Raw genomic sequence first — 57,671 nt, forward strand, 5'->3', positions numbered from 1 at the left:
GAACCTGCATCATTCCTTCGGTAGCAAATTTGGAGGTGGCGTATGCCCCCCAGTTGGCGCGCCCCTGGCGACCGACGCTGGAGGAGGTAAAGACCAGCGATCCGGCATCTGATTTGAGCAACAACGGCAGCAATGCCTGAGTCAGCATAAAGGTGGCGTTCACGTTTACCTGCATCACGTCCTGCCATACCTGCGGGTTTTGCTCGCTCATCGGGCAAATGTCACCGAGCAATCCGGCATTATGTAGTACGCCATCCAGACGCGGGAAATGCGCGGCAATGCGCTGTGCGAGCTGGTGGCATTCGTCAGACGTACAGGTGAGCAGATCCAGCGTGAACCAGTGTGGTTGCGTACCTTTTTCTTCGGCGATGGAGCGGGCAACCTGACGCAGTTTTTCTTCGTTACGCCCTAACAGAATCACGGTCGCGCCGTAACGCGCGTAGGTCTGTGCGGCTTCACGCCCGATACCATCGCTGGCACCGGTGACCAGAATAATGCGGTCCTGTAGAAGATCTTGTTTCGGTTGATAATGCACGGCTACTCCTCGGCGACGTCCTGGCCATCTCGTTCGCGATAACTTTTGGGCTTTATGCCTTAAACCCTGTTCTTTTTCAATCAGCCAAAGGCAATAACACCGCAAAATGAACGCGTTGTCATGCTTTTTACTGAATGGATGAAGCAAGACGGGTTAACAAGGCTGTTGTACACTGAGCGAAAGTAGCGTTGTTTAACCAAGGTGGGTCACGTGGAATTGTTGTCTGAATATGGGTTGTTTTTGGCAAAAATTGTCACTGTCGTGGTGGCTATTGCGGTGGTAGTTATGCTGATCGTAAACGCGACACAACGCAAACGTCAGCGTGGGGAATTGCGGGTTATTAATCTCAGCGAACAATATAAAGAGATGAAAGAAGACCTGTCGCTGGCTTTATTGGATGGGCATCAGCAAAAATTCTGGCATAAGGCGCAGAAAAAGAAACACAAACTTGAGGCGAAGGCCGCTAAGGCAAAAGCGAAACTGGGAGACAGTACGTCATCTGATAAACCACGGGTATGGGTACTTGATTTTAAAGGCAGTATGGATGCCCATGAGGTCAGCGCATTACGCGAAGAGGTGACGGCAGTGCTGGCGGTCGTTAAACCCCAGGATCAGGTCGTGGTTCGTCTGGAAAGTCCGGGCGGCGTAGTACACGGCTATGGCCTGGCCGCGTCCCAGTTACAACGTCTGCGCGATAAGCAGATCCCGCTGACCGTTACGGTAGATAAAGTCGCTGCGAGCGGCGGATATATGATGGCTTGCGTGGCGGATAAAATTGTCTCGGCGCCGTTTGCTATTGTCGGCTCTATTGGCGTTGTGGCACAGATCCCGAACTTTCACCGCTTCCTGAAAGGGAAAGATATTGATATCGAACTGCACACCGCCGGACAGTATAAGCGTACGCTGACCTTACTTGGTGAAAACACGGAAGAAGGGCGGCAGAAATTCCGCGAAGACCTGAACGAAACCCATCATCTGTTTAAAGATTTTGTACAGCGCATGCGTCCGACTCTGGACATTGAGCAGGTTGCCACGGGTGAACACTGGTTTGGTCAACAGGCGCTGGCCAACGGGCTGGTGGATGAGATCAATACCAGTGATGAGGTGATCCTCGGACTGATGGACGGTCGTGACGTATTAAACGTACGTTATCTGCAGCGTAAAAAACTGATGGACCGTTTTACCGGCAGTGCCGCCGAGAGCGCCGATCGTTTACTGATGCGTTGGTGGCAGCGAGGACAAAAACCGCTGATGTAAAATTTTAATTGCCGGATGAGGCGCAGCCGTCATCCGGCAAATCATTTCTCGTGTTAATCGATCAAGTGATACTTTTCAGAAAGTACGTGCGCCAGATGTTTAAACATATTAAACACCGCCGTACTTTTGGGCGTCGGTAGCCCTTGCTCGTCTAAAAAGTAATCTCCGCTGAAAACCAGCACGCCATTTCGCTGCGTTACGCCGGTGGCGACAATCCCCGCCAGCGTGTCCTCATGCTCACGAATGATTTTGTTGGCTTCAATCAGCAGTGTTTCGCGATCGATGGGTTGAGTGTCTTTATGCATTATTTACTCCTTAAACAAGGACATTAGTCTACGCCGAGCCCGGCTTATGGGCAAATATTCCCTGACTTAAATGAAGGTCTTACGACAGTGTTGCAAGTGGCGAGATTTGTTTTTGCATGCTAATAAAGTTGCGTAACGCATTTTATCAGGTACAGTGTGACGCTTTCGTCAATCTGGCAACAGATTTGCTTGACATTCGACCAATACTCCGTCGTGCTATAGCGTTTGTGAGCGAAAAAGCCTGTTAACTCAGTTACATGAGAGTTACATTACAAGCGCGAATTAGTTTAAGGGTTGATATCCGCCGACGCAGAGACCATATCGATGTCTCGTCGCCAGTGGAAGGTGAATCAACGTGCGACGCATTCTGGAAGAATCAAATTAGGTAAAGGTGAATATGGGTAAAGCTCTTGTCATCGTTGAGTCCCCGGCAAAAGCCAAAACGATCAACAAGTATCTGGGTAATGACTACGTGGTGAAATCCAGCGTCGGTCATATCCGTGATTTGCCGACCAGTGGCTCAGCAACTAAAAAGAGCGCCGACTCAACCTCCACCAAAACGGCTAAAAAGCCCAAAAAGGATGAACGTGGCGCTCTCGTCAATCGTATGGGTGTTGACCCGTGGCACAACTGGGATGCGCGCTATGAAGTGCTGCCCGGTAAAGAAAAAGTTGTTTCTGAACTGAAGCAACTGGCTGAAAAAGCCGACCACATCTATCTCGCAACCGACCTTGACCGCGAAGGGGAAGCCATTGCGTGGCACCTGCGGGAAGTGATCGGTGGCGACGACACCCGCTACAGTCGCGTGGTGTTTAACGAAATTACCAAAAACGCTATTCGTCAGGCGTTTGAAAAACCGGGCGAACTGAACATCGACCGCGTCAATGCGCAACAGGCGCGCCGCTTTATGGACCGTGTTGTGGGCTATATGGTGTCGCCGCTGCTGTGGAAAAAAATTGCGCGAGGCCTGTCAGCAGGCCGCGTACAGTCGGTTGCCGTGCGTCTGGTGGTTGAGCGTGAACGCGAAATCAAAGCATTCGTTCCTGAAGAGTTCTGGGAAATTGATGCTAACACGACCACGCCAGGCGGTGACGCGTTACCGCTTGAGGTGACGCATCAGAATGATAAACCGTTCCGTCCGGTCAACCGGGAACAAACGCTTGCCGCCGTTAGCCTGTTGGAAAAAGCGCGCTACAGCGTTCTGGAACGCGAAGATAAGCCGACCAGCAGCAAGCCGGGCGCGCCGTTCATCACCTCCACGCTACAGCAGGCCGCCAGCACGCGTCTGGGCTTCGGCGTGAAGAAAACCATGATGATGGCGCAGCGCTTGTATGAAGCGGGCTACATCACTTATATGCGTACTGACTCAACCAACCTGAGCCAGGATGCGGTGAACATGGTTCGCGATTACATCAGCGATAATTTCGGCAAAAAGTATCTGCCGGAGAGCGCGAACCAGTACGCCAGCAAAGAGAACTCGCAGGAAGCGCACGAAGCTATCCGTCCTTCCGATGTCGCCGTTCAGGCGGAATCGCTGAAAGATATGGAAGCCGATGCGCAAAAACTGTATCAGCTGATCTGGCGCCAGTTTGTTGCCTGTCAGATGACGCCTGCTAAATATGATTCCACCACGCTGACGGTGGGCGCGGGTGATTTCCGTCTGAAGGCGCGTGGTCGTATTCTGCGCTTCGATGGCTGGACGAAAGTGATGCCTGCGCTGCGTAAGGGCGATGAAGACCGCATTTTACCTGCGGTGGATAAAGGCGATACGTTGACGCTCATTGAACTGACACCTGCGCAACACTTTACCAAACCGCCTGCGCGATTCAGTGAAGCTTCGCTGGTGAAAGAGCTTGAAAAACGTGGTATTGGTCGCCCATCCACGTACGCGTCGATCATTTCTACGATTCAGGATCGCGGTTATGTTCGCGTTGAGAACCGTCGCTTCTACGCTGAAAAAATGGGTGAAATCGTCACCGATCGTCTGGAAGAAAACTTCCGCGAACTGATGAACTACGACTTTACCGCGCAGATGGAAGACAGTCTCGACCAGGTGGCAAATCACGAAGCCGAATGGAAGGGCGTACTCGACAACTTCTTCACTGATTTTACTCAGCAACTGGATAAAGCCGAGAAAGATCCTGAAGAGGGCGGTATGCGTCCGAACCAGATGGTGCTGACCAGCATTGATTGCCCAACCTGCGGACGCAAGATGGGTATTCGTACCGCCAGCACTGGCGTTTTCCTGGGTTGTTCTGGCTATGCGCTTTCCCCGAAAGAGCGTTGCAAAACCACCATTAACCTGGTGCCGGAAAATGAAGTGCTGAACGTGCTGGAAGGCGACGATGCGGAAACCAACGCTTTGCGCGCCAAACGTCGCTGCCAGAAGTGCGGCACGGCGATGGACAGCTACCTTATCGATCCTAAGCGCAAGCTGCATGTATGCGGTAATAACCCTACCTGCGACGGCTATGAGATCGAAGAAGGCGAATTCCGCATCAAGGGTTATGACGGTCCTATCGTTGAGTGCGAGAAATGTGGCTCTGAAATGCACCTGAAAATGGGACGTTTCGGCAAGTACATGGCGTGTACCAACGACGAGTGCAAAAATACCCGTAAGATCCTGCGTAACGGTGAAGTTGCTCCACCGAAAGAGGATCCGGTTCCGTTGCCAGAACTGCCGTGTGAAAAATCTGATGCGTATTTCGTGTTACGTGATGGTGCTGCAGGTATCTTCCTGGCGGCAAATACGTTCCCGAAATCACGTGAGACACGTGCGCCGCTGGTTGAAGAGTTGTACCGCTTCCGCGATCGTCTGCCGGAAAAACTGCGCTATCTGGCAGATGCGCCGCAGACTGACCCGGACGGCAACAAGTCCATGGTTCGTTTCAGCCGTAAAACCAAGCAGCAATACGTTGCTGCGGAGAAAGACGGTAAGGCGACCGGCTGGTCCGCGTTCTTCGTTGACGGTAAATGGGTAGAAGGGAAGAAATAACAGCATTCCGGCTGAATTTCTCCTCAAAGGGTCGCGTAAGCGGCCCTTTTTGTTGTGCACAGAAAACCCCCAGCTAGGCTGGGGGTTCCGGAAAGCTTTCAGCTTTGGGCCAGTTATTAAAACCCCTTTTGATTTGTTAAAACACATTGCGGTCTGGCAACTGCAAATGTTTAACAAGAAATCAAAAGGGGGTCCCAATGGGGGACGAAAAGAGCTTAGCGCACACCCGATGGAACTGTAAATATCACATAGTTTTTGCGCCCAAATACCGAAGACAAGCATTCTACGGGGAGAAACGCAGGGCGATAGGCAGCATTTTAAGAAAGCTGTGTGAGTGGAAAAACGTGCGGATCCTGGAAGCGGAATGCTGTGCGGATCATATCCATATGCTTGTGGAAATCCCACCCAAAATGAGCGTATCCGGCTTTATGGGGTATCTGAAAGGGAAAAGCAGTCTGATGCTGTATGAACAGTTTGGGGATATGAAATTCAAGTACAGGAATAGAGAGTTCTGGTGCCGGGGATACTACGTAGATACGGTGGGTAAGAACACGGTGAAGATACAGGAATACATAAAGCACCAGCTTGCAGAAGATAAAATGGGTGAGCAGTTATCGATCGCTTATCCGGGTAGCCCGTTTACGGGCCGTAAGTAACGAAGTCTGATGCAAATGTCAGATCGTATGCGCCTGTTAGGGCGCGGCTGGTAACAGAGCCTTATAGGCGCATCCGAAAAACCTCCGGCTATGCCGGAGGATATTTATTTCTGGCGTATTATTTTTTGTCATCCCTATACAGCTCACATAGAAATGATATAGTGGTTATAGTTAACACACTTTTTATTATTAAATCGTATTAGCAGCGCCAACGAGCCTGCTCTGAAACGATGATTTGATGGCGCAAATCGGGATGGCTTAACATGAAATTACAGCAGCTTCGCTACATTGTTGAGGTGGTGAACCACAACCTTAATGTCTCCTCAACGGCGGAAGGGCTTTATACCTCGCAGCCAGGTATCAGTAAGCAAGTTCGTATGCTGGAAGATGAACTTGGCATCCAGATTTTTGCCCGTAGCGGTAAGCACCTGACCCAGGTTACGCCAGCGGGGCAGGAAGTCATTCGAATCGCGCGAGAAGTTTTGTCGAAGGTGGACGCCATTAAGTCCGTTGCTGGCGAACATACCTGGCCGGACAAAGGCTCACTGTATATCGCCACCACGCACACTCAGGCGCGTTACGCTTTGCCGAACGTCATTAAAGGCTTTATTGAGCGTTATCCTCGCGTCTCATTGCATATGCACCAGGGGTCGCCGACGCAAATCGCCGAAGCCGTCTCGAAAGGGAATGCAGATTTTGCTATCGCGACCGAAGCCCTGCACCTGTATGACGATCTGGTGATGCTGCCTTGCTACCACTGGAACCGTTCGATTGTCGTTACGCCAGACCATCCGTTGGCGGGCAAATCCGCCGTATCCATTGAAGAACTGGCGCAGTATCCGCTGGTGACCTACACGTTTGGATTTACCGGACGTTCGGAACTGGACACCGCGTTCAACCGTGCGGGGCTTGAGCCGCGTATAGTTTTTACCGCGACCGATGCCGATGTCATTAAGACCTATGTACGCCTGGGCCTCGGCGTGGGGGTAATTGCCAGTATGGCGGTTGATCCTGTCTCCGACCCTGACCTGGTGCGCGTTGATGCCCATGATATCTTCAGCCATAGCACCACCAAGATTGGTTTTCGTCGCAGCACTTTTTTACGCAGTTACATGTATGATTTTATTCAACGTTTCGCGCCGCATCTGACGCGTGATGTGGTGGATACGGCGGTGGCGCTACGTTCCAACGACGATATTGAAGCCATGTTTAAAGATATTAAATTGCCCGAGAAATAATAACGGCTGTTACCTCGTCGGTATCCTCAAACATAAAGCGATACCGACGGCAGAGTCTGAATCTATTCAATATTTTTCCTCTATATATTAACCATATATTGTTTATGGTAAACACTTGCTAAAGTAGTTTCAAATTAGTAAGGTCGCCAAAAATCCCTCTCAAATATTTATAACCGATCAAATAATTAATTTATTTATCAGGTCGAGTATGAAAATTAACTGGCTTTTTTTGACCTTTTTTATTAGGATTCCTCCTATCTGATGATTAATTGTACCGATTGTTTGGTGCTTAAATGATAAGTGATTTCGATAGTATGAGGTTAGCGATGCCTTCAGGAAACCAGCCAGCACGCCGGGATCCCGTCATGAAACGTAAAGCCTGGTTCGCTGTGTTTCTTGGTTCTGCCGTGTTCTGGATTATTGTCGCGCTCGTGGCCTGGAATGTGTGGGGGTAGGTCATGTCCACACTGGAACAACGCTCCACCGTGATGCCATCTCCGGATGACCCTGAACAAGAGAGTCAACGCAGCGCAGAGAATAAGCCGAATATTCCAGCGACCTGGAAACTCTCTCCTGAACAACAGGCGTTTATCGATCTGTTTGCGGATGATGATGAACAGAAACAATAATTGATACGAATTTTATAATTATTATTAGTCCGTTGTCTTGTACTGCAAATATTTTATTCCGGGCAATCGTGATGAGCCATGCTTATCACCGTATTAACCTTGACCGCTTAAACCTTTCTCCTCGCCAGATACTTCAGTTGCCCCTTTTGTAGCCCTCCACTTTTATCAATTTGAGTTGTTATCAAAGCGTTACATTTTGTTTGTGTTATCTTTAATACTAACCCTGAGGAAAATCAGGGGATCCAACCCTGTCATTAAGGAGGAGCTATGTCGTCGACCCTACGAGAAGCCAGTAAGGACACATTGCAGGTTAAAGATAAAACCTACCGTTACTACAGTCTGCCGCTGGCCGCTAAATCACTGGGTGATATCACCCGTTTACCGAAATCGCTAAAAGTTTTGCTGGAAAACCTGCTTCGCTGGCAGGACGGTAATTCCGTTACCGAAGATGATATTCATGCGCTTGCGCATTGGCTGAAGACCGCTCATGCCGATCGAGAAATTGCCTATCGACCTGCTCGTGTTCTGATGCAGGATTTTACCGGCGTGCCGGCGGTGGTCGATCTCGCCGCCATGCGCGAAGCGGTGAAACGTCTGGGTGGGGATACGGCAAAAGTGAATCCGCTTTCGCCAGTGGATCTTGTCATTGACCACTCGGTAACGGTGGATCGTTTCGGTGATGATGATGCTTTCGAAGAAAACGTGCGCCTGGAAATGGAACGTAACCATGAACGTTATGTGTTCCTGAAATGGGGACAGCAGGCATTTAGTCGCTTCAGCGTTGTACCGCCGGGTACGGGGATTTGCCACCAGGTTAACCTTGAATATCTTGGCAAAGCAGTCTGGAGCGAGTTACAGGACGGTGAGTGGGTGGCTTATCCCGATACACTGGTCGGTACCGATTCCCATACCACGATGATTAATGGTCTCGGTGTGCTGGGCTGGGGCGTTGGAGGCATTGAAGCTGAAGCGGCAATGCTGGGTCAAGCGGTCTCAATGCTGATCCCGGATGTTGTGGGCTTTAAACTGGTGGGTAAACTGCGGGAAGGCATCACCGCCACCGACCTGGTTCTGACCGTCACCCAGATGCTGCGTAAGCACGGTGTAGTCGGTAAATTCGTTGAATTCTACGGTGATGGGCTGGACACCTTACCTCTGGCCGATCGAGCAACCATTGCGAACATGGCACCGGAATACGGCGCAACCTGCGGTTTCTTCCCGATCGATGACATTACCCTTGAGTATATGCGTCTGAGCGGGCGCAGTGAGGAACAGGTTGAGTTGGTCAATGCCTATGCCAAAGCGCAGGGAATGTGGCGTAACCCAGGGGATGAACCGGTGTTTACCAGTTCGTTGGAGCTGGATATGGGCAGCGTAGAGGCAAGCCTTGCTGGACCGAAGCGTCCGCAGGATCGGGTGGCGCTGGCTGATGTGCCGAAAGCCTTTTCGGCGAGTAATGAACTCGAGGTGAATAGCTCGCTGAAAGACCGTCAGCCAGTGGACTATACCATGAGCGGTCAGCAGTATAAGCTGCCGGACGGCGCGGTGGTGATAGCCGCTATCACCTCTTGTACCAACACCTCAAACCCAAGCGTATTGATGGCGGCGGGGCTGCTGGCGAAAAAAGCCGTAACGCTTGGTTTGAAACGCCAGCCATGGGTGAAAGCCTCGTTGGCGCCAGGATCGAAGGTGGTTTCCGATTATCTGGCAAAGGCTGGGTTCACTCCGTACCTTGATGAGCTGGGATTTAATCTTGTGGGTTATGGCTGTACCACCTGTATTGGCAACTCTGGACCCTTACCCGATCCTATCGAAACAGCCATCAAAAAAGGCGATCTTACGGTTGGGGCAGTGCTTTCTGGAAACCGTAACTTTGAAGGTCGTATCCATCCGCTCGTGAAGACCAACTGGCTGGCGTCTCCGCCGCTGGTGGTGGCCTACGCGCTGGCGGGGAATATGAATATCAATCTGACGAAAGATCCGTTAGGCCATGACAGAAAAGGCGATCCTGTTTATCTGAAAGATATTTGGCCGACAGCCAAGGAAATTGCCCGCGCCGTTGAGCAGGTCTCTACCGCCATGTTCCATAAAGAGTATGCTGAAGTCTTTGAAGGCACGCCAGAATGGAAAGCAATCCAGGTTGATCGCGCTGATACCTATGGCTGGCAGTCTGACTCGACCTATATCCGTTTGTCACCGTTCTTCGATGGTATGCAGGCTACGCCGGATCCGGTTCAGGACATTCACGGTGCGCGTATTCTGGCGATGCTCGGAGATTCTGTTACCACCGACCATATTTCTCCTGCCGGCAGTATTAAGCCAGACAGCCCGGCGGGGCGTTATCTGCAAAGCCATGGCGTTGAGCGTAAAGATTTTAACTCCTACGGTTCACGACGCGGGAATCATGAAGTGATGATGCGTGGTACCTTTGCCAATATTCGTATTCGCAATGAGATGGTACCTGGCGTGGAAGGTGGCATGACGCGTCATTTGCCGGGAACCGAAGTGGTGGCTATTTATGATGCGGCCATGCAATACCAGCAGGAGAACGTGCCTCTGGCGGTGATTGCCGGGAAAGAATATGGATCCGGATCCAGCCGCGACTGGGCGGCGAAAGGCCCACGTTTGCTGGGCGTTCGCGTGGTTATCGCAGAGTCTTTTGAGCGAATTCACCGTTCTAACCTGATTGGCATGGGCATTTTACCGCTGGAGTTCCCGCAGGGCGTCACGCGTAAAACGCTGGGATTAACCGGTGAGGAGGCGATCGATATTACGGACCTACAAAACATTAAACCGGGGGCGACAGTTCCGGTGAGTATGGTCCGCGCAGATGGGCGTAAAGAGGTGATTCTATGCCGCTGTCGCATTGATACCGCGACGGAGCTAACGTATTACCAAAACGACGGCATTCTGCACTACGTGATTCGTAATATGTTGAATTAAAATGCAAAAAAGCCTGCGAGAGCAGGCTTTTTGATAGGCGGTGACAACGATTATTTGCCCAGCAAATGTCCCATCTTGGCGGCTTTGGTGTCCAGATAATGTTCATTTTTTGGATTACGGCCCACGATCAGCGGCACGCGTTCAACAATATTGATTCCCGCTTCGGTCAGGATTTCTACTTTCTTCGGGTTATTGGTCAGCAAACGTACCGCATCCACGCCCAGCAGCTTGAACATATCGGCACACAGCGTGAAATCGCGCTCGTCTGCCGCAAATCCCAACTGATGATTCGCTTCAACGGTATCATAACCCTGGTCCTGCAACGCGTAAGCGCGGATTTTGTTGAGCAGGCCAATGTTGCGTCCTTCCTGACGGTGATAAAGCAGAATACCACGCCCTTCTTCAGCAATGTGGGTGAGGGCCGCTTCAAGCTGGAAACCGCAATCGCAACGCAGGCTAAACAGCGCATCGCCAGTCAGACATTCGGAGTGGACGCGTGCCAGGACAGGTGTTTGGCCTGTGATATCGCCAAAAACCAGTGCGACATGATCGTGTCCGGTTGCCAGTTCTTCAAATCCCACCATCAGGAAATCACCCCAGGGGGTTGGCAGTTTGGCTTCTGCCACACGTTTAAGCTGCATGTAATTCTCCAGATTATGCTGGCACTCGTCGTGCCTTCGCCTGTCGGCTTCTGTTCTGTATTACACTATTTTGCCATAAGGCAACGACGTTCACCTAATCGCGACCACGGATTCGCTTTTGGAATGGCACAAAATTGTCAATTTTCCCGACGTGTGAATTTTTCAGTTATGATTGTGATACTTATCGACGAAAGGAGAGGCAATGCTGTCTATTGCAAAGCGCACCGCAGTGGGTACCGGACTGCTACTTATCATGCCGGTTGCCGTATGGGTATCAGGCTGGAGCTGGCAGCCGGGGCACAATGTCTGGTGGTTAAAGTCCTTGTACTGGGTAACGGAAACGGTGACGCAGCCGTGGGGAATTATCACTCACGTTGCGCTTTGTGCATGGTTTCTGTGGTGCTTGCGTTTTCGACTTAAAGCCGCGGTAATGCTGTTTGCTATTCTGGCAGCGGCGATTTTAGTGGGACAGGGCGTGAAGTCCTGGGTAAAAGACAGGGTGCAAGAACCGCGACCTTTTGTCGTGTGGCTGGAAAAAACGCACCATATTCCGGTTGATGAGTTCTACACTTTAAAACGTAAAGATCGTGGGCATTTAGTCAAAGAACAATTGGCCGAACAGCAGGATATTCCAACGTTTTTACGCAAGCACTGGCAAAAAGAAACGGGGTTTGCCTTTCCGTCCGGACATACGATGTTTGCCGCCAGTTGGGCTTTACTGGGCGTAGGGCTGTTATGGCCGCGCAGACGTACGCTGACGATTGTGTTTTTGCTGATCTGGGCGACCGGCGTGATGGGCAGCCGCTTGCTGTTAGGCATGCACTGGCCCCGTGATTTGGTGGTGGCAACGCTGATTTCGTGGCTGTTGGTGACGCTGGCAACCTGGCTTGCACAGCGGGTATGCGGACCATTAACCCCACCAGTGCAGGAGGAAAAAGAAATCGCGCAGCGAGAACAAGAAAGCTAGCGATGATTGATTTTTCAAATTTTGCCCTTAAATCATAAAGTGGAAAGCGCTTTTCCGTTTCGCACTCGTTGTGAAAATGGTAATTTAAAGGGCTCAACGCGGTAAGTTGGACACGATTTATTCGCTCAAACCACATAACGGGAAGTAATGTGAAATATTTACTCATTTTCTTACTGGTGTTGGCGATTTTTGTTATTTCGGTGACATTGGGTGCGCAAAACGATCAACAGGTTACGTTTAATTACCTGCTGGCTCAGGGTGAGTATCGTATCTCTACGCTGCTTGCTGTATTGTTTGCCGCAGGGTTTGCGATTGGTTGGCTAATTTGCGGCCTTTTCTGGCTGAAGGTTCGTGTGTCTCTTGCGCGCGCCGAACGTAAAATCAAACGACTGGAAAACCAGCTTGCGCCTGCGACCGACGTTGCGGTATCTGCCGATTCGTCGGTTGTGAAGGAATAATTATTTATGTTGGAGTTGTTGTTTCTGCTTTTACCTGTAGCCGCTGCCTATGGGTGGTATATGGGTCGCAGAAGTGCGCAACAAACCAAGCAGGATGAAGCTAACCGTCTTTCTCGTGACTATGTCGCCGGGGTTAACTTCCTCCTGAGCAATCAACAAGATAAAGCGGTGGATCTGTTCCTTGATATGCTAAAAGAGGACACAGGCACCGTTGAGGCTCATCTCACCCTCGGAAACCTGTTCCGCTCTCGCGGTGAAGTCGATCGCGCAATCCGCATCCATCAAACGTTAATGGAAAGTGCCTCGCTGACCTACGAGCAGCGTTTGCTGGCCGTGCAACAACTGGGGCGCGACTACATGGCCGCGGGACTGTACGACCGCGCGGAAGACATGTTCAATCAGCTTACCGATGAAACTGATTTTCGGGTTGGCGCATTACAGCAACTGTTGCAAATTTATCAGGCCACCAGCGAATGGCAAAAAGCCATTGATGTAGCAGAGCGTCTGGTAAAACTCGGCAAAGACAAACAGCGTAATGAGATAGCCCACTTCTACTGCGAACTGGCCTTACAGCAAATGGGTAGCGACGATATGGATCGCGCCATGACGCTGTTGAAAAAAGGCGCCGCGGCAGATAAAAACAGTGCACGGGTATCCATCATGATGGGTCGCGTGTACATGGAAAAAGGTGATTACGCGAAGGCGGTTGAAAGCCTGCAACGGGTCATTTCCCAGGATAAAGAGCTGGTCAGCGAAACGCTGGAAATGCTGCAAAGCTGCTACCAGCATCTGGGGAAAAACGATGAGTGGGCGGAGTTTTTACGTCGGGCCGTTGAGGAAAATACAGGTGCCGCCGCCGAACTGATGCTGGCGGATATTCTTGAGGCGCGTGAGGGGGCTGATACCGCTCAGGTCTATATCACTCGTCAGCTGCAACGTCATCCTACGATGCGCGTGTTCCACAAGCTGATGGATTATCATCTCCACGAAGCAGAAGAAGGGCGTGCCAAAGAGAGCCTGATGGTTCTGCGCGATATGGTCGGAGAGCAGGTACGTAGTAAACCGCGTTACAGCTGCCAGAAGTGCGGTTTTACGGCGTATACGCTGTACTGGCACTGTCCATCCTGCCGTTCATGGTCAACCATTAAGCCCATTCGCGGACTTGATGGGCTGTAATTTTTAAAAAAACCTCATTTTAGTTACAACATACTGTTGGTGTGTAATCGATCCATCCACAACCTCCGCTGCCGGTTCGCCTGGCAGAAATGTAATCGCGCCTGTTAATTTTCTATTACCGCAGGTAGAATGCACGCCGTTTACCCATTTCGCGCCGCCGTGGGCGCCCATCCTCAAGAAGGTCTGGTCATGACGTTTACTGCTTCATCTTCTTCTCGTGCTGTTACCGATTCTCCTGTCGTTGTCGCTCTCGATTATTCTAATCGTGATAAAGCATTAGCTTTTGTCGACAGAATTGATCCTCGTGATTGCCGTTTGAAAGTGGGCAAAGAGATGTTCACGCTTTTTGGACCTCAGTTGGTTCGCGATCTACAACAGCGTGGTTTTGACATCTTTCTTGATTTGAAATTTCATGATATTCCCAATACCACCGCACATGCAGTTGCCGCTGCTGCCGAACTTGGTGTCTGGATGGTTAACGTTCACGCTTCTGGCGGGGCGCGTATGATGACTGCAGCCCGTGAAGCCTTAGTGCCTTTTGGCCAGGACGCGCCGCTACTGATTGCCGTGACGGTTCTGACCAGTATGGAAGCCAGCGACCTCGCCGATCTCGGCGTGACGTTGTCACCTGCAGATTATGCTGAAAGACTGGCGCGCTTAACCCAGAATTGTGGTCTGGACGGTGTCGTATGCTCAGCTCAGGAAGCGGTGCGATTCAAGCAGGCGTTGGGCCAGGCATTTAAGCTGGTGACGCCGGGGATTCGTCCAGAAGGCAGCGAGGCGGGCGATCAGCGTCGTATTATGACACCGGAACAGGCGCAATTAGCAGGTGTGGATTACATGGTGATTGGTCGTCCGGTCACCCAGTCGGCCGATCCCGCGCAGACGCTGAAGATGATCAATGCTTCCCTGAAACGAGGTGCGTAAATGAACGACTCAAACTCTCGTCTGGTCTACTCTACCGACTCCGGGCGTATTGATGAACCGAAAACAGCGCCTGAGCGTCCAAAAGGCGATGGCATTGTTCGTATCCAGCGCCAGACCAGTGGTCGCAAAGGGAAGGGCGTGTGCCTGATTACCGGTATTGATCAAGACGATGCCGAACTGACCAAATTAGCCGCAGAACTGAAGAAAAAGTGTGGTTGCGGTGGAGCAGTGAAAGATGGCGTGATTGAAATTCAGGGGGATAAACGCGACCTGATTAAATCGCTGTTGGAAGCTAAAGGAATGAAAGTTAAACTGGCTGGCGGTTAATAAAAAAGCCACGGAAATTTTCCGTGGCTTTTTAATAATACAGACCTGAAAAAGTAAACGTATTATTATATCGAGCCGTTTAACCGTAGATTATTTACCCACCTGGTGGCCGATAATACCACCTACTGCAGCACCACCCAGCGTACCCAGCGTGCTGCCGTCAGTCAGGACTGCACCACCTATTGCACCTGCACCAGCACCGATTGCGGTGTTACGATCTCGTTTGGACCAGTTAGAGCAGGCACTCAGCGACATTGCCAGAGTAATCGCCAGAATGGCAGCGGTCATTTTTTTGCTCGTTACTAACATAATACTTTCTCCTGAATTATTGATTCACGGAATCCAGTGTTCTTTAAGGATAGCGTCAAATTAAGACTATCGAAGATATTTCCGTGAAACCGTTTAGCGAAGGCATTACAAACACTATCCTGAAGTTGGAGGTTCGTTCCTGTTATATCGCTAACATTAATTTTACGACTTTATCCTGTTAACGACAGGTAAAAAGTCTTAATTGGATTGTCAGATAACTCTCAGAGAGCAGATGATTTGTCTGCTGACAAACCATCTACTGAAGATTTTATGCGTGGGCATCAATGATATTGACGATTAATCCTGAATGTTCGAGCTGCATTTGTACGCTGGCGCTGAGTCTGGAGTCCGTTACTACGCGGCTGAATCGCTCTAATGGACCCAGCGTGTAAGGGTGAATGGCGTCGAATTTTGAGCTGTCGGTCAACACAATAACTTCTGCGCCTTTTTCCAGCACCGCGTTAACCACGTCAGAACGCATCATATCGCGTCCGGTAAAACCGGTATCAGCCTGCCAGCCGTCAATGCCGATAAAGGCCTTACTGAAGTGTACCTGCTGGATAAACTGGCGAGTTAAGGGGCCGACCATGCTCTCACTTTTTTTCTGGTAAATTCCACCGAGAAGTATCACTTCACAGGGCGTTTCTTTGAGCAGATGAGCAATGTAGCTGCTCACGGTGATGATGGTGACATCTTTTTGCTCTGCCAGCGTTCTGGCCAGAAGTGCATTGCTGCTGCCATTCTCAATGAATACGGATTCGCCTGGACTGACCAGAGATGCAGCGAATTCAGCCAGTTCACGTTTCAGAGTGAAATTGGTCATCATGCGCGTTTCAACATCATCGCTGTTCAATGAAACAGCAAAACCGTGGGCTCGGCGTAAGTAACTCTGTTTTTCCAGCGTGTTCAGATCCTGTCGAATCGTCACTTCGGAGACACCGGTGACTTTTGCCAGATCGGCGACGCTCATCTGACCTTTATCGGTCACCATCTGCAAAATAGATTGTTGTCGGGAATTCATAGTATTAATTTTATTGCGATATCGTATCGGAAATTAAACGGAAACTGCATTATCTGCAGTTTGCTGATAGCAGCGACATCAAAAGATCACTGTCATCAGATCTCCCATGGCGCCTTCTGCTTTTTCGCCAAAGATTCGGCATCTTCTTTGACCGTGTTTAACAGTTCAGCTTTCAAAATTTCAAGATTGTGGATGGCTGAGTGGTAATCACCTGCAACGAGGATATCCAGCACGGTATCAATACGTTCGGCCAGACGCTGAGCGTCGATATCAGACATGGTCGTCATCCTAATGGCAATAGAGTTTGAATTTCATGATGCAGAATTTCATGGCAAAAGAGAAGGGAAAAATAGTATTAACCTGAACGATTGAAGAATATTATATATTCTGTGATTACATGCGGATAGCGTCGTCATGTAATGTCCATTTATGGCTATTTATCACCTTCATTCTCTCTGCATTAGCGCATTTTTTTACTCAGATGGCGGCGATACCAACGTTCAAATGCGGCGGCTGGCATTGGTTTGGCGAATAAAAACCCCTGACGTTCATTGACGCCATTTTTGGTCAGAAACGCATCCTCTTTCGCGCTTTCCACGCCTTCGGCGATGACCTGCAGGTTGAGCGCCTGTGCTACCGCAACTATGGCCCGTACCAGCGATTGTGAAATAGGTTGTTTGTGGATCTCTCTGACAAAGGTCTGATCCAGTTTAATGGCATCTAGCGGGAAGCGGGCCAGTTGAGACAGCGACGAATAACCGGTACCAAAATCATCCAAATGGATTTGCGCTCCTAACTGGCTAAACTGCTGAATGACTGACAACGCCAGTTGCTCATTTTCTATCAAACTGCTTTCCGTTAATTCAACATCGATGGGGCAATACTCAAAGTTGAGCTCGTGAAGTACCTGCTTAAGTGCGGTAAACAGCGTCTGGTCGGCGAGCTGGCGGGCAGAAACGTTTACCGCCACGCGCAGGTTTATTCCCTTGTCGCGCCATTTCGCGACCTGGCGCACAACGTCGAGAATAACCCAACGCCCCAGCGGGACGATGAGCCCCGATTCTTCGGCGTAGGATATAAACTCCAGCGGTGGAATGAGGCCGCGTTCCGGAGATTGCCAGCGAACCAGCGCCTCCAGGCTGCGCACTTCACCGCGCCAGGTTATCTTTGGCTGATAATGGATAACCAGTTGATCGTTATCCAGTGCCTTACGCAGATTAGTATCCAGCCACAGATATTCAAATACCCGCTGATTCATTTCCGGAGAAAAAACACAAAACTGCCCACGGCCGCCTTCTTTCGCGGTGTACATGGCTGTATCCGCGTTACGAATGACGCTCTCGCAGTCCTGACCATGCTGAGGTGCGAGGGATATACCAATAGAGCATCCGGTATAGACTTCAATCAGACCGATGCGGAAGGGCTGGCGCAGGCGTGTCAGAATGCGCGATGCGGTGGCTTCCAGTGTGCCCTGGGATGTTTCGGTGGCAAGAACAATGAATTCATCGCCGCCAAACCGCGCCAGGATCTGGTTGTCTTCGAGGCAACTGAGGATTGCCAGCGACACGCTTTGTAGTAGCTGATCGCCAAACATATGCCCGTAGGCATCGTTTACCTTTTTGAAGTTATCCAGATCGAGGTACGCAATACCGACCTGCGTATCGCCCGCGTTCTCAATCGCATTACTGATCAGTTCATGAATTGCGTTGCGGTTTGGTAATCCAGTGATGGAGTCGGTATTCGCCAATACCCGCAGTCGTTCCTGCGCGCGGCGTTCTTCAGTGATATCGGTCCCGGAACAGATCAGAAAAATTTCGTTCTTGCCGCTACCGTTATGCACAAATTTATTGCGAAACAGAAACAGACGCTGGCCTTTGCAGGTCTTGACCCAGCGTTCAACCTCATACGAGTTACCTTCGCGAAAAAAGACCTCAATATTGCGCCGTGAAGCCGCTGCTTCACGACGGCTCATAAATAATGTGAATACACTTTGACCAATGACTTCACGTTCTTTGAGGCCGGTGTACTCTTCGCACAGGCGGTTAAACCGCTGAATGTTGCCCATGCGGTCAAGAATGACAATAACGGAATTGGCTTCGGAAACGACTTGTTCGGCAAAAGAGAGGCCGTGGGCCAGATCGCGGGCGACGGAAGGGGTGTCATCCCAGGCTGATGCGCTACCGGCCCATTCGCGCTTATTGATTTTTCGACCGACCAGATGCACGGGAATGTCGTCATCTTCAATGGGCAACGTCATTAGCAGACTTGACGTGATCACCGTCATCTCGCGAATGCGATCGGCTTGTTCAGGTAATAATTCGATGGTCTGATCAGCTTCTGACGCTTCGTCGATAGAGAAATGCAGGATGTTGCAATCCTCTGACAAACGCCAGTAGGGGTTATGAGTGCCCACATAGCTATACAACGTAACCAGCTCCCGGACGTCTTTCATCATGTGTACTATCCCGTTTAAAGCGCATAGAGCCTCAAAAGTATGGGTAGCCATGATTCATTCGTGGTGATTATGGCTGAACGTATTGTTTTTTTTATATATTTATGTTTAATCCAGAATCCGTAAAAAGCAAAGCCAGCGGAACTGAAAAAAGTAAAAAAATAAAATTGACCGAATGAAAGAAGTGTAGTGCGGTGGTGGGAATTTGGGCGGTAAAAAGAAACGACCTTTCACAAAATGAGAAAGGTCGCTGGATTGATACGTGTTACGCGGCTGGACGCGCGATAACGCTGCGGGTTTCCATGCGAACTTCGGCGATGGTTACGTCAATCACATCCGTGACTTTGTAAACCACTTCACCTTTAATTTGCACCGTGCCGCTTTCCTGGCTGCATACCAGCTCGTCCCGAACGGCGTGCAGGAATGGGGCAGGAATAAATGCGACTGCGCCATTATCAACTAAACGTACGCGCATACCGCCGCGGCTGACGTCAATTATCTCGGCCGCAAAGCGGGTATCGGTCCCGGCTTTGTCACTCAGGAAACGGGCGTATAACCAGTCGCCCACATCACGCTCAGCCATCCGGTTCAGGCGACGACGTTCCGCCATTTGCACCGTGGTATCATCCCCAGGGCGGGCGATGGTTTCACCTTTGATGACGGCCTTAAGCAGGCGGTGGTTAATCATATCGCCATATTTACGAATAGGAGAGGTCCAGGTGGCATAAGCCTCCAGACCCAGCCCAAAGTGCGGCCCTGGCTCGATACTGATTTCAGCGTAAGACTGGAAGCGGCGAATTCGGCTGTCGAGGAAACCAGAAGGCTGCGCATCCAGCTCGCGGCGCAGTTTGCAGAAACCTTCCAGCGTCAGGACTTCCTCGGCATCAACGTGCATACCATGGGTTTTTAGCAGCGCGGCCAGAGCGTCGGCGTTGGCCGGGTCGAATCCCATATGGACGTTATAAATCCCGAAGCCCAGCTTGTCGCGAAGCACGCGGGCGGCGCAAATGTTTGCCGCAATCATGGATTCTTCCACGATACGGTTTGCGATGCGGCGCGGCTCAGCGACGATGTCCAGGACTTCACCTTTTTCACCAAGAACAAAACGGTAATCCGGGCGATCTTTAAATACCAGAGCATGGTTATGACGCCATTCACCGCGGCTCAGGCAAATACGGTGTAGCAGACGGATTTGTTCAGCAATCGCGTCGTTTGCAGGCTGCCAGTCACCGGTATCTTCCAGCCAGTCGGAGACGTTGTCGTAGACCAGCTTCGCTTTCGACTCAATCGTCGCTGCGAAGAAGGTGATGTTGTCTTCAATCGCGCCATCCGCGGTGATGGTCATACGACAAGCCAGAACCGGACGCACTTCGTTCGCGCGTAAAGAGCACAGATCGTCAGACAGTTCGCGTGGTAGCATCGGGATATTGAACCCCGGCAGATAGTTAGTAAACGCGCGAATTTTTGCCGTTTTATCCAGCTTGCTGCCTTCTGCAATCCAGGCCGTAGGGTCGGCAATGGCGACAGTTAATTGTAGTTTGCCGTCGGCCAGATCTTCAGCATACAGCGCATCGTCCATATCTTCGGTGCTGGCGCTGTCGATGGTGACAAAGTTGAGGGCGGTTAAGTCCTGACGAACCAGACCTTCATCCAGCATCTCAGTTGCCACACCGTCCGGCGCTTCTTTTTCGAGATTATGGCGTGCCAGCGTGACCCACCACGGGACAAAGTGGTCATCAGCAAAAGTGATAAATTGGGTTAACTCAGCATAGAAGGTGCGATCGCCTTTCAGCGGGTGGCGGCGCATTTCAGCGACGGCCCAGTCACCTTCTTTAAAGTCGTGCTCAACGCCGCGGGCGGCACGGCAAGGGATCGCTTCTTTCAGTAACGGATGATCCGGCACAATGGACAGACGATCATTTTTGCCCTGAACTTTACCCACGAAGCGCGTCAGGAAGGGTTCGATCAGTTCTTCCGGCTCGGCAGATTCACGATCTTTTTCTGTATGGATAACCGCAACAATGCGGTCGCCATGCATCACTTTTTTCATCTGCGGCGGTGGAATGAAATAGCTTTTTTGTGCATCGACTTCCAGGAAGCCAAAGCCTTTTTCCGTGGCTTTTACCACCCCTTCAGCACGTGGCGTCTGGGAATGCAGTTGCTGTTTAAGCTGCGCTAGCAGCGGGTTGTCCTGAAGCATAATTGTCTATTTTCGTGGCTAAAAGAGCGGCTGACAGTTTTACGCGATTCTCTCAGTTGCGGCAAGCGCTCTTTCAGTAAGTGGATCGGTTAATAAGTCTCGCCCAGCGCGATTTTCAAGCGATTCAACCATCCGCACAATCCGCTCCAGGCCAGCAGGTTAATCGCTTGTTCAGAAGAGATGCCCTGATCGAACAAAGGGGTTAACAGCGCGGCGCTAAAACGGTCGGGCGCTCGGGTTAGCCATTGTACCGCCTGCAGGGTGACGCGCTCAACCGGATGTCGCTGTTCCCAACGCTGTAATTCACGTTCCTCCTGGCGAAGCAGGGCGATAACGTTGGCTAATTCATTGGCTGTATGTGCCTGTTCATTAAAGCAGGCCACGCTGCCGTTAATCCGTGAGGTCATTAGCGCCGCCAGTGAAAATGCCTGCGCATGTACTGCGCTGCGCCGGGTACTGGAAATCAGTGTCGTGAATAAATCTAAAATGACCGGTGAATGAATCAGTAATGGCACCAACGCTTGCAGTTCATCGGGAAAATGTCTGGCCGTCGTCTCGTCCTGAGAATGATATTTTTCGATTGGGAATGGCGCAGCGTGCCAGGTAGCGTTTGTTGCACTAAATGGCGAAGCGTGAGCGAATTGCTGTATATCCAGCCCCGGTATTCGGCGTACCGGATGTCCAAACCAGGCCTGAAACAGGGCCACGGTCCGGGCCTGAAAACCGACGAAGCCGATGATTTGATTCATCAAAATACTATCGCTGGTGGTCAGCCCGACCGCATCCAGATGCTGGCGATCGCGTGCGCCTATCACATCAGGAGAGCTGGCAAGTTGGCGAGCATATTGGGTGATTTGCGCCAGCCGATGGTTACTTTCCCGTGACGAGTCAGGTCCAGGAAGCGGTGTTAACCGCGCGGCATAGTGATTGCACAATCGCTGGACGCCATACACCTGAGCGACGGTTAGCGCCGTACTCATCCGCTCATAGGCGCTGAATGTGTGCATCTGATTCAGGTTTACGTGAACCGGGAAGAGAACCTGGGCAAGTTTACGGGCAGGGGTTAACCAGGATTGAAAAGGCAAAAGGGCGTCATCAGGTATCGCCAGATCCAGTAAAAAGCTGTCGTCGACATGAGCAGCTTCCGGCACCAGCGGCAGAATATCTTGTGGATGCTTGCTGGATTGCGTCTCATGATACCAGTGGCTTTTGCCTTCAATTCGGCGTTGTTCCATGGGCGGTCCTTGGTCTAAAAAGTGGCGACCCGGACACGTCGTCTACTACTACGCCGGATCGTTTGCGCTGCAATATCCTGACGTAAGCAGAAGAGGGGATGAAAGATTGTTCCGTGATAATAAATATCAGAAAAGCATATATGGCGGCAGGCAGAGGAGAGTCATGGGCGGGGCAAGACCGCCCATAGAAGACTTACGATTATTTCAGTTCCAGTTCGTTCATTGCCGCGATACTGAAGCCACCATCGACGTGAACGACTTCACCAGAGATGCCGGCAGCAAGATCGGAGCACAAAAATGCTGCGGAGTTACCCACATCTTCAATGGTTACAGTGCGGCGAATCGGCGTAACCGCTTCACAATGCGCCAGCATTTTACGGAAATCTTTAATGCCGGAAGCGGCGAGTGTACGGATTGGACCGGCGGAAATAGCGTTCACACGCACGCCTTCAGGACCCATCGCATTAGCCATATAGCGGACGTTCGCTTCCAGTGAGGCTTTTGCCAGGCCCATCACGTTGTAGTTAGGGATGGCGCGCTCTGCGCCCAGATAGGATAGCGTCAGCAGCGCTGAGCCTGGGTTCAGCATGGAACGGCAGGCTTTTGCCATCGCCACAAAGCTGTAAGCGCTGATGTCATGAGCAATTTTGAAGCCTTCGCGGGTGACTGCATTCACATAGTCGCCATCCAGTTGGTCTGCGGGCGCGAAACCAATGGAGTGCACGAAACCGTCGAATTTCGGCCAGGCTTTGCCCAGTTCGGTAAACAGTGCATCAATGCTGGCGTCTTCCGCCACATCACACTGTAGTACGATGCTGGAACCCAGTTGAGCTGCAAATTCTTCGACGCGGCCTTTTAGTTTGTCATTCTGGTAGGTGAACGCCAGTTCAGCCCCTTCGCGATGCATGGCCTGAGCGATACCCCAGGCGATGGACAGTTTGCTGGCAAGACCCGTTACCAGAATGCGCTTACCGGAAAGAAAACCCATAGCTTTAATCCTTATGGTCATTGCTTATTTTTAGCAATCAATGAGTTATGATCACAATTTGAAGGTGTTTCGAAATGGGGCAGCAATTATATCCCACTCTTTGTGCCTTGTAGAATAGTTATCATCCCTTACTGATAATCACTTTTCATTACACATGAGGGTTATAACACTTTCCCTGGTTAAGTCTCATTCATTCTGCGAAGCGCGGGGGATGGAGAAAATACAAGGCTTTAAAGGCATCTCAATGGTATTATTAACTGCTAGCTTATGTTTTAAAACATAGCAATGTAGGAACTTTCTTAAAACAAAAAATATGACCGTATTCAGTTCGTTATGATATATTGTTTTTATCGATCAATATTGACACATTGATCGTTATTATTGATTGATTGTGATTAAAAGTGCATTATCAGGAAGTTATGATCAATTGGAGTGGTCTTATGCACTATCATTTCATCGCGGAACCGATGAGAGACACAACTGATACGTTACTGGGTGTTGAGATGAGCGTCCGGTTTGCTTCAGATACGGTTTCGCCGATACATCCAGAGTTCATCATTTCAGCGTGGAATAGCGAGCAAAAACGTAATTTCATGCTCGAGCAAATTCGATTAATTGCCGAAAAGCGTAATTGGTTTGAGAGCCACAACCTTTTCTGTACTCTGAACCTCATTGATGAAATGGCGCTGCTGGCAATTGGCGACCCGAGCGTCAAATCGGCGCTACATGCCATGCCTTTTGTCGCACTAGAACTTTCAGAGCGTTTTCTGACGAATACCGTATGTCTGAATAATCTGCTGATTAATTCACTTTGCGACGGTCCAAACGCATTATGGCTGGGCGATCTGGGCTCCGGCAGCATTGGGGCCAGTCCGCTGGTTTGCGGTCGTTTTGATGTTGTGAAGTTGGATCGTGGTTTTTTCCTGGATCAGGCTGAAAAACCGATGTTCCCGGTGCTAATTAAAAACATCCGCGAATATTGCGACCGCATTGCGGTGGAGGGCGTGGAAACCAAACAGCTTATCGACGAAGTAGGCGCGGCTGGTGTTTGGGTGATGCAGGGATCCCTTTTCCCTTCGGTCGCGTTTAGCGAGGTTGATACACTGCTCTTACCAAATGTTTGTCACTGATTGCAAAATTGCCCTCCGGTTGAGGAGGGCTGCATCTGCTAGCGATCTTTACGCCACGCGTCAGCGGTTAGCGCTTCGCCGAAATGGCCGGCAATCAGGCGACGGGTCAGCTCATGCAACGGCGAGGCCAAAACATCTGCTGTACTGCCGCGTTCAACCACTTCACCCTGGTGCATGACTAATACCTGATCGCTGATGTGCTTCATCATGCCGATGTGCTGAGTCACATAGATATATGAAATCCCCTGTTTTTCCTGTAATTCCAGCATCAGATTGATGAGCTGCGAACGCATCGACATGTCCAGAGAGGCGAGGGCTTCGTCGGCGATAATGACTTTGGGTCGCAAAATGAGCGCTCGGGCAAGACCCAGACGCTGTTTTTGTCCCGGAGCCAGCATATGCGGGTAATAACTCACATGGTCAGGCAACAGACCGACCATGCGCATGGTCTCGATGATCTGTTTGCGGCGCTGTTCAGGCTCGAGGTCGGTGTTCAGACGTAGCGGAAAATCGAGGATCTGCGAAATACGTTGCCGTGGGTTAAGCGACGTTGATGGATCCTGGAAAATCATACGGATACGCTGACTACGGAATGAATAATCACCATATTTTAACGGGTGATCGTCGATCAGCAGCTCACCGCTGGTGGGCTCAATCATACCGGCCAGCATCTTCGCCAGCGTAGATTTACCGGAACCATTTTCACCTATGACGGCGAGCGTCTGACGCTCGCGCAGGGTAAAGCTCAGGGGCTTAACGGCCTCAACGGTCTGACGGCGGAATAAGCCCGTCCGGTAGCGAAAGGTTTTGCTCAGATTACGAACTTCGAGCAGGGTTTCTACCATCTCACTCTCTCTCCATGTTCAGCGGGAAATGACAGGCGTAGAGATGATTCTTTGCTCCGGTCAGTCTTGGGGTTTCGATACATTCGCGCTGAGCATAAGGGCAGCGCGGCCCCAGACGACAGCCGATAGGTAATTGTTCCAGCAATGGAATGGCTCCTGGCATGGTATTCAGGCGGCTTTTGTGCGGCATTGCGCTACCAAAATCAGGAATGGCGCGAATCAACGCTTGGGTATAAGGATGATGCGGAATAGTCACCAACTCTTTACTGGGCGCAGTTTCCACCGTTTGCCCACAGTACATCACGTTAATTTTGTCAGCCCACTGGCTGAGCATTTGCAGGTCATGGCTGATCAACAAAATGGTGGTATTGCTGTTTTGGTTCAGCCGGGTCAGCAGGCGGAAAATTTGCGCCTGAGTGGTTGGCTCCATCGCGTTCGTTGGTTCGTCGGCAATCAGTAAACGCGGCTGATTAGCCAGGGCGATTGCGATCATCACCTTCTGGCATTCGCCGTCGGTCAGCTCATACGGGAAGCTGCGCATCGCATCTTTATGATCTTTTATCCCGACGCGGTGCAGGAGTTCAATCGCGCGGCGTTTACGCCAGCCGATACGCTGCCACCAGCGGCCTTTATAAGTCCATGCCGGAATATTTTGCATCAGTTGTCGTCCAATGCGCTCAGACGGATCGAGACACGATTGCGGTTCCTGAAAGATCATGGAAACGTTATGGCCGACCAGCTTGCGTCGTTCACGCGCGGAAAGGCGCAACAGATCGATATCATCAAAGCGCATGCGGTCTGCGGTTACGCGCCAGTTATCTTTCGCGACGCCGCAAATGGCCTTGGCGATCAGGCTCTTGCCCGATCCAGATTCACCAACCAGTCCGCGGATTTCACCTTCATTGAGGGTCATGCTGACGCGGTCAACCGCCTTCACCCAGTCGTCGCCGGTTCTGAATTCAATGGTCAGGTTGCGGATATCCAGTAATGGCATTATTCCACCCCCGCAATAATTGCCCGGCGCACGCCATCACCCAGCAGGTTAACCAGCAGCACGCTTATCATAATCGCCGCACCTGGCAGCATAACCGTCCACGGTGCGACATAAATCAGCTCCAGCGCGTCGCCAAGCATGGCTCCCCATTCTGGTGACGGCAACTGTGCGCCAAGGTCGAGAAAACCCAGCGCAGCGATGTCCAGAATCGCCATCGACAGCGCACGGGTGATTTCAGTGATAAGTCCGGCGGTAATATTGGGCAGAACGGCAAACCACAGGATATTGAGCGTGGTTGCGCCGTCCAGGCGAGCGGCGATAACGTACTCTTTTTCCAGCTCGTCATGCACCATGCTGTAGACGGAGCGTACCATGCGCGGCAGCAGCGCCAGCCAGACGGCAAACATCGCGTGTGTCAGATGCGGTCCGGCAAAGGCCACCACAATAATTGCCAGCAGCAGCGAAGGGATCGAGAGCAGTGTGTCCAGAATATGGTTCAGCACCGCGGAGCGCAAACCATGTGTTGCGCCGGCAACCACGCCCAGCAACAGTCCACATAGTGTGGCGGCGAGGGTGACGACAAACGCGCCGCCAACGGTCGGGGCCGCGCCGCTGAGCAGGCGACTTAACACGTCACGCCCGAGATCGTCAGTTCCGAGGAAAAATGAGACTTCGCCATAGCGCGACCATGACGGCGGTAAAAGCTGATAGCCGAGAAATTGCTGGTCGATGCCATAAGGGGCAAACCAACCACCAAAAATACACAGAATCGCCAATCCTGCGCAGCCATACAGGCCGATCATCGCAGTCGCATCGCCGTAAAAATTACGCCATGCGGTGCGCAGCGTACCAGGCGGTCGCTTTTCGCTGTAGACGCTATCGTAAGGCATACCATTCCTTATGTTTCAGAGGGTTAGCCATAGCACCCAAAATATCTGAGATGACGTTAACGATGATAACCAGTGAGCCAATCACCATGACGCCCGCCGAAATTGCCGCGTAATCCTGCTGGCGAATTGCGTTAATCAGCCAACGGCCAAGACCTGGCCAGCTAAAGACCATCTCGGTGATCATCGCCAGCGTCAGCATGGTGGAAAACTGTAAGCCCAGACGCGGGATTACCGGCGGAAGGGCGTTGTGCAGAACGTGACGGCGCAGAATGGTTAAGCGTGACAGACCGCGCGTGGCGGCCGCTTTAACATAGTTTTGATCAAAGACCTCAATGGTGCTGATTCGCATCAGGCGAATAACTTCCGTGGTAGGGGCGACGGAAAGCGTCAACACCGGAAGCACCATGTGACGGATTGCGCTGACCAGCATTTCATCGCGCCAGGGCGAGTCGGAGATCCACGCATCAATAATGGCAAATCCGGTAACGGGCTTCACTTCATAGAGAAGATCAAAGCGTCCCGAAACGGGAAGCCAGCCGAGAGTCAATGAGAAGAGCAACGTCAGTAACAGCGCCAGCCAAAAAACCGGAATGGAAAAGCCCATCAACGCTAAGGCGCTGATGCAGCGGTCCTGCCATTTGTTCCGCGTGATCCCTGCCAGCATACCAACGGGGATCCCAACCATCAGCGCAAAACCAAAGGCCAGAATGCACAGTTCCATCGTCGCCGGGAACACCTCCTTCAACTGTTCTGAAATCAACTGGCCGTTAATACTGGATACACCAAAATCCCAGTGAATGAGGCCATTGAACCAGAATACCCAGGCGTTCCACAGCGATGCACCCTGTAACGGCGCATGAGGCGTGAAGTAGCTCAGGCTGAATCCAATAAAGGTCAGGAAGAAGAGGGTGACCAGCAGCAATAAAAAACGACGCAGGGTGAAGATAATCATGGCTTTTTCACCTCATCTTTCTTTTCCCTGGAAACCCCGGCAAAAGATGCATTGCCGAACGGACTCAGCACCAGTCCTTTGATATCGTAACGATAAGCCTGCAGACGCAGTGAAGAGGCCAGCGGCAGGATCGGTAACTCTTTCGCGAGAATATTTTGCGCTTCGTCATAGGCATCAATTCGCGATGAGAGTTGCTGCGAAGAGAGGGCCTTGCGCAGAACGCTGTCAAATTCCGGATTACACCAGTGGGCGAAGTTAGTCTGCGAGTTGATGGCGGCGCAGCTTAGCAACGGTCGGAAAAAACTGTCAGGATCGTTACTGTCCGTCGCCCAACCGGATAACGTTAGATCATGGTTCATATCCATTAATCGCGCCTCCTGAAAACGACCTTCTACCGGAATGATTTTAACTTTCACACCCACCTGAGCCATGTCAGCCTGAATCAGCTCGGCGGTTTTCAGTGGACTGGGGTTCCAGGCCTGAGAACTGGTGGGTACCCAAAGCTGTAATGTCAGGTTCTCCAGCCCCAGTGCTTTTAACTGCTCGCGCGATTTTGCCGGATTGTACTCTGTAATTTTAGCTTCGTTGTCATAAGCCCACGAGGCGCGAGGCAAAATAGATGCTGCGGTTTCCGCCGTCCCGTAGTAGATGGACTGCATCAGCCGTTGGTTATTGATGGCCAGCGCCAGCGCATGCCGCACGGCGGGATTATCCATCGGTGGTTTATTGGTGTTGAATGCCAGATAGGCGATGTTCATCCCCGGGCGCAGGGTCAGACGCAGGCGCGGGTCATCACGCAAAATGCTGAGCTGACTGGCGGCAGGCCAGGCCAGAACATCACACTCACCGGTCAGGAGTTTCGATAGACGTCCGGTGCCGCCAGAACCGAGGTCCACAACCACCTGCGGCATCAGAGGAGTACCACGCCAGAATTTTTCATGGCGCTGCAGTCGAACATATTGCCCTGCGCGATTCTCCGAAAGCTGGTACGGTCCGGTACCGACGGGTTGTCTGTCGAGCAGCTCCTGACGATCCTGTTTTGCCAATTTAGCCGCATATTCTGCTGACATCACGGAGGCATAGTGCGTGGCAAGGTGCCACATGAAGGAGGCGTCGGGCTGAGTTAAGCGGAACTCAACGGTGTTGTTGTCCAGCTTGCGTACGCTTTGGACGTTATCGGCGAACTGAAGGCTGTCGAAGTAGGGGAAACTGCTACCGTTTACATTGTGCCACGGATGCCGGCGATCAAAGATGCGCTCGAAGGTAAACACCACGTCGTCCGCATTCAGTTTGCGGGTGGGGGTGAACCAGGCCGTCTTCTGAAACTGGACGTCACGACGCAGATGGAAGCGGTAGGTTGCGCCGTTATCCAGCACCTCCCAGCTTTCAGCCAGCTCAGGCACCAGTCGATAGGTGTACGGATCGACATCGAGCAGTCGGTCATACAGCTGGGCTGCCAGGGTGTCGACGATAAGACCGCTGCTCGCTTTTTGCGGGTTGAACGTATTGACCTGCCCGCTAACGCAATAGACAAAGCCGCTGTCACGAATATCAGCATGCGAAGCCTGTTCAGGCGCGGCAGCAGCCTGACCACTCAGAAATCCAGCCATCACGATCAGAGATGATAAAACCAGGCGCATAATTTTAAAGGATTATAAATAAAGAGGCTATCTTACTAATATTTAATGACATTTGCCATTACCGTTTGTGTTTGGGGGCCGCACAGGTGATAACCGCGAATTCAACATCGCGACAGGGTCACCCTTCATACCCGCTATCCACTTTGAATGTACTCTGTTAACTATCTTAGCATTTTCATGACCCATCTGACTCGCTAAAACGCGGGATTCGCTGGCTGACAGAAAAATGTGAGGGGACGTGGGGGAAAATGACCATGACCGCCAGGAGAGAGCATCAGCAATATCGCGGGGAGAATGAAATATAAAAATAACCTCATAATGGCGCTATAGATAATTTCATTCGTTCTCCATTTCGATAGGGTTGAGATGTTAAGTTTGGTTGCTATTTATTCATGCTGAGCGTTAGATAATTCTTAAATGATAACGGTTTAATGAATCATAGCGTTGGTAAAATATAAGCGAGGCGACGTAGGTAGATGAATGCAGGAAAAACAGTTGCATAGGGATTTATTAACCTCTCGCTTCTGAGTGGTATCTCGTTACTCAATAAAATTGTCTGGTCTGTTAAGGTTTTCTTTATATAGATCATTGATATATATGGATTTAAGTGCCATGAGTTAAGCGGGTATTAATCTCATGAAATACTCGAAAGCGCGATGCGGTGATTAGTTTATCGGTAGAGGTGATATTACGCGAAATATTAAATTGCGGTGAATTATAAAGGTCATGCCACTCATTTTGGTCTACGCTTAATAATCTTTGTGATAAAAAATGAGAGGTATTTAAATGGCTGACTTAAACAATGAAAAAAAGACCATCAATAAAACTCATTCTGCGCGTTTTCCGGCACCGCCTTTTCCACAGCAGAAGCAACCCTTCCCAGGGCTGGCCGGAAAAATGCAACCGCGTCCCGATCATGGGGAGGAGAGCTATCAGGGAAGCGGTCGATTGAATGGGCGCAAGGTATTAATTACCGGGGGGGATTCAGGGATTGGCCGTGCTGTTGCCATCGCCTATGCCCGTGAAGGCGCTGATGTTGCGATCAACTATTTACCTGATGAAGAAGACGATGCGCGTGAAGTGGTCGACTTGATAAAAAAAGCAGGCAGAAATGTCGTGGCTATCCCCGGAGATATTCGAGATGAAACTTTTTGCGGCCAACTGGTTAAACAGGCGGTAAAAGGGTTGGGTGGGTTGGATATCCTCGTCAATAATGCGGGTCGTCAGCAATTTTGCGAGTCTATTGAGGCGCTCACCACAGAAGATTTCGATGCCACATTCAAGACTAATGTCTACGCTATGTTTTGGATAACCAAAGCGGCTATCCCCCATCTTTCACGAGACAGCGTGATAATTAATACCTCCTCGGTACAGGCTTATGAGCCTAGTGAAATCCTGCTTGACTATGCTCAGACCAAAGCGGCGATCGTGGCATTTACTAAATCGCTGGCGAAACAGCTGGCACCGAAAGGAATACGGGTTAATGCCGTAGCGCCAGGCCCATACTGGACTGTACTGCAATGCTGTGGCGGTCAACCACAGGAAAAAGTGGAGAAATTTGGGGCAAATGCACCGCTGGGCCGTCCGGGCCAACCGGTGGAAATTGCGCCGCTTTATGTCACTTTGGCCGCTGAAGAGAACAGCTATACATCCGGCCAGGTCTGGTGCTCTGATGGGGGGACTGGAACCCTCTGACGTTTATGCTCCGTGAGTCGAAAAGTCAGAGGGGAAAGTGACTTTAATGGGCTAGTGCGGTCAATAAAGCGTCAAACCCTCCAATATAACGTTGGCAGAGGCGCGCTAAATCTGGTGTTTCTTAAGCAACGCGCGTAGCTGATGGTAAGTCAGACCCAGTAATTCAGCGGCTTTTTTCTGATTAAATTTCGCCTGCTGCAAGCTGGTTTGTAGAAAGTCTTTCTCTTGTTGCTGCTGGAATTCACGCAGATCCAGCGGTAATGCTACAGATGTCTGCTTTGGTGGTGCTGCCTGTGGCTGCGCAACGTGGCGGCGGAAGGGGTCAATGATGATCTCATCCAGCGGGTAATCGCTGGTACCATGCCGGTAAACGGAGCGCTCCACGACGTTTTTCAGTTCACGAATATTACCCGGCCAACGGTAATGGAGGAGGGTTTCTCTGGCCTCGGCGCTAAATCCCGGAAAAAGCGGTAACCCGATCTCGCGGCACATCTGAATGGCAAAGTGTTCGGCCATTAACTTGATGTCGCTTTGACGCTCGCGTAGTGGGGGAAGTTGCACCACGTCAAAGGCCAGACGATCCAGCAGGTCCGCGCGGAAAGTGCCTTCGCTGACCATACGTGGCAGGTCGGCATTGGTCGCGCAGACCAGTCGCACGTTAACCTGCAAGGGCTGGCTGCCGCCGACGCGTTCCAGCTCGCCATACTCAATTACGCGCAGCAGTTTTTCCTGTACCAACATTGGCGCGGTCGCCAGTTCATCAAGAAACAGCGTGCCGCCGTCGGCGCGTTCGAAACGTCCCGGATGGCGTTTTTGCGCACCGGTAAACGCACCGGCTTCGTGACCAAACAGTTCGGAATCAAGTAAGTTCTCGTTGAGGGCCGCGCAGTTAAGCGAAATAAATGGGCCCTGCCAACGGCTGGAGAGGTAGTGCAGGCGGTTGGCAATAAGCTCTTTCCCCGTACCTCGCTCACCGATAACCAGTACAGGTTTATCCAGCGGCGCCAGATGAGAAACCTGTTCCAGCACTTCAATAAAGCTGTTCGCTTCGCCCAGAATATTGTCTTTGTATCCTGCCATGATGAAATTCACCACTTGTTAGTGTTATTCACCAATTTACCCTAATTCTCCCGTCAGGTAAAATTAGATATTTATATTAAAATCAATTAGTTAAAAAGTTGGCACGCCAAGTGCATTACGAAAACAGCAGGGCATAGCCCGATATCAGAACAGTAAGTGAGGATTACATTATGGGTATTTTTTCTCGTTTTGCCGACATCGTGAACGCCAACATTAATGCGTTGCTGGAAAAGGCTGAAGATCCGCAGAAGCTGGTGCGGTTAATGATCCAGGAAATGGAAGATACGCTGGTTGAGGTGCGCTCAAACTCCGCACGCGCTCTGGCAGAAAAGAAACAATTATCTCGCCGTATCGAACTGGCCAGCGCACAACAGGCAGAGTGGCAAGAAAAAGCCGAGCTGGCGCTGCGTAAAGAGAAAGAAGATTTGGCGCGTTCTGCCTTAATCGAAAAACAGAAACTGACTGACCTGATTGCTTCTCTGGAGCATGAGGTGACGCTGGTTGACGATACGCTGGCGCGAATGAAAAAAGAGATCGGTGAGCTGGAAAATAAACTCAGTGAAACCCGTGCTCGTCAGCAGGCATTGATGCTGCGCCATCAGGCTGCGAGCTCTTCGCGTGATGTTCGTCGTCAACTGGACAGCGGTAAGCTGGATGAAGCGATGGCACGCTTTGAATCTTTCGAGCGTCGTATCGATCAGATGGAAGCTGAGGCCGAAAGCCATAACTTCGGTAAACAGCAGTCTCTGGATCAGCAATTTGCTGACCTGAAAGCAGATGATGAAATCAGCGAGCAGCTGGCGCAACTTAAAGCCAAAATGCAGCAAGATAAGCAATAATAACATCTGGCGGCGCCCGAACGCGCCGCCGCTCATCACCTGTAAGGAGTACTCATGAGCGCGCTATTTCTGGCTATCCCATTAACCATCTTTGTGTTGTTCGTTTTACCGATTTGGCTCTGGCTGCATTACAGCAACCGTTCCAGTCGTGGCGAACTGGCGCAAAGTGAACAGCAACGTCTGGTAGAACTCAACGATGACGCACAGCGGATGCGCGAGCGCATTCAGGCGCTGGAAGACATCCTTGATGCTGAACATCCAAACTGGAGGGACCGCTAATGGGAGGCGTTAATCTGAACAAAAAACTGTGGCGTATTCCGCAACAGGGCATGGTGAAGGGGGTTTGCGCAGGTATAGCGCATTATCTCGATGTGCCTGTGAAGCTGGTGCGGATCCTGGTGGTGTTGTCCGTCTTTTTTGGTCTGGCCTTTTTCACCTTCGTCGCTTACATCGTGCTGACGTTTGTGTTGGACCCGATGCCGGACAATGTGGTTTCCGGTGAGCAGCAGCCATCAAGCGGCGAGCTGTTGGATGCCGTCGATCGCGAGCTGGCGGCAAGTGAAAAGCGTTTGCGTGAAATGGAGCGTTATGTCACCTCTGATACCTTTTCATTGCGCAGCCGTTTCCGCCAATTGTGAGGATAGAAATGAACAATCGCTGGCAACGTGCCGGGCAAAGGGTTAAGCCGGGCTTTAAAATAGCAGGTAAGCTGGTGCTTTTAACTGCGCTTCGTTACGGCCCGGCGGGGGTAGCAGGGTGGGCGGTGAAGTCCGTCGCCCGACGCCCGCTTAAAATGCTGCTGGCGTTGGTCCTGGAGCCGGTTTTGAGTCGGGCAGCGGCAAAATTATCGAAACGCTATTCAGGTAATCAACGCTGATATCCGATTCAGCAAAAGCAAGCAACAATTAATCAACATTCCCACTGTTAATTTGCGGCAGCTCACAAATACGATTTTTTGGCTGCCAAAATTCTTTTATTATCCCCCTCCTGGCCACCTCAGCCGATTGACAGCTTATTTCCCGCAGAGTAGTCTCTTGATTCATGGGACCGCTACCACGAGAATTGAAGGTGAACCAAAAAATCCAAAAATGCCTGGCAGAAGTTTATGGTGATACGTTTACTTCATGCCACTATGAAGCGCTGATTGCACGTTTAGAGAAATCACAGGGATTAATTAAAAAAATCCGTAAAGCGCATTGGGACGAGGGCGATGTAGTTCTTATTACCTACGCCGATCAATTCCACGGGGCAGGCAAAAAACCACTGCCGATGTTTAATCAGTTTTATAATGAATGGCTTAAGTCGACATTTTCTCATGTGCATCTGTTGCCGTTTTATCCGTGGTCATCGGATGATGGTTTTTCCGTAATTAATTACCATCAGGTTGCTGAAGAAACCGGTGACTGGAATGATATTAAGCAATTGGGTAAATCCAGTCGACTGATGTTTGATTTTGTTTGTAACCATATGTCAGCGAAAAGCGAATGGTTTAATAACTATTTGCAACAGCTTGACGGTTATGAAGATTTCTTTATTGCGATGGATCCTGATACGGACCTGAGCAACGTAACGCGTCCACGCGCATTACCGTTACTGACGCCTTTTACGCTGAAAGATAACACCGTACGCTATTTATGGACGACGTTCAGCGACGACCAGATCGATCTCAACTATGCCAACCCGATAGTGTTACTGGCGATGGTCGATGTGCTATTGAGTTATCTTGAGCAGGGCGCTGATTATGTCCGCCTGGATGCGGTTGGCTTTATGTGGAAAGAGCCAGGAACGACCTGTATTCACCTGGAAAAAACGCATCAGCTTATCAAACTATTTCGCGCTATTGCTGACTGCGTGGCGCCTGGTACGGCGATTATTACTGAAACAAACGTTCCGCATAAGGATAATGTGTCCTACTACGGAAATGGCCGTGATGAAGCGCATATGGTGTACCAGTTCTCGTTACCTCCGCTGGTGCTGCATGCGGTACAACGCCAGGATACCTCAACCTTGTGCCAGTGGGCGCAATCACTGGAACTGCCGTCCAGTGAGACCACCTGGTTTAATTTCCTCGCATCGCATGACGGTATTGGTCTCAACCCATTACGTGGTTTGTTACCTGAAGACGAGATCGTGCGCCTGGTGACGGAATTACAACAGGAAGGCGCGCTGGTTAACTGGAAAAATAACCCTGATGGTAGTCGCAGTCCGTATGAAATTAACGTGACATATATGGACGCACTAACGCCAGGCAATTGTAGTGATGCCGAACGTTTTTCCCGCTTTATTCTCGCACATGCCATTTTGCTGAGTTTTCCGGGGGTACCTGCGGTTTACATTCAAAGCATTCTTGGGTCACGCAATGATTATAAAGGTGTTGAGTCGTTAGGTTATAATCGCGCGATCAACCGCAAAAAATATCAAATAAGCCAAATCGAAACGGAGCTGGCAGATGAAACCAGTTTGCGCCACGCTATTTATCATGAATTATCCCGATTAATTGTAATACGTCGTAGTAATAAAGCATTTCACCCTGATAGTGATTTTCAGATTAGCAGTGTTACACCGGCTGTAATGCAAATTAAACGTACGGCGGAAACAGGCGAAAAAATTACCGGATTATTTAATGTCAGCGGTCATACGCAAACCATTAGTATTGATGTTGAAAATGGATTTGATTTGATTAGCGGTGAAACTATTTCAGGTAAAGAATTAACGTTGAACGCCTGGCAGGTCATGTGGGTTAAGTAATAAAAAGGAACATTTCATGCTTAAAACTAAAATTGTGCTGATTTCAGCACTGGTTTCCTGCGCCCTGGTTTCCGGGTGTAAGGATGATAAAACGTCCTCTGTTGCGATTGAATTTATGCACTCTTCTGTTGAACAGGAGCGGCAGGCGGTTATTGCAAAACTGATTGAGCGTTTTGAAAAAGAGAACCCGGGGATCAGTGTCAAACAGGTTCCTGTAGAAGAAGATGCGTACAACACCAAGGTCATTACCTTGGCGCGGAGCGGTTCACTGCCTGAAGTCATTGAAACCAGCCATGACTACGCGAAAGTTATGGATAAAGAATCACTTATCGATCGTAAAGCCGTAGCGCAGGTCATCAACGCTGTAGGTGAAGGTACTTTTTATGATGGCGTGCTGCGTATTGTGCGCACTGAAGACGGTACCGCCTGGACCGGGGTTCCGGTTAGCGCCTGGATTGGCGGGATCTGGTATCGCAAAGATGTGCTGGCAAAAGCTAGGCTGGAAGAGCCAAAAGACTGGCAACAACTGCTGAGCGTGGCGCAGAAGCTAAACAATCCTGGTAGTAAGAAATATGGTATTGCGCTGCCCACGGCGGAAAGCGTTTTGACTGAACAGTCATTTTCCCAGTTCGCGCTCTCAAACCAGGCCAACGTTTTTGATGCGCAAGGAAAGATAACGCTCAACACACCTGAAATGGCGCAGGCGCTGCAGTATTACCGCCAATTGGCAATGAACACCATGCCGGGCTCAAACGACATCATGGAAGTCAAAGACGCGTTCATGAATGGCACGGCGCCGATGGCGATTTATTCCACCTATATCCTCCCGGCGGTGATTAAAGAGGGCGATCCTAAAAATGTGGGCTTTATGGTGCCGACGGAAAAAAACTCTGCTGTTTACGGCATGCTGACGTCGTTAACCATTACCGCGGGTCAAAAGTCTGAAGAGACAGAAGCGGCAGAGAAATTTGTCACCTTTATGGAGCAGGCCGACAACATCGCGGACTGGGTCATGATGTCGCCAGGGGCGGCGCTGCCGGTCAACAAAGCGGTGGTGAATACCCCGACGTGGAAAGATAACACGGTCATCAAAGCGCTGGGTGAATTACCCGATCAACTGATTGCCGAACTGCCGAATATCCAGGTGTTTGGCGCCGTCGGCGATAAGAACTTCACCCGCATGGGCGACGTCACAGGCTCCGGTGTTGTGAGCTCAATGGTGCACAACGTGACGGTAGGCAAAGCCGACCTCGTCACCACGATTGAAGCGAGCCAGAAAAAACTGGATGACCTCGTTGAACAGCGCTAATGGGGAAATGGAAAGCCGTGATGAATAAGTTCTTTTCAGGTCGATCTGATATGCCATTCGCCATGCTGCTGCTGGCGCCCAGCTTGCTGTTGCTGGGCGGTTTAGTGGCGTGGCCGATGATATCTAACATCGAAATCAGCTTTATGCGACTGCCGCTGAATCCGCAAATTGAGTCTACGTTTGTCGGGCTGAGCAACTATATCCGTATCTTATCCGATCCCGGATTCTGGCATTCGCTGTGGATGACGGTCTGGTATACCGCGCTGGTTGTGGCAGGAAGCACGGTACTGGGGCTGGGCGTAGCGATGTTTTTTAACCGTGAGTTTCGTCTGCGGAAAACGGCGCGCTCACTGGTCATCCTCTCTTACGTGACGCCATCAATTTCGCTGGTGTTTGCCTGGAAATACATGTTCAACAACGGCTACGGCATTGTGAACTACCTCGGCGTGGATCTGTTGCATCTCTACGATCAGGCGCCGCTGTGGTTCGACAATCCCGGCAGTAGCTTCGCGCTGGTCGTGCTGTTCGCCATCTGGCGCTACTTCCCGTATGCCTTTATCTCGTTTCTGGCGATTTTACAGACGATTGATAAATCGTTGTATGAGGCGGCAGAAATGGATGGCGCGAATGCCTGGCAACGGTTTCGTATCGTCACGCTGCCAGCGATTATGCCGGTGCTGGCAACCGTGGTCACGCTGCGCACGATCTGGATGTTTTACATGTTCGCCGATGTTTATCTGCTGACCACTAAAGTCGATATTCTCGGGGTCTATCTCTATAAAACAGCGTTTGCATTTAACGACTTAGGCAAAGCGGCCGCTATTTCTGTCGTCCTCTTCGTCATTATTTTCGCTGTTATCCTGCTGACCAGAAAACGGGTGAACCTCAATGGCAACAAATAAGCGCACACTTGGCCGCATCGGCTTTTACTGTGGATTAATTGTCTTCCTGGGCATCACGCTATTCCCATTTTTTGTGATGCTGATGACCTCATTTAAAAGCGCCAAAGAGGCGATCTCGCTACATCCGACGCTGTTACCGCAGCAATGGACGCTGGAACATTACATCGACATCTTCAACCCGATGATTTTCCCGTTTGTTGACTACTTCCGTAATAGCCTGGTGGTATCGGTCACTTCTTCGGTGGTGGCGGTGTTTCTCGGCGTGCTCGGAGCGTATGCGCTTTCCCGCCTGCGTTTTAAAGGGCGAATGACCATCAATGCCAGCTTTTACACGGTGTACATGTTTTCGGGGATCCTGCTGGTGGTGCCGCTATTCAAAATCATTACGGCACTTGGCATCTATGACACCGAAATGGCGTTGATTATCACCATGGTCACCCAGACGCTGCCGACCGCGGTGTTCATGCTGAAAAGCTACTTCGACACCATTCCGGATGAAATAGAAGAAGCCGCGATGATGGATGGATTGAACCGTCTGCAGATCATCTTTCGCATTACCGTGCCGTTGGCGATGTCCGGTCTGGTTTCGGTCTTTGTGTACTGCTTTATGGTGGCGTGGAATGACTATCTGTTTGCCTCGATTTTCCTCTCCAGCGCCAGCAATTTTACCTTACCGGTCGGTCTGAACGCGCTGTTCAGTACGCCTGACTATATCTGGGGACGCATGATGGCGGCATCGTTAGTCACCGCATTGCCGGTTGTCATTATGTATGCGCTTTCCGAACGTTTTATTAAAAGTGGTTTGACCGCAGGCGGCGTGAAAGGCTAAGCGGCCAGTTTAATTAAGGAGTTGTAAATGAAGAAGTTAGTTGCCACAGAACCGCGTGTTGCGGCGCTGGTGGAATATGAAGACAGAGCTGTATCCGCCAATGAAGTGAAAGTTCGCGTTCGCTTTGGTGCGCCAAAACATGGCACGGAAGTGGTCGATTTTCGCGCTGCCAGTCCGTTTATTGACGAAGATTTCAACGGCGAATGGCAAATGTTCATGCCGCGTCCGGAAGGGGCGCCGCGCGGGATTGAATTCGGCAAGTTCCAGCTTGGCAACATGGTGGTGGGCGATGTTATTGAGTGTGGCAGCGATGTGACCGAATACGCCGTTGGCGATTCAGTTTGCGGCTACGGCCCACTGGCAGAAACGGTTTTCTTTAATGCGGTAAACAACTACAAACTGCGCAAAATGCCGGAAGGTAGTTCGTGGAAAAATGCCGTGTGCTATGACCCGGCACAGTTCGCCATGAGTGGCGTGCGCGACGCCAATGTGCGTGTCGGCGATTTTGTTGTCATCGTCGGCTTAGGGGCGATTGGCCAGATTGCCGTCCAACTGGCTAAGAAAGCGGGAGCCTCGGTGGTCATTGGCGTGGATCCGATTGCCCATCGTTGCGATATCGCGCGTCGTCATGGCGCGGATTTCTGTCTGAATCCTATTGGCACCGATGTCGGCATGGAAATTAAGAAGCTGACCGGCAAGCAGGGCGCGGATGTGATTATCGAAACCAGCGGCTATGCGGATGCGTTGCAATCGGCGTTACGCGGTCTGGCCTATGGTGGAACCATCTCCTATGTTGCTTTCGCGAAACCTTTTGCTGAAGGCTTCAACCTGGGGCGTGAAGCGCACTTCAACAACGCCAAAATTGTCTTCTCTCGTGCCTGCAGTGAGCCAAATCCGGATTATCCGCGCTGGAGCCGCAAGCGTATTGAGGAGACCTGTTGGGAACTGTTGATGAACGGTTACCTGAACTGTGAAGAACTTATTGACCCGGTAGTAACATTTGCCAGCAGCCCGGAAAGCTATATGCAGTATGTCGATCGCCATCCGGAAAAGAGCATCAAAATGGGCGTGACGTTTTAATTAAGGAATGCAGAAGATGAAAATTGGAACACAGAACCAGGCTTTTTTTCCGGAAAATATTCTCGAGAAATTCCGTTACATCAAAGAGATGGGGTTTGACGGTTTTGAAATTGACGGCAAGCTGCTGGTTAACAACCTGGCAGAAGTGAAAGCAGCAATCAAAGAAACAGGCCTGCCCGTCACCACCGCCTGTGGAGGATATGACGGTTGGATCGGTGATTTTATCGAAGAGCGTCGTTTGAATGGCTTACAGCAGATTACCCGCATTCTCGAAGCGCTGGCCGAAGTCGGTGGGCAGGGCATTATTGTACCCGCTGCATGGGGCATGTTTACCTTCCGCTTACCGCCGATGACCTCTCCGCGCAGCCTGGCGGGTGATCGTAAAGCAGTAAGTGATTCATTGATTTATCTCGATAAAGTTGCCGAGCGTACGGGGACGGTGGTGTATCTGGAGCCGCTTAATCGCTATCAGGATCATATGATCAACACCCTGGCGGATGCCCGTCGCTATATCGTGGAAAACAACCTGAAGCATGTGCAAATCATTGGTGATTTTTACCATATGAATATCGAAGAAGACGATATGGCTCAGGCGCTGCATGACAATCGCGATCTGCTGGGACACGTCCATATTGCGGATAACCACCGTTATCAGCCGGGGAGCGGTACGCTGGATTTCACTGCGCTGTTTGATCAGTTGCGTGAAGATAATTATCAGGGTTACGTCGTGTACGAAGGGCGTGTACGGGCAGAGAACCTGCCGGAAGCGTACCGTCAGTCACTGGCCTGGCTGCGTACCTGCTAAGAGGATTTCTGTGAAAAGTGCACTGACAAGCTCTCCGCTACGCATCGCCATTATCGGCGCCGGGCAGGTGGCGGATAAAGTTCATGCTTCGTACTACTGCACCCGCAACGATCTGGAACTGGTGGCTGTCTGTGACAGCCGCCTGTCACAGGCGCAGGCGTTGGCAGAGAAATACGGCAATCCGCAGGTTTGGGACGATCCTCAGACGATGCTACGCGAGGCTAAGCCAGATATCGTCAGCATCTGTTCACCCAATCGTTTTCATTATGAACACACCATGTTGGCGCTGAACGCCGGATGCCATGTGATGTGTGAGAAACCTCCGGCGATGACGCCAGCCGAGGCGCTGGAAATGTGTAACACGGCGCGTCGAAGGGGGAAAGTTCTGGCTTATGATTTTCATCATCGTTTCGCACTGGATACGCAGCTGCTTCGTGAGCAGGTGATGGCCGGCGTGCTGGGTGAAATCTATGTCACCAATGTCCGCGCTTTGCGCCGCTGCGGCGTGCCCGGCTGGGGGGTATTTACCAACAAAGAACTGCAGGGCGGCGGGCCGCTGATTGATCTCGGCATCCATATGCTTGATGCCGCCATGTATGTGCTGGGGTTTCCGGCAGTAAAGCGCGTTAACGCACACAGTTATCAACGCATTGGCACGCGTAAAAACAGCGGCCAGTTTGGGAAATGGGATCCCGAGACGTATACCGTGGAGGATTCTCTGTTCGGGACGATTGAATTTCATAACGGCGGTATCCTGCGACTGGAAACGTCTTTTGCGCTGAATATCCCGGAACAATCGATTATGAACGTTAATTTCTGCGGCGATCTGGCAGGGGCGACGTTATTCCCGGCTCAGGTTTATACCGATCGTGAGGGTACGCTTGACGTACTGCTTCAGCGCGAAATGGCCGATGACAATCGTCATTATCGCAGCATGGAAGCTTTTGTGAATCATGTCCAGGGCGAGCCTGTCACTATTGCCGACGCAGAGCAAGGCGTCGTTATTCAACAACTGGTTGCCGCACTGTATCAATCGGCTGAAACAGGGACCTACGTAGACTTATGACGAGGCCAGTAATGCTAACTGAACCGGCTTTTTGCCCACACAACCTGAATAAATATGCGTCCCTCATGACGACCGGTAACGGTTATATGGGGATTCGCGCCAGCCACGAGGAAGCCTACACCTTACAAACTCGCGGCATGTACCTTGCAGGACTGTATCACCGGGCAGGGAAAGGCGAGATTAATGAACTGGTTAATCTGCCTGATGTGGTGGGGGTGGAGATTTCACTCAATGGTGAGATTTTCTCGCTCACCAGCGGCGTTATCGAAAGCTGGCAACGTGAACTGGATTTTGCCAGTGGGGAATTACGCCGTGCGCTTACCTGGCGTGCGTCTGGCGGGGCGCGTTTTGCCATTGAGAGCCGGCGATTTGTCTCGGCACAAAAACTGCCGCTGTTTGCTATGGAAGTTGTCGTCACGCCACTGGACGGCGATGCCAGCATTGGTATCTCGACCGGAATTGACGCCACGATGACCAATCATGGTCGTCAGCATTTGGATGAAACGCAGGTCCGGGTCTTTGGCCAGCATCTTATGCAAGGGATTTACACCACCCAGGACAATCGTAATGATATCGCTATCACCACGTATTGCGATGTAGATGGTGCAGCGCAGCGCTGCTTCACGGCGAAAGAACGTCGGTTGTTACAACACAACAGCGTGCAGGCGAAAGCCGGACAGCGCGTCACGCTGACAAAAATTAGCTGGGTAGACTGGGCGAGCGAACGCAGCCTGTCGCTTGAAACCTGGGGACGCCAGTCGCTGCGCAACCTGGAAGCGTGCGCGCAGCAGGGTTATGACGCTCTGCTGGCGGAGTCGGCTGCTAACTGGCATGCCTGGTGGCAAAATCGTCGCGTTCAGGTCACCAGCACTGATGCCAGCGATCAGCGAGCGCTGGACTATGCGCTCTATCATCTGCGTGTGATGACTCCTGACCACGATGAGCGCAGCAGTATTGCGGCCAAAGGTTTGACGGGGGAAGGGTATAAAGGCCACATATTCTGGGATACCGAGGTCTTTCTGTTACCGTTTCATCTCTTTACCGAGCCGAAAACCGCGAGAAGTTTGTTGCGTTACCGCTGGCATAATCTGTCGGGGGCGCGTGAGAAAGCCCGCCGTAACGGTTGGCAGGGAGCGCTTTTCCCTTGGGAAAGCGCTCGCAGCGGTGATGAGGAAACGCCTGAATTTGCGGCGATCAACATCCGTACCGGACTGCGTCAGAAAGTGGCCTCCGCGCAGGCTGAACATCACCTCGTGGCGGATATTGCCTGGGCGGTAATCAATTACTGGCATGCCTCAGGGGATCTAAACTTCATGTCCCGTGAGGGAATGACGTTGCTGCTGGAAACGGCGAAGTTCTGGATCAGCAGGGCGGTCATGGTTAATGATCGTTTAGAGATCCACGATGTGATTGGCCCGGATGAATACACTGAGCATGTGAACAACAACGCGTTCACCAACTACATGGCCTGGTACAACGTGGAACAGGCGCTGGGCTTTGCCCGTCGGTTGGGCTGCGGTGATGAGACGTTTATTCACCGCGCAGAGTATTTTTTACAGCATCTCTGGCGACCGGAAATTCAGCCCGATGGCGTGCTACCTCAGGATGATACCTTCCTGAGCAAACCGACTATCGATCTGTCACAGTACAAAGCCAAAGCGGGCAAGCAGACGATTTTGCTCGATTACTCCCGTGCAGAAGTCAATGAGATGCAAATTCTCAAACAGGCCGATGTGGTGATGCTGACCTACATGTTACCGGAACAATTTTGCCCGCAAACCTGTCTGGCAAACCTGCGCTTTTACGAGCCGCGCACAATTCATGACTCCTCGTTGAGTAAAGCGATCCACGGGATTGTGGCAGCGCGTTGCGGTGATCCGGCTCAGGGCTATCGGTTCTGGCGTGAAGGATCGCTTATTGATCTCGGGGAGGACCCACATAGCTGCGATGACGGCATTCATGCAGCGGCAACGGGTGCCATCTGGCTGGGCGCAATCCAGGGATTTGCCGGCGTGAATATTCGCCGCGGAGAGTTACACCTTGCTCCTGCCTTACCGGCTCATTGGCAAACGCTGTCTTTCCCGCTGCGCTGGCAGGGCATCGATATGCAGGTAATCATTAATGCGGCTGAAATCCGTATTAACAGCACTGAGCAGATTGTCCTTTGGGTCAATGGTGAAAAGGTCTCCGTGCAGGGGGAAACCGTAATCCGCAATGACGCCATTATTTCGCCCACTTATGGGACCGCTACCACAGAAAGGGGCGATGAATGATACTCAAACCACAGGCCATCATTTTTGATTTGGATGGCGTGATTACCGATACCGCGCATCTGCATTTTCTGGCCTGGCGGCAGGTAGCCGATGAAATAGGGATTGTGATCGACGAAGCATTTAATGACAGCCTGAAAGGGATTAGTCGCGGCGAATCACTACAGCGTATTTTGCACCATGGTGGGAAGGCGGGGGCGTTTTCTCCCGAGGCCTGCGCAGAATTGGCCGAGAGAAAAAACAGACTGTATGTCCATTCTTTGCGCCAACTGACGGTTAACTCGGTATTACCGGGAATACGTGAGCTGTTGATGACGTTGCGGGAAGAACGGATTCCGGTGGGGTTGGCCTCTGTGTCGCGCAATGCCCCGGCTATTTTACAGGCGCTTAATCTTAGCTCTTGCTTTGATTTTTGTGCGGATGCGGCATTGCTCACCCGCTCGAAACCGGATCCGGAAATTTTCCTGGCAGCCTGCGCGGGTCTTGGCGTTGACCCGCAACAATGTATTGGCATAGAAGATGCACAAGCGGGAATTGATGCAATCAACGCCTGCGGCATGCTTTCTGTCGGCATCGGTAAAGGGCTGAATGGGGCAGACTTGCTGCTTCCGGCAACCGAATTTCTGACGTGGCCGTGCTTATCGGCTTTCTGGCAACACGACAAGTAAAGGATTCAACATGGCACAGCTTTCGTTGCAACACATTCAAAAAATTTACGACAACCAGGTACACGTCGTTAAAGACTTCAATCTGGAAATTGAAGATAAAGAGTTTATTGTTTTTGTTGGACCTTCCGGCTGCGGGAAGTCAACTACGTTACGCATGATCGCCGGTCTGGAGGAGATCAGCGGCGGCGATTTGCTGATTGACGGTAAACGGATGAACGATGTGCCGGCGAAATCACGCAACATTGCGATGGTTTTTCAGAACTACGCGTTGTACCCACACATGACCGTCTATGACAACATGGCGTTTGGTCTGAAAATGCAGAAAATAGCGCCTGCTGTGATTGAGGAGCGCGTCAACTGGGCGGCGCAGATCCTTGGTCTGCGCGATTATCTGCAGCGTAAACCCGGCGCGTTATCCGGTGGTCAGCGTCAGCGTGTGGCGCTGGGGCGTGCGATTGTACGCGAAGCGGGGGTCTTCCTGATGGATGAACCCTTATCGAATCTCGATGCCAAACTTCGCGTTCAGATGCGGGCTGAAATTAGCAAACTGCATCAGAAACTCAATACCACCATGATCTATGTTACCCACGACCAAACCGAAGCCATGACTATGGCGACGCGTATTGTGATTATGAAAGATGGCATCGTTCAGCAGGTTGGTGCGCCGAAAACGGTTTATAACCACCCGGCTAATATGTTTGTCGCCGGATTTATTGGCTCACCGGCCATGAACTTTATTCGTGGCGCGATTGATGGTGATAAGTTTGTTACTGAAACACTGAAATTAACGATTCCACAAAATAAATTAGCACAATTAAAAGCGCAGGGTTATGAACATCAGGCGGTCACTCTGGGAATTCGTCCTGAAGATATACACCCGCAGCTTAATAACGAAAATAGTATATCGGCAAAAATTAGCGTTGCAGAATTAACCGGCGCTGAATTTATGCTTTATACCATTGTTGGGGGGCATGAGTTGGTGGTCCGTGCTGGGGCAGTGAATGATTATCATGCAGGAGAAAATATCACTATTCATTTTGATATGGCGAAATGCCATTTCTTTGATGCTGAAACTGAAGTGGCTATTCAATAAAATTCCGGGGGGATAAATCCCCCCAAGCCTTGGGGCATTTTTGCGAGTATTTTAACAAGGAATAATAATGAAAACCCTACTGTCCGCTACTGCGCTGATTATGAGCGCAGGAATGGCCTGCGCGCAGGCTGCTGAAAATAATGACTGGCACTTTAATATTGGTGCTATGTACGAAATAGAAAACGTTGAAGGTCAGGGCGAAGATATGGATGGACTGGCTGAGCCGTCCGTCTATTTCAACGCCTCTAATGGGCCATGGAAAATATCGCTGGCCTATTATCAGGAAGGACCGGTTGATTACAGCGAAGGTAAGCGTGGTACCTGGTTTGATCGTCCGGAACTGGAAATTCGCTATCAATTTCTGGAAAGTGAGGATGTTAATTTCGGTTTGACCGGTGGCTTCCGTAATTACGGTTATCACTCTGTCAATGAACCAGGAAACGACACCGCTAATATGCAGCGTTGGAAAGTTCAGCCGGACTGGGATGTTAAACTGACCGACGACCTGCGCTTTAGCGGTTGGCTGTCGATGTATCAATTCGTTAATGATTTGAATACTACTGGCTACTCCGATAGTCGTGTCGAAAGCGAGACCGGTCTGAATTACAGGTTTAACGAAACGGTGGGCTTAACGGTCAACTATTACCTTGAACGCGGCTTTAATCTGGCTGATTCGCGCAATAATGGTGAGTTCTCAACCCAGGAAATTCGTGCATATTTACCGTTGTCTTTAGGCAATACCACCCTGACGCCGTATACCCGTCTGGGGCTTGATCGCTGGTCAAACTGGGACTGGCGAGATGATCCGGAACGTGAAGGCCATAATTTCAATCGTCTCGGTTTACTGTATGCATATGATTTCCAGAATGGTTTATCAATGTCACTGGAGTATGCCTATGAGTGGGAAGATCACGACGAAGGCGAAAGCGACAGATTCCATTATGCTGGTATAGGCGTGAACTACGCATTCTAAAATATACTGGGGCATTTATGCCCCAGTTTTTACACCAGTGAGTCGGCCAGCGATATTTGCGTGCTCACCGTGATATTTTGTAATCCTTTCTCGCCCGCAATCAGGTTAAATAATAAATTACAGCTTTGTTCACCCAACTGCTGGGTAGGCACATCAATTCCCCCAGGAACGGGCGTGAGCATAAAAGACAACAGCTCATTACTGTAGCCCACAACGGCAAGTTGTTGCGGGATGGTTATATTTTTCTCAGCCGCCACGCGATATAAGCTCATTAATTTCAAGCTGTCGGTGGCAAATACGGCATCGGGTAACGGCTGCTGACTCAGTAATTTTCGTGAAGCAAGCAGGGCTGTTTCATGGGTATAGCCCCCGTCAACAATCCATTCATCGCGCATTTTAATATTATGCGCCTGAAGGCTGGCTTTATATCCGTTAACGCGATCGATAGAAACATGAACATCAAGCGGCGCGTGCAAACAGGCTATATTACGGTGTCCACTCTCAATCAGCGCATCAGTTAGCGTAATGCTGTCGCGATAATTATCTGTGTCTACAGAATAGACATTGGCGTAGTCGCCTTCAACCTTTCCAATAACCACGACCGGTACGTTGTATTTATCCAGCCTCGCAAAAAAAGATTCATCGGCGGGAGAGCTCAGCATAATGATACCTTTGATCAATTTCTGCTTAATTTTGCTCTCACATTTTTGTAAATCATCTTCAGTGCTTCGCGACGTCTGTAATATGACATCAAAACCGACCTCTTCAGCCTTGGCAGTAATAGCATGCAGCACTTCAGAGAAAAACGGATTACCGGCGGTTGTTTTTGCTGAACGGGTAGATATCACCATTATTGCATCAAACCCGGAAGAGGTGAGTGCGCGAGCAAGTTTATTGGGCTGATACTGTAACTCATCAATAGCACGCAGCACTTTTTCAAGCGCTTCAGGCGAGATATTGGTTTGCTTATTAAGCACGCGCGATACCGTGGATTTTGATACGCCAGCGGCTCGTGCAATATCATAAATGGTAGGAGACATAGATCCCAAGCTCCGTCCGAGAGTCAATGGCGAACATATTATGGAGTTAATTGGCGAATGACAACAATATCGGAATGCGGGCAGAAAAATCAAAAAACTAACCGCAGTATGCGCAACCAGAGGAAGTCTCGTCCACGGGTGCAGAGGGTGATAATGCGATCGCAATATTTTCTTAAGAACTGGCGTATAGTGTGTTGGTTAAATCCAACTATCAGTCAGGAAGATATTATGTTGAAAAAAGGCGTATTAGCGTTGGCACTGGTCATCGGCATGCCGGTTTTTGCAGCCGAGCACTGGATTGATGTTCGCGTTCCTGAACAGTATCAACAGCAGCATATTCAGGGAGCGGTCAACATTCCATTAAAAGAGATGAAGGCGCGTATTGCTGCTGAAGTTCCTGATAAGACCGACACCGTGAAGCTGTACTGCAACTCCGGGCGTCAATCGGGGCAGGCGAAGGATATGTTGACGGAAATGGGCTACACGCAGGTGACCAACGAAGGTGGCATCAATCAGATAGCGCTTCCTAAAGTAGAGAATCAATAAACCGCCCGCATTCCTTCTGCTCCAGGCGGTAAGAATAATGCCGCCTGTTACAGCTCAGGTAGTTGATAAGTAAGAATTGACCCCTATCTTTACTTCCTGTTTGTTATAATTTCTTCGGTTCCTTCAGCAAAACGGGATGGCGATGAAGCGACTTAAAAATGAACTCAATTCGCTGGTTAATCGCGGCGTAGACCGGCATTTGCGCCTGGCTGTCACCGGACTTAGCCGTAGCGGTAAGACGGCGTTTATCACCGCGATGGTAAACCAGTTACTCAATATTCATGCCGGTGCGCGTCTGCCGTTGCTCAGTTGCGTGCGCGAAGAGCGTCTGCTCGGCGTTAAACGGGTTCCACAACGCGATTTTGGTATTCCGCGCTTTACCTATGATGAGGGACTGGCGCAGTTGTATGGCTCTCCACCGACCTGGCCGACACCTACGCGCGGTGTGAGTGAAATACGCCTCGCGCTGCGCTACAAATCCAATGATTCATTACTGCGCCACTTTAAAGACACCTCCACGCTGTACCTGGAAATCGTCGATTATCCGGGGGAGTGGCTGCTCGATTTACCGATGCTGGCCCAGGATTATCTCAGCTGGTCGCGGCAAATGACCGGATTATTACAGGGACAGCGGGGCGAATGGTCGGCAAGATGGCGGCAGTTATGCCAGGGGTTGGATCCGCTGGCGCCTGCTGATGAAAACCGTCTGGCGGAAATCGCTGCCGCCTGGACGGAGTATCTGCACCAGTGCAAGCAGCAGGGACTGCATTTTATTCAGCCGGGCCGTTTTGTTCTGCCCGGAGATATGGCGGGCGCGCCTGCGCTGCAGTTCTTCCCGTGGCCGGACGTTGATGCCTGGGGGGAATCGAAGCTGGCGCAGGCAGACAAACACACCAATGCGGGCATGCTGCGCGACAGGTTTAATTATTACTGTGAAAAAGTCGTGAAGGGATTTTATAAGAATCACTTCCTGCGCTTTGACCGTCAGATTGTGCTGGTCGATTGTCTGCAACCGCTCAACAGCGGGCCACAGGCGTTTAACGACATGCGTCTGGCGCTCACCCAACTGATGCAAAGCTTCCATTACGGACAGCGTACGCTGTTTCGTCGGCTGTTTTCTCCGGTTATCGACAAACTGCTGTTTGCCGCCACCAAAGCCGACCATGTAACGGTCGATCAGCACGCCAATATGGTGTCGTTATTGCAGCAGTTGATCCAGGACGCCTGGCAAAACGCTGCGTTCGAAGGTATCAGCATGGATTGTCTGGGACTGGCATCAGTACAGGCAACCACCAGCGGCCTGATCGATGTGAAAGGCGAAAAGATCCCGGCGCTGCGTGGTCATCGTCTGAGCGATGGTGAACCGCTAACCGTTTATCCGGGGGAAGTGCCCGCGCGTTTACCTGGACAAGCATTCTGGGACAGCCAGGGCTTTCAGTTTGAGGCGTTTCGCCCGCAGGTTATGGATGTTGATAAACCCTTACCGCATATTCGTCTTGATGCCGCGATGGAGTTTTTAATAGGAGATAAATTGCGATGAGCGAGCCGTTAAAACCGCGTATCGATTTCTCAGGTCCGCTGGACGTGGAACAAAACGCGGCGTTTAAAGCGCAGCAGATGTTCAACGAAACGGAGGCGCAGACTTTTTCTCCGGCGACAGTGGATGAACCTCTGCAAGACGAAGGTCAGGCAGAAGCCGTCATTGATGCGGCCCTACGCCCCAAACGTAGTTTGTGGCGCAAAATGGTGATGGGCGGGTTGGCGCTGTTTGGCGCGAGCGTTGTCGCTCAGGGCGTACAATGGACCATGAACGCCTGGCAGACTCAGGACTGGGTTGCGCTGGGAGGATGTGCCGCTGGCGCATTGATTATCGGCGCAGGTGTCGGATCGGTTGCGACCGAGTGGCGTCGGCTATGGCGTTTGCGCCAGCGTGCGCACGAGCGCGATGAAGCGCGTGATCTGCTCCACAGCCATGGAACCGGAAAAGGTCGTGCATTTTGTGAAAAGCTGGCGCAGCAGGCGGGTATCGATCAGTCCCATCCGGCGCTACAGCGCTGGTATGCCTCAATTCATGAAACGCAGAACGATCGCGAAGTCGTCAGCCTGTATGCCCATCTTGTGCAGCCGGTGCTGGACGCGCAGGCCCGACGTGAGATTAGCCGTTCAGCGGCGGAGTCCACGCTGATGATTGCCGTCAGTCCGCTGGCATTGGTGGATATGGCGTTTATTGCCTGGCGAAACCTGCGGCTGATTAATCGCATCGCCTCGCTGTATGGCATTGAACTCGGTTATTACAGCCGCCTGCGTTTGTTCCGCCTGGTGCTGCTAAATATCGCTTTTGCCGGGGCCAGTGAGCTGGTGCGGGAAGTGGGAATGGACTGGATGTCGCAGGATTTAGCCGCCCGCTTATCGACGCGTGCCGCGCAGGGTATTGGCGCGGGGTTATTAACGGCGCGTCTGGGTATTAAAGCCATGGAACTTTGCCGACCGCTACCGTGGATCGATGACGATAAGCCACGACTGGGCGATTTTCGCCGTCAACTGATTGGTCAGGTGAAAGAAACCTTACAAAAGAACAAATCGCCGCGCGAAAGTTAGCTAAAAATTGGGCGCCAGTCGTTTAACTTTACGTCCCGGCGCCTGATTTTCCAGCGAGCTGTCAATATTTGTTGACAGAGTTCTTCCTGCAAACCCAATACTGTCTTATCATTTAATACATAATCCCTTGTCCAGGTGAAGGTTCCTATGCGTTTGGAAGTCTTTTGTGAAGACCGACTTGGTCTGACCCGCGAACTGCTCGATTTACTGGTGCTGAGAAGCATTGATTTACGCGGTATCGAGATTGACCCCATCGGGCGGATTTACCTCAATTTTGCGGAACTGGAGTTCACCAACTTCAGTAGCCTGATGGCTGAAATCCGCCGTATTTCAGGGGTTACGGATGTGCGTACCGTGCCCTGGATGCCTTCCGAACGAGAACATCTTGCGTTGAGTGCGCTGCTTGAGGCGTTACCAGAACCGGTCCTTTCTCTGGATATGAAAAGCAAAATCGAGATGGCGAACCCTGCGAGCTGTCAGCTTTTCGCGCACACTCAGGATCGGATGCGCAATCATACCGCCGCCCAGTTAATCAATGGGTTTAACTTCCAGCGCTGGCTCGAAAGCAATCCGCAGGATTCTCATAGCGAGCATGTCGTAATTAACGGACAGAACTTCCTGATGGAGATTACGCCTGTCCATTTGCAGGGTGAAAATCAGGAGCAGATGCTGACCGGTGCTGTTGTCATGCTGCGCTCCACCATCCGGATGGGGCGTCAGCTGCAAAATATGACTACGCAGGATCTGAGCGCGTTTAGCCAGATTATTGCCGTCAGCGCCAAAATGAAACACGTAGTGGAACAGGCGCGTAAGCTGGCGACACTGAGTGCGCCGCTGCTGATTACTGGTAATACCGGCACCGGCAAAGATCTCTTTGCCCATGCCTGCCACCTGGCAAGCCCGCGTGCGTCGAAGCCGTATCTGGCGCTGAACTGCGCGTCAATTCCTGAAGATGCAGTCGAAAGTGAGTTGTTTGGCCATGCCCCGGAAGGCAAAAAAGGCTTCTTTGAGCAGGCGAATGGCGGCTCGGTTCTGTTAGATGAAATTGGTGAAATGTCGCCGCGTATGCAGACCAAATTGCTGCGTTTTCTCAATGACGGCACGTTCCGCCGCGTGGGAGAAGATCACGAAGTTCATGTTGATGTCCGCGTGATTTGCGCGACGCAAAAGAACCTTGTGGAAATGGTGCAGAAAGGGCTTTTCCGTGAAGATCTCTATTATCGTCTGAATGTACTGACGCTAAATCTGCCGCCGCTACGCGATTGCCCGCAGGATATTATGCCGCTTACCGAACTGTTTGTGGCGCGCTTCGCCGACGAGCAGGGCGTGCCGCGTCCGAAGTTGTCTGCCGATCTCAGCACGGTGTTAACCCGTTACGGTTGGCCGGGCAACGTGCGTCAGCTTAAAAATGCCATCTACCGGGCGCTGACCCAGCTTGAAGGTTATGAGCTGCGGCCGCAGGATATTTTACTGCCGGATTACGATGCGGCAACGGTTGCGGTCGGAGAAGAGGTGATGGAAGGATCGCTGGATGAAATTACCAGCCGCTTTGAACGCTCTGTGCTGACGCAGCTTTATATGAATTATCCCAGCACGCGCAAACTGGCCAAGCGCCTCGGCGTTTCGCACACCGCGATTGCCAACAAATTGCGTGAATACGGCCTGAGCCAGCAGAAAAAAAGCGAAGAGTAACGCGGTAAATGAAAATGCCTCCCTGCGGAGGCATTTTTGTATGCAGACGTGGCTTAAGCTTTCAGTACGTCCAGCGCAGCAGTGTAGTCTGGCTCGTTGGTGATTTCATTGACCAGTTGGCTGAAAACGACGTTGTCATTTTCATCAATAACGACCACGGCACGTGCGGCCAGACCTTTCAGTGGGCCTTCAGCGATTTCTACGCCGTAGTTTTTCAGAAATTCTGCGTTGCGCAGGGTGGACAGCGTGATAACGTTGCTCAGACCTTCCGCGCCGCAAAAACGTGAATGGGCGAATGGCAGGTCGGCCGAAATGCACAGTACGACGGTATTGTCGATTTCTGTCGCCAGTTGGTTAAACTTACGTACCGATGCCGCACAAACGCCGGTATCGATGCTTGGGAAAATATTCAGCACTTTGCGCTTGCCTGCGAACTGGCCCAGCGTAACGTCAGACAGGTCTTTAGCCACAAGGGTAAAAGCCTGAGCTTTGCTTCCAGCCTGAGGAATTGAGCCGGCAACTGTAACCGGGTTGCCCTGGAAATGAACGGTTTGTGACATGGTTATCTTCCTGTTTACATATAGTTAACGTCGAGGCTAGTTTATGCCATCAGCAGTTAACACGGCAAACGCTATTTGCGGATATCCGCTTCAGGGACTGCATTAAGGAAAGCAAATGAGAACAGTTAAGGTGTATGAGGAAGCCTGGCCGCTGCACACTCCCTTTGTTATTGCCCGTGGGAGCAGAACCGAAGCGCATGTGGTAGTGGTTGAAGTGGCAGAAAACGGCGTCACGGGTATCGGCGAGTGCACACCGTATCCGCGCTATGGTGAAAGCGATGCCTCAGTGCTGGCGCAAATTATGAGCATTGCCCCACAACTGGAAAATGGACTGACGCGTGAAGAGCTGCAAAAGCTGCTGCCAGCGGGAGCCGCGCGTAATGCTGTGGACTGCGCGTTGTGGGATCTGAGTGCGCGTCAACAGCAATTGTCACTGGCAGAGTTGGTGGGAAGTGAGCTGGCGGAAGTGGTGACGACGGCGCAAACCGTGGTGATTGGCACGCCGGAACAAATGGCGGTGAGTGCGGCTGCACTGTGGGAAAATGGCGCGAAACTGCTAAAAGTTAAACTGGATGCGCGCTTGATTAGCGAGCGGATGGTTGCTATTCGTGCCGCAGTCCCTGATGCAACGATTATTGTCGACGCCAATGAATCCTGGCGGGCAGAAGGTCTGGCGGCGCGCTGCCAGCTGCTGGCTGATTTAGGGGTGGCGATGCTGGAGCAGCCGCTGCCAGCGCAGGACGATGCCGCATTGGAAAATTTTGTGCATCCGCTGCCGATCTGCGCAGATGAAAGCTGCCACACCCGCAGCAGCCTGAAAGCGCTGCACGGGCGCTATGAAATGGTCAATATCAAACTGGATAAAACAGGCGGCCTGACGGAGGCGCTGGCGCTGGCAACCGAAGCCCGCGAGCAGGGATTTACGCTAATGCTGGGCTGCATGTTGTGTACTTCCCGGGCGATTGGCGCGGCGTTACCCCTTACGCCGCAGGTTAAATTTGCCGATCTTGATGGCCCGACCTGGCTTGCCAGCGACGCGGAGCCGGCCCTGCATTTTACGACCGGACAACTTCATCTCTAGGGTGCCAGCGCAGGAGATTGGACATGGCCAGCAGGTATTTCTCGCTCGCTTCATCTGAAGAGATGGGCGGAAATTCGGCGGTTATACAGTGTAAGTTCAGGTCTGCGCACCAGCTTCCAAATGAGCCGGGCGTTTCATAACCTACGCTGGTGACGAGGGGTAATTCAAACGACTGCGCCAGCCACGCGCCTAATTCGCTGCGTCTGGGATCTTCAATACAGGCCAGCGGATCGTGAAAAGAGACCACCCACGCAGGATGAATTCGGTGAATAAGCTGGCACAGCGCCTGGGTTTCTGGTTCTGAGCCCGGATTTTCGCCGGTCAACAACACCACATCGCGTTCTTCTGCGCTGCTGTTCCAGCGATACACCGTTTCACCCGCTTTCCAGTTGGCAGCGGGAAAGTTACGGTTTAGATCCACTCCGTTCGCATTTGCGCGCAGCCCGAGCTGGCAACCGTCAGGGTTAACCGCCAGCACCACATGGTGACGACGTAAGGAAGGATTAAGCGTACGCAATGCGCAGGAAAGGGTGACAACCGATGCGTTTTCGTCGCCGTGCGTTCCTGCCAGTATCAGACCGCTTTCACGATCGGCCGCCATTGCGGGAAACCAGATTAGCGGCGCGCCTAATAATGAACGTCCGTAATGTTCGGTTCCAGGTGGGAATGCGCCGCGCTCGGCACGGGGTCGGGTAACGGTCATAGTCATCTCTGAATGCGTGGATTGTTACTCGCAGTGTTGTGCAAAATGTATGGATAATCAAATCGTTTTCACACACTTATCTTTTCAGATGTAATATTATTTCCTTGTCGAAAGTTAATTGCATTTCCTGCTGGCGATACAAATAATTACACATTCACTTAGTAGCCGGAATTGAGGGTATTTTATGCAGCATTCTGTTTCAGTAACCTGTTGTGCGCTATTGGTAAGCAGCATTTCATTATCCTGGGCTGCTGATGTTCCCAGCGGAACGGTACTGGCAGAAAAGCAAGAACTGGTGCGTCATATCAAAGACGAACCGGCGTCATTGGATCCGGCAAAGGCCGTCGGGCTTCCTGAAATTCAGGTTATTCGTGATTTATTTGAAGGGCTGGTCAACCAGAATGAGAAGGGCGAGATTGTGCCCGGTGTTGCCACTCAGTGGAAAAGCAACGATAACCGTATCTGGACGTTTACGCTGCGCGACAATGCGCAATGGGCAGATGGTACGCCGGTAACGGCACAGGATTTTGTCTATAGCTGGCAGCGTCTGGTTGACCCGAAAACGCTGTCGCCGTTTGCCTGGTTTGCTGCGCTGGCGGGTATTAACAACGCACAGGCGATTATCGATGGAAAAGCCTCGCCAGATAAGCTCGGCGTTAGCGCGATCGATGCGCGTACATTGAAGGTCCAACTGAATAAACCGCTGCCATGGTTTGCCAATCTGACGGCGAGTTTTGCTTTCTATCCGGTACAAAAAGCTAACGTTGAGAGCGGTAAAGATTGGACCAAACCGGGTAATCTAATTGGTAACGGCGCCTATGTGCTCAAAGATCGTGTGGTGAACGAAAAACTGGACGTTGTGCCGAACACGCATTATTGGGACAACGCCAAAACGGTGCTGCAAAAAGTCACCTTCCTGCCTATTAACCAGGAATCGGCAGCGACCAAGCGCTATCTTGCTGGTGATATCGATATTACCGAGTCGTTCCCGAAAAACATGTATCAGAAACTGTTGAAGGACATCCCGGGTCAGGTTTATACCCCGCCGCAGCTTGGCACTTACTACTATGCCTTTAATACCCAGAAGGGACCGACTGCCGACTCACGCGTGCGCCTGGCGCTCAGCATGACTATCGATCGTCGCCTGATGGCGGAGAAAGTTCTGGGTACCGGCGAAAAGCCCGCATGGCATTTTACGCCGGATGTAACGGCAGGGTTTGTGCCGGAACCTTCACCGTTTGAGCAAATGAGTCAGGAAGAGCTGAACGCGCAGGCGAAAACGCTGCTGCGTGCGGCGGGCTATGGTCCACAGAAACCACTTAAACTGACGCTGCTGTATAACACCTCTGAAAATCATCAGAAGATTGCTATTGCTGTCGCGTCTATGTGGAAGAAAAATCTCGGCGTTGACGTGAAACTGCAAAACCAGGAGTGGAAAACTTATATCGATAGCCGCAATACCGGCAATTTTGATGTGATCCGCGCCTCGTGGGTGGGCGATTACAATGAACCATCTACGTTCCTGTCGCTATTAACATCAACCCATACGGGCAATATCTCCCGCTTTAATAATCCGGCGTACGATAAAGTGTTGACCCAGGCAACCCTGGAGAATACGCAGAAAGCGCGCAATGCTGATTATAACGCCGCGGAGAACATTCTGATGGAACAGGCTCCCATTGCGCCGATTTATCAGTACACCAACGGGCGTTTAATTAAACCGTGGCTGAAAGGGTATCCAATTACTAACCCTGAAGATGTGGCTTATAGTCGTACAATGTATATTGTGAAGCACTGATATCGCTGGCATGTTCGGGACGTTGCATTGGCGATTTCCCGAACAGACAAGGCTGTGGAGAAGGTGGCTCATAAAAGCAATGGAAAAGTATCACCCAATAGAATGGGTTACACTGTATAAATACGAATGTCGTGCGCCTGAAACGCCGTGGCATACTCTTTGCTGATATTTTCCTCGACGACAATTACATCGATATTGCTGCTTTCGGTAACAACATAACGGGCGACGGCCGGGATCTTTTCAGCCGTCAGCGCGACAATAGTTTCATTACACTGTTTGATCACCGCTTTTTTGAACTCACAATCCGCGTAATCAAATCCGGTTAAGCCGGATTCAGGCGACATCGCGCAGCCGCCAATAAATCCCTGATCGAATAAAATGTCCTGCACCTGCGAGATAGCGGTGGCACCCACACACCCTCCAGAAGATCGTTGCACCGCGCCGCCCAGCATAATGACGTCAAACAGTGGTTTTTTTAGTAAAACGGCGGCAATCTCCGGGGAATTTGTTACCACGGTTAACGCCAGCTCGGCGGGTAGGGCTTCAGCCATCGCCAGATTAGTACTGCCCGTGTCGATAAAAATGC

Annotated in this window: 55 protein-coding genes (2 of these 55 only partly in view); 35 read left to right on the forward strand and 20 right to left on the reverse strand. The window is 51.2% G+C overall.

Going from position 1 to position 57,671, the window contains the following annotated elements; all coding sequences use genetic code 11:
- Window positions 1-535, reverse strand: the 5' portion of a protein-coding gene (locus GFC06_RS15060; protein WP_016156651.1) for a YciK family oxidoreductase. Its footprint begins 227 nt before the window's first position; 535 of the gene's 762 nt are visible here — the first part of the coding sequence; the start codon lies at window positions 533-535; the stop codon falls past the left edge of the window.
- A 210-nt stretch (window positions 536-745) separates the two neighbouring features.
- Between GFC06_RS15060 and sohB the strand changes: the two genes are divergently transcribed.
- A complete protein-coding gene (gene sohB / locus GFC06_RS15065; RefSeq protein ID WP_153690314.1) occupies window positions 746-1,792 on the forward strand; it encodes a protease SohB in 1,047 nt (348 codons plus the stop codon).
- Window positions 1,793-1,845: 53 nt separating this feature from the next.
- On the opposite strand, the gene GFC06_RS15070 is transcribed toward sohB, so the two are convergent.
- Window positions 1,846-2,097 carry a YciN family protein gene (locus GFC06_RS15070; RefSeq protein WP_003020616.1) on the reverse strand — a complete coding sequence of 84 codons (252 nt, stop codon included), beginning with the start codon at window positions 2,095-2,097 and terminating at the stop codon, window positions 1,846-1,848.
- Between the two features lie 397 nt (window positions 2,098-2,494).
- On the opposite strand from GFC06_RS15070, the gene topA reads away from it, so the two are divergent.
- From topA to acnA, 6 genes are all read left to right on the forward strand, one after another.
- The gene (gene topA, locus GFC06_RS15075; RefSeq protein WP_016153252.1) at window positions 2,495-5,092 is read left to right on the forward strand and encodes a type I DNA topoisomerase; all 2,598 of its coding nucleotides are present in this window, start codon (window positions 2,495-2,497) and stop codon (window positions 5,090-5,092) included.
- 197 nt (window positions 5,093-5,289) lie between these two features.
- Window positions 5,290-5,748, forward strand: coding sequence for an IS200/IS605 family transposase (gene tnpA / locus GFC06_RS15080; protein ID WP_131381019.1), 459 nt, complete (start codon window positions 5,290-5,292; stop codon window positions 5,746-5,748).
- A gap of 263 nt (window positions 5,749-6,011) precedes the next feature.
- Window positions 6,012-6,986 carry an HTH-type transcriptional regulator CysB gene (gene cysB, locus GFC06_RS15085; protein WP_016153251.1) on the forward strand — a complete coding sequence of 325 codons (975 nt, stop codon included), beginning with the start codon at window positions 6,012-6,014 and terminating at the stop codon, window positions 6,984-6,986.
- 314 nt (window positions 6,987-7,300) lie between these two features.
- Complete coding sequence (locus tag GFC06_RS15090) at window positions 7,301-7,441, forward strand: YmiA family putative membrane protein (RefSeq protein ID WP_213238933.1); 141 nt, start codon at window positions 7,301-7,303, stop codon at window positions 7,439-7,441.
- Between the two features lie 3 nt (window positions 7,442-7,444).
- Entirely contained in the window at window positions 7,445-7,615 is a 171-nt protein-coding gene (locus GFC06_RS23255) for a hypothetical protein (RefSeq protein ID WP_194831197.1), read from the forward strand.
- Window positions 7,616-7,882: 267 nt separating this feature from the next.
- On the forward strand, window positions 7,883-10,558 hold the full coding sequence (gene acnA, locus GFC06_RS15095) for an aconitate hydratase AcnA (RefSeq protein WP_153690315.1): 2,676 nt from the start codon (window positions 7,883-7,885) through the stop codon (window positions 10,556-10,558).
- A gap of 50 nt (window positions 10,559-10,608) precedes the next feature.
- Here acnA and ribA read toward each other — a convergent pair whose 3' ends face one another.
- On the reverse strand, window positions 10,609-11,199 hold the full coding sequence (gene ribA / locus GFC06_RS15100) for a GTP cyclohydrolase II (RefSeq protein ID WP_016153247.1): 591 nt from the start codon (window positions 11,197-11,199) through the stop codon (window positions 10,609-10,611).
- Window positions 11,200-11,401: 202 nt separating this feature from the next.
- Between ribA and pgpB the strand changes: the two genes are divergently transcribed.
- From pgpB to yciH, 5 genes are all read left to right on the forward strand, one after another.
- Window positions 11,402-12,166, forward strand: coding sequence for a phosphatidylglycerophosphatase B (gene pgpB, locus GFC06_RS15105; protein WP_046275276.1), 765 nt, complete (start codon window positions 11,402-11,404; stop codon window positions 12,164-12,166).
- Window positions 12,167-12,315: 149 nt separating this feature from the next.
- A complete protein-coding gene (locus GFC06_RS15110) occupies window positions 12,316-12,624 on the forward strand; it encodes a LapA family protein (protein WP_006684318.1) in 309 nt (102 codons plus the stop codon).
- A gap of 6 nt (window positions 12,625-12,630) precedes the next feature.
- Window positions 12,631-13,800: a lipopolysaccharide assembly protein LapB gene (lapB, locus tag GFC06_RS15115; protein WP_047417273.1), complete on the forward strand. Its 1,170-nt coding sequence runs from the start codon at window positions 12,631-12,633 to the stop codon at window positions 13,798-13,800.
- A gap of 189 nt (window positions 13,801-13,989) precedes the next feature.
- Window positions 13,990-14,727, forward strand: a complete 738-nt coding sequence (gene pyrF / locus GFC06_RS15120; RefSeq protein ID WP_049282555.1) for an orotidine-5'-phosphate decarboxylase — start codon at window positions 13,990-13,992, stop codon at window positions 14,725-14,727.
- On the forward strand, window positions 14,728-15,054 hold the full coding sequence (yciH, locus tag GFC06_RS15125; RefSeq protein ID WP_016153243.1) for a stress response translation initiation inhibitor YciH: 327 nt from the start codon (window positions 14,728-14,730) through the stop codon (window positions 15,052-15,054). It begins immediately after the preceding gene.
- Between the two features lie 90 nt (window positions 15,055-15,144).
- Here yciH and osmB read toward each other — a convergent pair whose 3' ends face one another.
- The 7 genes from osmB to fabI form a co-directional block, all read right to left on the reverse strand.
- Window positions 15,145-15,363 carry an osmotically-inducible lipoprotein OsmB gene (gene osmB / locus GFC06_RS15130; RefSeq protein WP_003020583.1) on the reverse strand — a complete coding sequence of 73 codons (219 nt, stop codon included), beginning with the start codon at window positions 15,361-15,363 and terminating at the stop codon, window positions 15,145-15,147.
- 268 nt (window positions 15,364-15,631) lie between these two features.
- Window positions 15,632-16,384, reverse strand: coding sequence for a DNA-binding transcriptional regulator YciT (yciT, locus tag GFC06_RS15135; RefSeq protein WP_016153242.1), 753 nt, complete (start codon window positions 16,382-16,384; stop codon window positions 15,632-15,634).
- 95 nt (window positions 16,385-16,479) lie between these two features.
- Window positions 16,480-16,662 (reverse strand): YciZ family protein, encoded by a 183-nt coding sequence (locus tag GFC06_RS15140; protein WP_016153241.1) that lies wholly within the window; start codon window positions 16,660-16,662, stop codon window positions 16,480-16,482.
- Between the two features lie 182 nt (window positions 16,663-16,844).
- Complete coding sequence (gene pdeR / locus GFC06_RS15145; protein WP_047502364.1) at window positions 16,845-18,836, reverse strand: cyclic di-GMP phosphodiesterase; 1,992 nt, start codon at window positions 18,834-18,836, stop codon at window positions 16,845-16,847.
- Between the two features lie 265 nt (window positions 18,837-19,101).
- Complete coding sequence (locus GFC06_RS15150; protein ID WP_141875229.1) at window positions 19,102-21,036, reverse strand: exoribonuclease II; 1,935 nt, start codon at window positions 21,034-21,036, stop codon at window positions 19,102-19,104.
- Window positions 21,037-21,125: 89 nt separating this feature from the next.
- A complete protein-coding gene (locus tag GFC06_RS15155; RefSeq protein WP_153690316.1) occupies window positions 21,126-22,271 on the reverse strand; it encodes a carboxymuconolactone decarboxylase family protein in 1,146 nt (381 codons plus the stop codon).
- Between the two features lie 199 nt (window positions 22,272-22,470).
- The gene (fabI, locus tag GFC06_RS15160) at window positions 22,471-23,259 is read right to left on the reverse strand and encodes an enoyl-ACP reductase FabI (protein WP_016156642.1); all 789 of its coding nucleotides are present in this window, start codon (window positions 23,257-23,259) and stop codon (window positions 22,471-22,473) included.
- 440 nt (window positions 23,260-23,699) lie between these two features.
- Here fabI and GFC06_RS15165 point away from each other — a divergent pair, with 440 nt between their 5' ends.
- Complete coding sequence (locus GFC06_RS15165) at window positions 23,700-24,389, forward strand: EAL domain-containing protein (RefSeq protein ID WP_047500365.1); 690 nt, start codon at window positions 23,700-23,702, stop codon at window positions 24,387-24,389.
- A gap of 38 nt (window positions 24,390-24,427) precedes the next feature.
- On the opposite strand, the gene sapF is transcribed toward GFC06_RS15165, so the two are convergent.
- From sapF to sapA, 5 genes are read right to left on the reverse strand one after another with little or no spacing between them, the layout of a single operon-like run.
- Window positions 24,428-25,234 (reverse strand): peptide ABC transporter ATP-binding protein SapF, encoded by an 807-nt coding sequence (gene sapF, locus GFC06_RS15170; protein WP_016153235.1) that lies wholly within the window; start codon window positions 25,232-25,234, stop codon window positions 24,428-24,430.
- Window position 25,235: 1 nt separating this feature from the next.
- Window positions 25,236-26,228: a peptide ABC transporter ATP-binding protein SapD gene (gene sapD / locus GFC06_RS15175; RefSeq protein WP_016153234.1), complete on the reverse strand. Its 993-nt coding sequence runs from the start codon at window positions 26,226-26,228 to the stop codon at window positions 25,236-25,238.
- On the reverse strand, window positions 26,228-27,118 hold the full coding sequence (sapC, locus tag GFC06_RS15180; RefSeq protein ID WP_016156640.1) for a peptide ABC transporter permease SapC: 891 nt from the start codon (window positions 27,116-27,118) through the stop codon (window positions 26,228-26,230). Before sapC ends, sapD begins: the two co-directional genes overlap by 1 nt.
- The gene (sapB, locus tag GFC06_RS15185) at window positions 27,105-28,070 is read right to left on the reverse strand and encodes a peptide ABC transporter permease SapB (RefSeq protein WP_003020545.1); all 966 of its coding nucleotides are present in this window, start codon (window positions 28,068-28,070) and stop codon (window positions 27,105-27,107) included. Before sapB ends, sapC begins: the two co-directional genes overlap by 14 nt.
- The gene (gene sapA / locus GFC06_RS15190; protein WP_153690317.1) at window positions 28,067-29,710 is read right to left on the reverse strand and encodes an ABC transporter substrate-binding protein SapA; all 1,644 of its coding nucleotides are present in this window, start codon (window positions 29,708-29,710) and stop codon (window positions 28,067-28,069) included. Before sapA ends, sapB begins: the two co-directional genes overlap by 4 nt.
- A gap of 786 nt (window positions 29,711-30,496) precedes the next feature.
- On the opposite strand from sapA, the gene GFC06_RS15195 reads away from it, so the two are divergent.
- Entirely contained in the window at window positions 30,497-31,405 is a 909-nt protein-coding gene (locus tag GFC06_RS15195) for an SDR family oxidoreductase (RefSeq protein ID WP_016156638.1), read from the forward strand.
- 105 nt (window positions 31,406-31,510) lie between these two features.
- Here GFC06_RS15195 and pspF read toward each other — a convergent pair whose 3' ends face one another.
- On the reverse strand, window positions 31,511-32,500 hold the full coding sequence (gene pspF / locus GFC06_RS15200) for a phage shock protein operon transcriptional activator (RefSeq protein ID WP_194831198.1): 990 nt from the start codon (window positions 32,498-32,500) through the stop codon (window positions 31,511-31,513).
- 155 nt (window positions 32,501-32,655) lie between these two features.
- Between pspF and pspA the strand changes: the two genes are divergently transcribed.
- The 15 genes from pspA (at window position 32,656) to GFC06_RS15275 (ending at window position 47,067) form a co-directional block, all read left to right on the forward strand.
- A complete protein-coding gene (gene pspA / locus GFC06_RS15205) occupies window positions 32,656-33,324 on the forward strand; it encodes a phage shock protein PspA (protein WP_016153228.1) in 669 nt (222 codons plus the stop codon).
- A 54-nt stretch (window positions 33,325-33,378) separates the two neighbouring features.
- A complete protein-coding gene (pspB, locus tag GFC06_RS15210) occupies window positions 33,379-33,603 on the forward strand; it encodes an envelope stress response membrane protein PspB (protein ID WP_016153227.1) in 225 nt (74 codons plus the stop codon).
- Complete coding sequence (gene pspC / locus GFC06_RS15215) at window positions 33,603-33,962, forward strand: envelope stress response membrane protein PspC (protein WP_003020497.1); 360 nt, start codon at window positions 33,603-33,605, stop codon at window positions 33,960-33,962. The genes pspB and pspC overlap by 1 nt, the downstream gene beginning before the upstream one ends.
- Before the next feature lie 8 nt (window positions 33,963-33,970).
- Window positions 33,971-34,201, forward strand: coding sequence for a phage shock protein PspD (gene pspD / locus GFC06_RS15220; RefSeq protein ID WP_047500373.1), 231 nt, complete (start codon window positions 33,971-33,973; stop codon window positions 34,199-34,201).
- Window positions 34,202-34,365: 164 nt separating this feature from the next.
- Window positions 34,366-36,072 (forward strand): sugar phosphorylase, encoded by a 1,707-nt coding sequence (locus GFC06_RS15225; protein ID WP_153690319.1) that lies wholly within the window; start codon window positions 34,366-34,368, stop codon window positions 36,070-36,072.
- A 16-nt stretch (window positions 36,073-36,088) separates the two neighbouring features.
- Window positions 36,089-37,381 carry an ABC transporter substrate-binding protein gene (locus tag GFC06_RS15230; RefSeq protein ID WP_153690320.1) on the forward strand — a complete coding sequence of 431 codons (1,293 nt, stop codon included), beginning with the start codon at window positions 36,089-36,091 and terminating at the stop codon, window positions 37,379-37,381.
- Window positions 37,382-37,401: 20 nt separating this feature from the next.
- Window positions 37,402-38,283: a carbohydrate ABC transporter permease gene (locus tag GFC06_RS15235; RefSeq protein ID WP_003840754.1), complete on the forward strand. Its 882-nt coding sequence runs from the start codon at window positions 37,402-37,404 to the stop codon at window positions 38,281-38,283.
- Window positions 38,270-39,112, forward strand: coding sequence for a carbohydrate ABC transporter permease (locus GFC06_RS15240; protein ID WP_003020474.1), 843 nt, complete (start codon window positions 38,270-38,272; stop codon window positions 39,110-39,112). The genes GFC06_RS15235 and GFC06_RS15240 overlap by 14 nt, the downstream gene beginning before the upstream one ends.
- 27 nt (window positions 39,113-39,139) lie before the next feature.
- Window positions 39,140-40,192, forward strand: coding sequence for a zinc-dependent alcohol dehydrogenase (locus GFC06_RS15245; RefSeq protein ID WP_016153224.1), 1,053 nt, complete (start codon window positions 39,140-39,142; stop codon window positions 40,190-40,192).
- A gap of 16 nt (window positions 40,193-40,208) precedes the next feature.
- Complete coding sequence (locus GFC06_RS15250; RefSeq protein ID WP_016156634.1) at window positions 40,209-40,997, forward strand: sugar phosphate isomerase/epimerase family protein; 789 nt, start codon at window positions 40,209-40,211, stop codon at window positions 40,995-40,997.
- Between the two features lie 10 nt (window positions 40,998-41,007).
- Window positions 41,008-42,063 carry a Gfo/Idh/MocA family protein gene (locus GFC06_RS15255; RefSeq protein ID WP_016153222.1) on the forward strand — a complete coding sequence of 352 codons (1,056 nt, stop codon included), beginning with the start codon at window positions 41,008-41,010 and terminating at the stop codon, window positions 42,061-42,063.
- The gene (locus GFC06_RS15260) at window positions 42,060-44,336 is read left to right on the forward strand and encodes a glycoside hydrolase family 65 protein (RefSeq protein ID WP_153690321.1); all 2,277 of its coding nucleotides are present in this window, start codon (window positions 42,060-42,062) and stop codon (window positions 44,334-44,336) included. The genes GFC06_RS15255 and GFC06_RS15260 overlap by 4 nt, the downstream gene beginning before the upstream one ends.
- On the forward strand, window positions 44,333-45,001 hold the full coding sequence (gene pgmB, locus GFC06_RS15265) for a beta-phosphoglucomutase (RefSeq protein ID WP_153690322.1): 669 nt from the start codon (window positions 44,333-44,335) through the stop codon (window positions 44,999-45,001). The genes GFC06_RS15260 and pgmB overlap by 4 nt, the downstream gene beginning before the upstream one ends.
- A 10-nt stretch (window positions 45,002-45,011) precedes the next feature.
- The gene (locus tag GFC06_RS15270; protein ID WP_016153219.1) at window positions 45,012-46,094 is read left to right on the forward strand and encodes an ABC transporter ATP-binding protein; all 1,083 of its coding nucleotides are present in this window, start codon (window positions 45,012-45,014) and stop codon (window positions 46,092-46,094) included.
- A 67-nt stretch (window positions 46,095-46,161) separates the two neighbouring features.
- Window positions 46,162-47,067, forward strand: coding sequence for an OmpG family monomeric porin (locus tag GFC06_RS15275; RefSeq protein WP_153690323.1), 906 nt, complete (start codon window positions 46,162-46,164; stop codon window positions 47,065-47,067).
- Window positions 47,068-47,096: 29 nt separating this feature from the next.
- Here GFC06_RS15275 and GFC06_RS15280 read toward each other — a convergent pair whose 3' ends face one another.
- A complete protein-coding gene (locus GFC06_RS15280) occupies window positions 47,097-48,107 on the reverse strand; it encodes a LacI family DNA-binding transcriptional regulator (RefSeq protein ID WP_016153217.1) in 1,011 nt (336 codons plus the stop codon).
- A gap of 228 nt (window positions 48,108-48,335) precedes the next feature.
- On the opposite strand from GFC06_RS15280, the gene pspE reads away from it, so the two are divergent.
- The 4 genes from pspE to tyrR all read left to right on the forward strand — a co-directional run bounded on the left by pspE (window position 48,336) and on the right by tyrR (window position 52,943).
- Window positions 48,336-48,653 (forward strand): thiosulfate sulfurtransferase PspE, encoded by a 318-nt coding sequence (pspE, locus tag GFC06_RS15285; RefSeq protein ID WP_016153216.1) that lies wholly within the window; start codon window positions 48,336-48,338, stop codon window positions 48,651-48,653.
- 142 nt (window positions 48,654-48,795) lie between these two features.
- Window positions 48,796-50,193 (forward strand): YcjX family GTP-binding protein, encoded by a 1,398-nt coding sequence (locus GFC06_RS15290; protein ID WP_016153215.1) that lies wholly within the window; start codon window positions 48,796-48,798, stop codon window positions 50,191-50,193.
- Window positions 50,190-51,251, forward strand: coding sequence for a YcjF family protein (locus GFC06_RS15295; RefSeq protein WP_016153214.1), 1,062 nt, complete (start codon window positions 50,190-50,192; stop codon window positions 51,249-51,251). The genes GFC06_RS15290 and GFC06_RS15295 overlap by 4 nt, the downstream gene beginning before the upstream one ends.
- A 147-nt stretch (window positions 51,252-51,398) precedes the next feature.
- Window positions 51,399-52,943, forward strand: coding sequence for a transcriptional regulator TyrR (gene tyrR, locus GFC06_RS15300; RefSeq protein ID WP_016153213.1), 1,545 nt, complete (start codon window positions 51,399-51,401; stop codon window positions 52,941-52,943).
- A gap of 53 nt (window positions 52,944-52,996) precedes the next feature.
- On the opposite strand, the gene tpx is transcribed toward tyrR, so the two are convergent.
- Window positions 52,997-53,503 (reverse strand): thiol peroxidase, encoded by a 507-nt coding sequence (gene tpx / locus GFC06_RS15305; RefSeq protein WP_016153212.1) that lies wholly within the window; start codon window positions 53,501-53,503, stop codon window positions 52,997-52,999.
- A gap of 115 nt (window positions 53,504-53,618) precedes the next feature.
- On the opposite strand from tpx, the gene ycjG reads away from it, so the two are divergent.
- A complete protein-coding gene (ycjG, locus tag GFC06_RS15310) occupies window positions 53,619-54,584 on the forward strand; it encodes an L-Ala-D/L-Glu epimerase (protein ID WP_153690324.1) in 966 nt (321 codons plus the stop codon).
- On the opposite strand, the gene mpaA is transcribed toward ycjG, so the two are convergent.
- On the reverse strand, window positions 54,559-55,287 hold the full coding sequence (mpaA, locus tag GFC06_RS15315; RefSeq protein ID WP_016153210.1) for a murein tripeptide amidase MpaA: 729 nt from the start codon (window positions 55,285-55,287) through the stop codon (window positions 54,559-54,561). The two genes, ycjG and mpaA, sit on opposite strands and share 26 nt — an antisense overlap.
- Before the next feature lie 184 nt (window positions 55,288-55,471).
- Here mpaA and mppA point away from each other — a divergent pair, with 184 nt between their 5' ends.
- On the forward strand, window positions 55,472-57,085 hold the full coding sequence (gene mppA, locus GFC06_RS15320; protein ID WP_153690325.1) for a murein tripeptide ABC transporter substrate-binding protein MppA: 1,614 nt from the start codon (window positions 55,472-55,474) through the stop codon (window positions 57,083-57,085).
- A 107-nt stretch (window positions 57,086-57,192) separates the two neighbouring features.
- Here mppA and GFC06_RS15325 read toward each other — a convergent pair whose 3' ends face one another.
- Window positions 57,193-57,671: the 3' portion of a DeoR/GlpR family DNA-binding transcription regulator gene (locus GFC06_RS15325; protein WP_047500391.1), read on the reverse strand. 292 nt of this gene lie beyond the right edge of the window; only the last 479 of its 771 coding nucleotides appear in the window; its start codon lies off the right edge, out of view; the stop codon is at window positions 57,193-57,195.

Origin of the sequence: Citrobacter braakii, assembly GCF_009648935.1 — a bacterium.
Classification (GTDB): domain Bacteria; phylum Pseudomonadota; class Gammaproteobacteria; order Enterobacterales; family Enterobacteriaceae; genus Citrobacter; species Citrobacter braakii.

What these genes read in the sequence shown, in the direction of transcription:
- GFC06_RS15240 (WP_003020474.1), top strand. Translation starts at nt 38,270, where the DNA reads ATGGCAACAAATAAGCGCACACTTGGCCGCATCGGCTTTTACTGTGGA.
- ycjG (WP_153690324.1), top strand. Translation starts at nt 53,619, where the DNA reads ATGAGAACAGTTAAGGTGTATGAGGAAGCCTGGCCGCTGCACACTCCC.
- GFC06_RS15260 (WP_153690321.1), top strand. Translation starts at nt 42,060, where the DNA reads ATGACGAGGCCAGTAATGCTAACTGAACCGGCTTTTTGCCCACACAAC.
- GFC06_RS15195 (WP_016156638.1), top strand. Translation starts at nt 30,497, where the DNA reads ATGGCTGACTTAAACAATGAAAAAAAGACCATCAATAAAACTCATTCT.
- sapA (WP_153690317.1), bottom strand. Translation starts at nt 29,710, where the DNA reads ATGCGCCTGGTTTTATCATCTCTGATCGTGATGGCTGGATTTCTGAGT.
- pspD (WP_047500373.1), top strand. Translation starts at nt 33,971, where the DNA reads ATGAACAATCGCTGGCAACGTGCCGGGCAAAGGGTTAAGCCGGGCTTT.
- GFC06_RS15070 (WP_003020616.1), bottom strand. Translation starts at nt 2,097, where the DNA reads ATGCATAAAGACACTCAACCCATCGATCGCGAAACACTGCTGATTGAA.
- sapF (WP_016153235.1), bottom strand. Translation starts at nt 25,234, where the DNA reads ATGGTAGAAACCCTGCTCGAAGTTCGTAATCTGAGCAAAACCTTTCGC.
- pspB (WP_016153227.1), top strand. Translation starts at nt 33,379, where the DNA reads ATGAGCGCGCTATTTCTGGCTATCCCATTAACCATCTTTGTGTTGTTC.
- GFC06_RS15290 (WP_016153215.1), top strand. Translation starts at nt 48,796, where the DNA reads ATGAAGCGACTTAAAAATGAACTCAATTCGCTGGTTAATCGCGGCGTA.
- GFC06_RS23255 (WP_194831197.1), top strand. Translation starts at nt 7,445, where the DNA reads ATGTCCACACTGGAACAACGCTCCACCGTGATGCCATCTCCGGATGAC.
- lapB (WP_047417273.1), top strand. Translation starts at nt 12,631, where the DNA reads ATGTTGGAGTTGTTGTTTCTGCTTTTACCTGTAGCCGCTGCCTATGGG.
- tpx (WP_016153212.1), bottom strand. Translation starts at nt 53,503, where the DNA reads ATGTCACAAACCGTTCATTTCCAGGGCAACCCGGTTACAGTTGCCGGC.
- GFC06_RS15225 (WP_153690319.1), top strand. Translation starts at nt 34,366, where the DNA reads ATGGGACCGCTACCACGAGAATTGAAGGTGAACCAAAAAATCCAAAAA.
- acnA (WP_153690315.1), top strand. Translation starts at nt 7,883, where the DNA reads ATGTCGTCGACCCTACGAGAAGCCAGTAAGGACACATTGCAGGTTAAA.
- tyrR (WP_016153213.1), top strand. Translation starts at nt 51,399, where the DNA reads ATGCGTTTGGAAGTCTTTTGTGAAGACCGACTTGGTCTGACCCGCGAA.
- GFC06_RS15245 (WP_016153224.1), top strand. Translation starts at nt 39,140, where the DNA reads ATGAAGAAGTTAGTTGCCACAGAACCGCGTGTTGCGGCGCTGGTGGAA.
- pdeR (WP_047502364.1), bottom strand. Translation starts at nt 18,836, where the DNA reads ATGAAAGACGTCCGGGAGCTGGTTACGTTGTATAGCTATGTGGGCACT.
- GFC06_RS15155 (WP_153690316.1), bottom strand. Translation starts at nt 22,271, where the DNA reads ATGGAACAACGCCGAATTGAAGGCAAAAGCCACTGGTATCATGAGACG.
- ribA (WP_016153247.1), bottom strand. Translation starts at nt 11,199, where the DNA reads ATGCAGCTTAAACGTGTGGCAGAAGCCAAACTGCCAACCCCCTGGGGT.
- mpaA (WP_016153210.1), bottom strand. Translation starts at nt 55,287, where the DNA reads ATGACCGTTACCCGACCCCGTGCCGAGCGCGGCGCATTCCCACCTGGA.
- sapB (WP_003020545.1), bottom strand. Translation starts at nt 28,070, where the DNA reads ATGATTATCTTCACCCTGCGTCGTTTTTTATTGCTGCTGGTCACCCTC.
- cysB (WP_016153251.1), top strand. Translation starts at nt 6,012, where the DNA reads ATGAAATTACAGCAGCTTCGCTACATTGTTGAGGTGGTGAACCACAAC.
- GFC06_RS15235 (WP_003840754.1), top strand. Translation starts at nt 37,402, where the DNA reads ATGAATAAGTTCTTTTCAGGTCGATCTGATATGCCATTCGCCATGCTG.
- pgmB (WP_153690322.1), top strand. Translation starts at nt 44,333, where the DNA reads ATGATACTCAAACCACAGGCCATCATTTTTGATTTGGATGGCGTGATT.
- GFC06_RS15140 (WP_016153241.1), bottom strand. Translation starts at nt 16,662, where the DNA reads ATGTCTGATATCGACGCTCAGCGTCTGGCCGAACGTATTGATACCGTG.
- GFC06_RS15270 (WP_016153219.1), top strand. Translation starts at nt 45,012, where the DNA reads ATGGCACAGCTTTCGTTGCAACACATTCAAAAAATTTACGACAACCAG.
- osmB (WP_003020583.1), bottom strand. Translation starts at nt 15,363, where the DNA reads ATGTTAGTAACGAGCAAAAAAATGACCGCTGCCATTCTGGCGATTACT.
- GFC06_RS15275 (WP_153690323.1), top strand. Translation starts at nt 46,162, where the DNA reads ATGAAAACCCTACTGTCCGCTACTGCGCTGATTATGAGCGCAGGAATG.
- sapC (WP_016156640.1), bottom strand. Translation starts at nt 27,118, where the DNA reads ATGCCTTACGATAGCGTCTACAGCGAAAAGCGACCGCCTGGTACGCTG.
- GFC06_RS15150 (WP_141875229.1), bottom strand. Translation starts at nt 21,036, where the DNA reads ATGCTTCAGGACAACCCGCTGCTAGCGCAGCTTAAACAGCAACTGCAT.
- pspE (WP_016153216.1), top strand. Translation starts at nt 48,336, where the DNA reads ATGTTGAAAAAAGGCGTATTAGCGTTGGCACTGGTCATCGGCATGCCG.
- GFC06_RS15295 (WP_016153214.1), top strand. Translation starts at nt 50,190, where the DNA reads ATGAGCGAGCCGTTAAAACCGCGTATCGATTTCTCAGGTCCGCTGGAC.
- GFC06_RS15165 (WP_047500365.1), top strand. Translation starts at nt 23,700, where the DNA reads ATGCACTATCATTTCATCGCGGAACCGATGAGAGACACAACTGATACG.
- GFC06_RS15250 (WP_016156634.1), top strand. Translation starts at nt 40,209, where the DNA reads ATGAAAATTGGAACACAGAACCAGGCTTTTTTTCCGGAAAATATTCTC.
- mppA (WP_153690325.1), top strand. Translation starts at nt 55,472, where the DNA reads ATGCAGCATTCTGTTTCAGTAACCTGTTGTGCGCTATTGGTAAGCAGC.
- fabI (WP_016156642.1), bottom strand. Translation starts at nt 23,259, where the DNA reads ATGGGTTTTCTTTCCGGTAAGCGCATTCTGGTAACGGGTCTTGCCAGC.
- pgpB (WP_046275276.1), top strand. Translation starts at nt 11,402, where the DNA reads ATGCTGTCTATTGCAAAGCGCACCGCAGTGGGTACCGGACTGCTACTT.
- sapD (WP_016153234.1), bottom strand. Translation starts at nt 26,228, where the DNA reads ATGCCATTACTGGATATCCGCAACCTGACCATTGAATTCAGAACCGGC.
- GFC06_RS15230 (WP_153690320.1), top strand. Translation starts at nt 36,089, where the DNA reads ATGCTTAAAACTAAAATTGTGCTGATTTCAGCACTGGTTTCCTGCGCC.
- pspA (WP_016153228.1), top strand. Translation starts at nt 32,656, where the DNA reads ATGGGTATTTTTTCTCGTTTTGCCGACATCGTGAACGCCAACATTAAT.
- pspC (WP_003020497.1), top strand. Translation starts at nt 33,603, where the DNA reads ATGGGAGGCGTTAATCTGAACAAAAAACTGTGGCGTATTCCGCAACAG.
- pyrF (WP_049282555.1), top strand. Translation starts at nt 13,990, where the DNA reads ATGACGTTTACTGCTTCATCTTCTTCTCGTGCTGTTACCGATTCTCCT.
- GFC06_RS15280 (WP_016153217.1), bottom strand. Translation starts at nt 48,107, where the DNA reads ATGTCTCCTACCATTTATGATATTGCACGAGCCGCTGGCGTATCAAAA.
- GFC06_RS15090 (WP_213238933.1), top strand. Translation starts at nt 7,301, where the DNA reads ATGAGGTTAGCGATGCCTTCAGGAAACCAGCCAGCACGCCGGGATCCC.
- yciH (WP_016153243.1), top strand. Translation starts at nt 14,728, where the DNA reads ATGAACGACTCAAACTCTCGTCTGGTCTACTCTACCGACTCCGGGCGT.
- tnpA (WP_131381019.1), top strand. Translation starts at nt 5,290, where the DNA reads ATGGGGGACGAAAAGAGCTTAGCGCACACCCGATGGAACTGTAAATAT.
- yciT (WP_016153242.1), bottom strand. Translation starts at nt 16,384, where the DNA reads ATGAATTCCCGACAACAATCTATTTTGCAGATGGTGACCGATAAAGGT.
- topA (WP_016153252.1), top strand. Translation starts at nt 2,495, where the DNA reads ATGGGTAAAGCTCTTGTCATCGTTGAGTCCCCGGCAAAAGCCAAAACG.